Annotated in this window: 54 protein-coding genes, 1 pseudogene and 1 riboswitch (1 of these 56 running past the window's edge); of the genes and pseudogenes, 53 read left to right on the top strand and 2 right to left on the bottom strand. The window is 53.1% G+C overall.

Annotated features, from left to right (window positions below):
- Both AC3G2T_RS32925 and AC3G2T_RS32920 read left to right on the top strand, forming a co-directional pair.
- Window positions 1-1,155: the 3' portion of an HD domain-containing protein gene (locus tag AC3G2T_RS32925; protein WP_474686886.1), read on the top strand. It extends 123 nt beyond the left edge of the window; only the last 1,155 of its 1,278 coding nucleotides appear in the window; its start codon lies off the left edge, out of view; its stop codon occupies window positions 1,153-1,155.
- A gap of 28 nt (window positions 1,156-1,183) precedes the next feature.
- Window positions 1,184-1,951: a TatD family hydrolase gene (locus AC3G2T_RS32920; protein ID WP_488438138.1), complete on the top strand. Its 768-nt coding sequence runs from the start codon at window positions 1,184-1,186 to the stop codon at window positions 1,949-1,951.
- On the opposite strand, the gene AC3G2T_RS32915 is transcribed toward AC3G2T_RS32920, so the two are convergent.
- A complete protein-coding gene (locus AC3G2T_RS32915) occupies window positions 1,937-3,166 on the bottom strand; it encodes an ABC transporter permease (RefSeq protein ID WP_488438137.1) in 1,230 nt (409 codons plus the stop codon). The two genes, AC3G2T_RS32920 and AC3G2T_RS32915, sit on opposite strands and share 15 nt — an antisense overlap.
- Window positions 3,163-3,906: an ABC transporter ATP-binding protein gene (locus tag AC3G2T_RS32910; protein WP_474686881.1), complete on the bottom strand. Its 744-nt coding sequence runs from the start codon at window positions 3,904-3,906 to the stop codon at window positions 3,163-3,165. The genes AC3G2T_RS32915 and AC3G2T_RS32910 overlap by 4 nt, the downstream gene beginning before the upstream one ends.
- A gap of 282 nt (window positions 3,907-4,188) precedes the next feature.
- A riboswitch (cyclic di-AMP (ydaO/yuaA leader) is annotated at window positions 4,189-4,389 on the top strand.
- Between the two features lie 290 nt (window positions 4,390-4,679).
- Here AC3G2T_RS32910 and AC3G2T_RS32905 point away from each other — a divergent pair.
- The 51 genes and pseudogenes from AC3G2T_RS32905 (at window position 4,680) to lysS (ending at window position 57,292) form a co-directional block, all read left to right on the top strand.
- Window positions 4,680-5,819 carry a resuscitation-promoting factor gene (locus tag AC3G2T_RS32905; RefSeq protein ID WP_488438136.1) on the top strand — a complete coding sequence of 380 codons (1,140 nt, stop codon included), beginning with the start codon at window positions 4,680-4,682 and terminating at the stop codon, window positions 5,817-5,819.
- A gap of 117 nt (window positions 5,820-5,936) precedes the next feature.
- Window positions 5,937-6,473, top strand: a complete 537-nt coding sequence (rnmV, locus tag AC3G2T_RS32900; RefSeq protein WP_488438135.1) for a ribonuclease M5 — start codon at window positions 5,937-5,939, stop codon at window positions 6,471-6,473.
- A gap of 10 nt (window positions 6,474-6,483) precedes the next feature.
- Window positions 6,484-7,383, top strand: a complete 900-nt coding sequence (gene rsmA, locus AC3G2T_RS32895; protein ID WP_474686876.1) for a 16S rRNA (adenine(1518)-N(6)/adenine(1519)-N(6))-dimethyltransferase RsmA — start codon at window positions 6,484-6,486, stop codon at window positions 7,381-7,383.
- A 55-nt stretch (window positions 7,384-7,438) separates the two neighbouring features.
- The gene (gene yabG, locus AC3G2T_RS32890) at window positions 7,439-8,287 is read left to right on the top strand and encodes a sporulation peptidase YabG (RefSeq protein ID WP_474686875.1); all 849 of its coding nucleotides are present in this window, start codon (window positions 7,439-7,441) and stop codon (window positions 8,285-8,287) included.
- A gap of 386 nt (window positions 8,288-8,673) precedes the next feature.
- Window positions 8,674-8,946 (top strand): biofilm formation stimulator Veg, encoded by a 273-nt coding sequence (gene veg, locus AC3G2T_RS32885; RefSeq protein ID WP_474686874.1) that lies wholly within the window; start codon window positions 8,674-8,676, stop codon window positions 8,944-8,946.
- 116 nt (window positions 8,947-9,062) lie between these two features.
- Window positions 9,063-9,233: pseudogene (locus AC3G2T_RS32880) on the top strand (small, acid-soluble spore protein, alpha/beta type); the annotation flags it as partial.
- Between the two features lie 646 nt (window positions 9,234-9,879).
- Entirely contained in the window at window positions 9,880-10,029 is a 150-nt protein-coding gene (locus AC3G2T_RS32875) for a hypothetical protein (protein WP_488438134.1), read from the top strand.
- A gap of 609 nt (window positions 10,030-10,638) precedes the next feature.
- The gene (ispE, locus tag AC3G2T_RS32870) at window positions 10,639-11,493 is read left to right on the top strand and encodes a 4-(cytidine 5'-diphospho)-2-C-methyl-D-erythritol kinase (protein WP_474686871.1); all 855 of its coding nucleotides are present in this window, start codon (window positions 10,639-10,641) and stop codon (window positions 11,491-11,493) included.
- 157 nt (window positions 11,494-11,650) lie between these two features.
- On the top strand, window positions 11,651-12,166 hold the full coding sequence (locus AC3G2T_RS32865) for an NfeD family membrane protein (protein ID WP_488438133.1): 516 nt from the start codon (window positions 11,651-11,653) through the stop codon (window positions 12,164-12,166).
- Between the two features lie 22 nt (window positions 12,167-12,188).
- Window positions 12,189-13,703, top strand: coding sequence for a flotillin lipid rafts scaffold protein FloT (gene floT, locus AC3G2T_RS32860; protein WP_474686869.1), 1,515 nt, complete (start codon window positions 12,189-12,191; stop codon window positions 13,701-13,703).
- A gap of 182 nt (window positions 13,704-13,885) precedes the next feature.
- On the top strand, window positions 13,886-14,722 hold the full coding sequence (gene purR / locus AC3G2T_RS32855; protein ID WP_474686868.1) for a pur operon repressor: 837 nt from the start codon (window positions 13,886-13,888) through the stop codon (window positions 14,720-14,722).
- Between the two features lie 2 nt (window positions 14,723-14,724).
- Complete coding sequence (locus tag AC3G2T_RS32850; protein ID WP_474686866.1) at window positions 14,725-15,108, top strand: RidA family protein; 384 nt, start codon at window positions 14,725-14,727, stop codon at window positions 15,106-15,108.
- 118 nt (window positions 15,109-15,226) lie between these two features.
- Window positions 15,227-15,511 carry a septation regulator SpoVG gene (gene spoVG, locus AC3G2T_RS32845; protein WP_036655543.1) on the top strand — a complete coding sequence of 95 codons (285 nt, stop codon included), beginning with the start codon at window positions 15,227-15,229 and terminating at the stop codon, window positions 15,509-15,511.
- A 157-nt stretch (window positions 15,512-15,668) separates the two neighbouring features.
- Window positions 15,669-17,063, top strand: a complete 1,395-nt coding sequence (glmU, locus tag AC3G2T_RS32840; RefSeq protein ID WP_488438132.1) for a bifunctional UDP-N-acetylglucosamine diphosphorylase/glucosamine-1-phosphate N-acetyltransferase GlmU — start codon at window positions 15,669-15,671, stop codon at window positions 17,061-17,063.
- Between the two features lie 87 nt (window positions 17,064-17,150).
- Window positions 17,151-17,798, top strand: a complete 648-nt coding sequence (locus tag AC3G2T_RS32835) for a 50S ribosomal protein L25/general stress protein Ctc (RefSeq protein ID WP_474686863.1) — start codon at window positions 17,151-17,153, stop codon at window positions 17,796-17,798.
- Between the two features lie 433 nt (window positions 17,799-18,231).
- On the top strand, window positions 18,232-18,792 hold the full coding sequence (gene pth, locus AC3G2T_RS32830) for an aminoacyl-tRNA hydrolase (RefSeq protein ID WP_474686861.1): 561 nt from the start codon (window positions 18,232-18,234) through the stop codon (window positions 18,790-18,792).
- A 141-nt stretch (window positions 18,793-18,933) separates the two neighbouring features.
- Entirely contained in the window at window positions 18,934-19,164 is a 231-nt protein-coding gene (gene fin / locus AC3G2T_RS32825; protein ID WP_488438131.1) for an anti-sigma-F factor Fin, read from the top strand.
- 73 nt (window positions 19,165-19,237) lie between these two features.
- Window positions 19,238-22,759: a transcription-repair coupling factor gene (mfd, locus tag AC3G2T_RS32820; RefSeq protein ID WP_488438130.1), complete on the top strand. Its 3,522-nt coding sequence runs from the start codon at window positions 19,238-19,240 to the stop codon at window positions 22,757-22,759.
- A complete protein-coding gene (locus AC3G2T_RS32815) occupies window positions 22,746-23,855 on the top strand; it encodes a peptidylprolyl isomerase (protein ID WP_488438129.1) in 1,110 nt (369 codons plus the stop codon). Before mfd ends, AC3G2T_RS32815 begins: the two co-directional genes overlap by 14 nt.
- Before the next feature lie 309 nt (window positions 23,856-24,164).
- A complete protein-coding gene (gene spoVT / locus AC3G2T_RS32810) occupies window positions 24,165-24,707 on the top strand; it encodes a stage V sporulation protein T (RefSeq protein WP_488438128.1) in 543 nt (180 codons plus the stop codon).
- Window positions 24,708-24,910: 203 nt separating this feature from the next.
- On the top strand, window positions 24,911-26,611 hold the full coding sequence (locus AC3G2T_RS32805) for a putative polysaccharide biosynthesis protein (RefSeq protein WP_488438127.1): 1,701 nt from the start codon (window positions 24,911-24,913) through the stop codon (window positions 26,609-26,611).
- A 1,017-nt stretch (window positions 26,612-27,628) separates the two neighbouring features.
- Window positions 27,629-29,152: a bifunctional methyltransferase/pyrophosphohydrolase YabN gene (yabN, locus tag AC3G2T_RS32800; protein WP_474686993.1), complete on the top strand. Its 1,524-nt coding sequence runs from the start codon at window positions 27,629-27,631 to the stop codon at window positions 29,150-29,152.
- Between the two features lie 121 nt (window positions 29,153-29,273).
- Window positions 29,274-29,546 (top strand): HU family DNA-binding protein, encoded by a 273-nt coding sequence (locus AC3G2T_RS32795; RefSeq protein ID WP_474686992.1) that lies wholly within the window; start codon window positions 29,274-29,276, stop codon window positions 29,544-29,546.
- Window positions 29,546-29,809, top strand: a complete 264-nt coding sequence (locus tag AC3G2T_RS32790; RefSeq protein WP_474686991.1) for an RNA-binding S4 domain-containing protein — start codon at window positions 29,546-29,548, stop codon at window positions 29,807-29,809. Before AC3G2T_RS32795 ends, AC3G2T_RS32790 begins: the two co-directional genes overlap by 1 nt.
- A 105-nt stretch (window positions 29,810-29,914) precedes the next feature.
- Window positions 29,915-30,196: a sporulation protein YabP gene (yabP, locus tag AC3G2T_RS32785; protein ID WP_474686990.1), complete on the top strand. Its 282-nt coding sequence runs from the start codon at window positions 29,915-29,917 to the stop codon at window positions 30,194-30,196.
- The gene (gene yabQ, locus AC3G2T_RS32780; protein WP_474686989.1) at window positions 30,193-30,768 is read left to right on the top strand and encodes a spore cortex biosynthesis protein YabQ; all 576 of its coding nucleotides are present in this window, start codon (window positions 30,193-30,195) and stop codon (window positions 30,766-30,768) included. Before yabP ends, yabQ begins: the two co-directional genes overlap by 4 nt.
- A gap of 15 nt (window positions 30,769-30,783) precedes the next feature.
- Window positions 30,784-31,107 (top strand): FtsB family cell division protein, encoded by a 324-nt coding sequence (locus tag AC3G2T_RS32775; protein ID WP_474686987.1) that lies wholly within the window; start codon window positions 30,784-30,786, stop codon window positions 31,105-31,107.
- Between the two features lie 108 nt (window positions 31,108-31,215).
- Window positions 31,216-31,767, top strand: coding sequence for a S1 domain-containing RNA-binding protein (locus AC3G2T_RS32770; RefSeq protein WP_474686986.1), 552 nt, complete (start codon window positions 31,216-31,218; stop codon window positions 31,765-31,767).
- A 1,089-nt stretch (window positions 31,768-32,856) separates the two neighbouring features.
- Window positions 32,857-35,349 carry a stage II sporulation protein E gene (gene spoIIE / locus AC3G2T_RS32765; protein ID WP_474686984.1) on the top strand — a complete coding sequence of 831 codons (2,493 nt, stop codon included), beginning with the start codon at window positions 32,857-32,859 and terminating at the stop codon, window positions 35,347-35,349.
- A 341-nt stretch (window positions 35,350-35,690) separates the two neighbouring features.
- The gene (locus AC3G2T_RS32760; protein WP_488438145.1) at window positions 35,691-36,410 is read left to right on the top strand and encodes a vWA domain-containing protein; all 720 of its coding nucleotides are present in this window, start codon (window positions 35,691-35,693) and stop codon (window positions 36,408-36,410) included.
- Window positions 36,394-37,299: a protein kinase domain-containing protein gene (locus AC3G2T_RS32755; RefSeq protein WP_474686983.1), complete on the top strand. Its 906-nt coding sequence runs from the start codon at window positions 36,394-36,396 to the stop codon at window positions 37,297-37,299. The genes AC3G2T_RS32760 and AC3G2T_RS32755 overlap by 17 nt, the downstream gene beginning before the upstream one ends.
- Window positions 37,300-37,331: 32 nt before the next feature.
- Complete coding sequence (tilS, locus tag AC3G2T_RS32750) at window positions 37,332-38,750, top strand: tRNA lysidine(34) synthetase TilS (RefSeq protein WP_488438126.1); 1,419 nt, start codon at window positions 37,332-37,334, stop codon at window positions 38,748-38,750.
- Between the two features lie 69 nt (window positions 38,751-38,819).
- Window positions 38,820-39,359, top strand: a complete 540-nt coding sequence (gene hpt / locus AC3G2T_RS32745) for a hypoxanthine phosphoribosyltransferase (RefSeq protein WP_474686981.1) — start codon at window positions 38,820-38,822, stop codon at window positions 39,357-39,359.
- A gap of 98 nt (window positions 39,360-39,457) precedes the next feature.
- A complete protein-coding gene (gene ftsH, locus AC3G2T_RS32740) occupies window positions 39,458-41,413 on the top strand; it encodes an ATP-dependent zinc metalloprotease FtsH (RefSeq protein ID WP_488438125.1) in 1,956 nt (651 codons plus the stop codon).
- Between the two features lie 192 nt (window positions 41,414-41,605).
- Complete coding sequence (gene nadA, locus AC3G2T_RS32735) at window positions 41,606-42,544, top strand: quinolinate synthase NadA (RefSeq protein ID WP_474686979.1); 939 nt, start codon at window positions 41,606-41,608, stop codon at window positions 42,542-42,544.
- A 114-nt stretch (window positions 42,545-42,658) separates the two neighbouring features.
- A complete protein-coding gene (nadB, locus tag AC3G2T_RS32730) occupies window positions 42,659-44,263 on the top strand; it encodes an L-aspartate oxidase (RefSeq protein ID WP_488438124.1) in 1,605 nt (534 codons plus the stop codon).
- 1 nt (window position 44,264) lies between these two features.
- Entirely contained in the window at window positions 44,265-45,134 is an 870-nt protein-coding gene (nadC, locus tag AC3G2T_RS32725) for a carboxylating nicotinate-nucleotide diphosphorylase (RefSeq protein WP_488438123.1), read from the top strand.
- Complete coding sequence (locus AC3G2T_RS32720; protein WP_474686976.1) at window positions 45,131-45,895, top strand: type III pantothenate kinase; 765 nt, start codon at window positions 45,131-45,133, stop codon at window positions 45,893-45,895. The genes nadC and AC3G2T_RS32720 overlap by 4 nt, the downstream gene beginning before the upstream one ends.
- Before the next feature lie 19 nt (window positions 45,896-45,914).
- The gene (hslO, locus tag AC3G2T_RS32715) at window positions 45,915-46,781 is read left to right on the top strand and encodes an Hsp33 family molecular chaperone HslO (protein WP_488438122.1); all 867 of its coding nucleotides are present in this window, start codon (window positions 45,915-45,917) and stop codon (window positions 46,779-46,781) included.
- 34 nt (window positions 46,782-46,815) lie between these two features.
- The gene (locus tag AC3G2T_RS32710; RefSeq protein ID WP_488438121.1) at window positions 46,816-47,766 is read left to right on the top strand and encodes a peptidyl-prolyl cis-trans isomerase; all 951 of its coding nucleotides are present in this window, start codon (window positions 46,816-46,818) and stop codon (window positions 47,764-47,766) included.
- A gap of 115 nt (window positions 47,767-47,881) precedes the next feature.
- A complete protein-coding gene (gene cysK / locus AC3G2T_RS32705) occupies window positions 47,882-48,820 on the top strand; it encodes a cysteine synthase A (protein WP_488438120.1) in 939 nt (312 codons plus the stop codon).
- Between the two features lie 132 nt (window positions 48,821-48,952).
- Complete coding sequence (locus AC3G2T_RS32700) at window positions 48,953-50,506, top strand: anthranilate synthase component I family protein (RefSeq protein ID WP_488438119.1); 1,554 nt, start codon at window positions 48,953-48,955, stop codon at window positions 50,504-50,506.
- A 41-nt stretch (window positions 50,507-50,547) separates the two neighbouring features.
- Window positions 50,548-51,129 carry an aminodeoxychorismate/anthranilate synthase component II gene (pabA, locus tag AC3G2T_RS32695; protein ID WP_488438118.1) on the top strand — a complete coding sequence of 194 codons (582 nt, stop codon included), beginning with the start codon at window positions 50,548-50,550 and terminating at the stop codon, window positions 51,127-51,129.
- A 3-nt stretch (window positions 51,130-51,132) separates the two neighbouring features.
- Window positions 51,133-52,014 carry an aminodeoxychorismate lyase gene (pabC, locus tag AC3G2T_RS32690; protein ID WP_488438117.1) on the top strand — a complete coding sequence of 294 codons (882 nt, stop codon included), beginning with the start codon at window positions 51,133-51,135 and terminating at the stop codon, window positions 52,012-52,014.
- A gap of 53 nt (window positions 52,015-52,067) precedes the next feature.
- Window positions 52,068-52,826 carry a dihydropteroate synthase gene (folP, locus tag AC3G2T_RS32685; RefSeq protein WP_488438144.1) on the top strand — a complete coding sequence of 253 codons (759 nt, stop codon included), beginning with the start codon at window positions 52,068-52,070 and terminating at the stop codon, window positions 52,824-52,826.
- Window positions 52,827-52,845: 19 nt separating this feature from the next.
- Window positions 52,846-53,214, top strand: a complete 369-nt coding sequence (gene folB, locus AC3G2T_RS32680; protein WP_474686963.1) for a dihydroneopterin aldolase — start codon at window positions 52,846-52,848, stop codon at window positions 53,212-53,214.
- Window positions 53,211-53,726, top strand: coding sequence for a 2-amino-4-hydroxy-6-hydroxymethyldihydropteridine diphosphokinase (folK, locus tag AC3G2T_RS32675; RefSeq protein WP_474686961.1), 516 nt, complete (start codon window positions 53,211-53,213; stop codon window positions 53,724-53,726). The genes folB and folK overlap by 4 nt, the downstream gene beginning before the upstream one ends.
- Window positions 53,708-53,920, top strand: a complete 213-nt coding sequence (locus AC3G2T_RS32670; protein WP_474686959.1) for a helix-turn-helix domain-containing protein — start codon at window positions 53,708-53,710, stop codon at window positions 53,918-53,920. Before folK ends, AC3G2T_RS32670 begins: the two co-directional genes overlap by 19 nt.
- Window positions 53,921-53,937: 17 nt before the next feature.
- Window positions 53,938-54,954 carry a tRNA dihydrouridine synthase DusB gene (gene dusB, locus AC3G2T_RS32665; protein ID WP_474686958.1) on the top strand — a complete coding sequence of 339 codons (1,017 nt, stop codon included), beginning with the start codon at window positions 53,938-53,940 and terminating at the stop codon, window positions 54,952-54,954.
- A gap of 253 nt (window positions 54,955-55,207) precedes the next feature.
- On the top strand, window positions 55,208-55,684 hold the full coding sequence (gene greA / locus AC3G2T_RS32660; protein WP_474686957.1) for a transcription elongation factor GreA: 477 nt from the start codon (window positions 55,208-55,210) through the stop codon (window positions 55,682-55,684).
- A gap of 111 nt (window positions 55,685-55,795) precedes the next feature.
- Window positions 55,796-57,292 carry a lysine--tRNA ligase gene (gene lysS / locus AC3G2T_RS32655; RefSeq protein WP_488438116.1) on the top strand — a complete coding sequence of 499 codons (1,497 nt, stop codon included), beginning with the start codon at window positions 55,796-55,798 and terminating at the stop codon, window positions 57,290-57,292.
- The last annotated feature ends 379 nt before the right edge of the window (window positions 57,293-57,671 follow it).

Below are 57,671 nucleotides of genomic sequence, written 5' to 3'. Positions count from 1 at the left end.
ACCTCCTATTTGACTTTTCATGGCGCCGAGCACAGCCGTTTCTCCCATTCCCTTGGAGTCTATGAAGTGACCCGAAAAATCATTTCCCAATTTGAACGCAACCATTATGAAGACTGGCCGAAGGAAGAACGGCTGCTCTGTCTTTGTGCGGCTCTGCTGCACGATCTGGGGCACGGCCCCTTTTCCCATTCCATTGAAAAAGCGTTCGGCACGCGCCACGAGGATTGGTCCTGCCGGATCGTTCTGGGGAATACGGAAGTCAACGAAGTGCTGCGCCGCGTATCCCCCGATTTTCCCAAGCAAGTCGCCGGGGTCATCTGCAAATCGTACAGCAAGGAAATTGTCGTGAGCCTTGTATCCAGCCAGCTTGATGCCGATCGCATGGATTACTTGCTGCGGGACGCTTATTTTACGGGCGTGAACTATGGTACGTTTGATTTGGAGCGGATTTTGCGCGTGATGAGGCCGTACAAGGGCCATATCGTCGTCAAAGAGAGCGGGATGCACGCGGTTGAGGATTATTTGATGTCCAGATACCAAATGTACTGGCAGGTTTATTTTCACCCCGTTACCCGCAGTGCGGAAATTTTGCTGAACAAAATTTTTCAGCGGGCCAAATATTTATATGAAGAGCAGTACGCGTTCGCTTTCATGGTCGAGCCTATTTTGCATCTGATTCAGAACAAGCTGTCCCTGGAAGATTATATCCTGCTTGACGAATCGGTGATGCAGACGATGCTAGTTTTTTGGAGCTCGGAGAGCGATGCGGTTTTGTCCGACCTGTGCAAAAGGTTCCTGAACCGCAAGCTGTTCAAATACAGCGCGTTTGAAGACGTCGACCAAAAGGTGTTTCAGCATATGGAGCAGGCGATGCTTGAGCTGGGACTCGATCCGGCCTCTTATATGGAAATCGATTCTCCGTCGAACCTTTCCTATGATGTATACAGGCCCGGTGAAAACGATGAGAATTTGCCGATCCTGCTGCTCAATCACAAAGATCAATTGACGGAAATTACGCAAAAATCGGATATCGTCCGCTCGATCAGCGGCATTCACAGAGGAAAGCACCGGGTTTATTACCCGGAGGAGATCGTTCACCGTTTGAGCGCATCCGCTTACCCGGACGTAAGGGCATTGATCGGACTGCGGGAATAGAACAAACAATCACGAAGGAGCTTAAACCATGCTGACAGATACACATGCGCATTTGAATGCGAAGCAATTTGACGAGGATCGGGAGGAGATGATTCAGCGGGCGCTGGATGCAGGCGTTACGCGGATCGTAAATATCGGTTTTGACCGCGAGACGATTCCGACGTCGATCGAGTTGGCGGAGCGGTACGATTTTATTTATTCGACGGTAGGCTGGCATCCGGTGGAGGCCAAGTTCATGCAGCCGGGAGATCTGGAATGGATCGAGGAGCTGTGCAAGCACGAAAAGGTGGTCGCCATCGGAGAAATCGGTCTGGATTACTATTGGGATACTTCGCCGAAGGATGTGCAGGATCGCGTATTCCGCGAACAGATTCGTTTGGCACGCAAGCTCGGCATGCCTATCGTCATTCATAACCGGGATGCGCACCAGGATGTTTTGCAGGTGCTAAAAGAGGAGAAGGCGGCGGAAGTGGGAGGGATCATGCACTGCTTCTCGGGTAGTTGGGAGACGGCCAAGCAGTGTCTGGATATGAATTTCCACATTTCGTTCGGCGGGCCCGTCACGTTCAAGAACGCCAGACAGCCCAAAGAGGTGCTGGCGCAGGTGCCGCTTGACCGGCTGCTTATTGAGACGGACGCCCCTTATCTGACTCCGCATCCTTACCGCGGCAAGCGCAACGAAACGGCATATGTCCGGCTTGTCGCCGAAACCGCCGCGGAAATTCGCGGAATCAGCCTGGAGGAACTGGCGGCTATTACGACAGGGAATGCTATTCGGCTGCTAGGCCTCAAGTAAAGCGGCGCGATATTTGCGGCGGAGCACAACGCCGCAGATGAACGAGACCAGCAGGAGGCTGCCTGCAGGGACAAGCGCGTATACGGCCGCAGAGCGCAGCAGGAGCGGAATCGTAAGCACACAGATTTGGGCAAGCAGCACGCACCAGATGAGAAAAGCGATCGATCCGGCTTTCGTCATCCGGTTCAGCGGATACATTTCCAGCCAAAACGTATAGCGGTGCGCACGCTCGATGCCGGTCAATTGAACGGTGGAAATCAAAATCACGATGAGAAAAGCGGCTGCCCTGGCCACATCGCCGGAGACAACGAAGATGGCGAGCGCCCCGAGCAGCGTAATCCGCTGAACGATGCCGAACAGCTCCGTGCGCAGCAATGTTTTGGCGTACAAGTATAAATAGGATGCGTCCTGCTTGAAAGGGATATAGCGCGTAATTCCGCTAATCCAGCTGCGGCGCGCAATCCTCGTCGGCAGCTGGGGCACATCGACGAACCAGTTGAAGAACATGTACAGACGAGCCTGCTGCTGCTTCTCTTTGGCAATGAGATAATCCCAGCCGATCGTATAGACGGCCGCAAAACGGGCTGCCGCCAACCAGAGCAAAATCAGAACGAGCGCGGCTGCGCTCGCCCAAAAGAAGCTGCGGTCGAACTGCACGGCGACGATAACGAGCGACGCTACCCAGCGGAATACGACGGAGGCCGTTCTTGCATAGGTGTGAACGAAGCGGCTCTCATACCAACCGGCCAATATGTTGGCGAATTTGACCAGCAGGATCAGCATCAGCATCAGGACGAACGGCTGAGCGGCCGCACCCTCGCAGTGACGGTACAGGGGCCACAGCACGACAAGCGCAATCAGCGACCAGAAGGCTTGCAGCGTAAAGCTGTAAAGAAGCGCGCTGCGAAAGTAAGCGCCCATCTGACGCTCGATCCGCAGCAGGAACATGCGGTCCGCGTCCCGGACCAGCGTTCGAATCGGGCTCGACCCGAGCAGCGGAACAAGCAGCAGCAAAGCGATCCACAGATACGGATAATTTGTCGGAAGCTGCTGCAACGTTTTGGCATAATAATAGGAAGAAATAATGACAAGAAACAACATGAAGCCGACAAAATTGCTGCGCGCCGCGTAGAGCCAGTACCCCGAAGCTTCCTTTAAATACCGCCCCAGGCGCTGCTGCCATAAACCGGTGATATTGACCTCCATGTCCTTCATACCGAATCACCTTGAACCAGCTCGTAAAAAATGTCGTCGAGCGACGCTTTGGCAAGCCCGGTTTGCACCCGCAGTTCGCCCAAATCTCCCTGGGCGGCCATTTTGCCGCGATGCAAAACGACATAGCTGTCGCAATATTTTTCAATCGTTGACAAAATGTGCGAGGAGATGAGGAAGCTGGCTCCTCTGCGCTTCATGCGGACCATAAGCTCAAGCAGCGAGCGGATGGCCAGCGGGTCAAGCCCGAGAAAGGGCTCATCGATAATGTACAAGGCGGGCTCGATCAAAAACGCGTTCATGATCATTACCTTCTGCTTCATGCCTTTGGACAGATGGCTGGAAAAGCTGTTCAGCTTATCCTTCATTTGGAACTCTTCCAAAAGCGCCTGGGATCGGGTCAGGAACTGCTCCTTGGTCAGCCCGTATGCCATGGCCGTTAGCTCCAGATGCTCGCGGATGGTCAGTTCCTCGTAAAGCTCGGGCGATTCGGGAACGTAAGCGTACGCTGCGCGGTAGGCGAGCGGGTCTTCCGCCAGGGTGAGGCCGCTGACGCGGATCGTGCCTTTTTGCGGATGAAGCAGGCCGAGAATATTTTTGATTGTCGTGCTTTTGCCTGCGCCGTTGAGTCCGATCAAGCCCATCATTTCACCTTGGCGGATTGAAAAAGTAAGTCCGTGCAGGACAGGTTTTCCTGGAAGATATCCCCCGTAAAGGGAGTCGACTTGTAGAATGGGGTTCATCGAAAGGCCTTCCTTTTCAGCAAATTATTGGCATTTTTGAACCAATTTCACCCATCCCCATTATAAACAAAATTGCTATTAAAGCCTAATTTAAACGTAAGAATTGCGAAAAAAAGCGTCAGAATACGTTATAATGAGAAAAACGTACTAAAGACCAAGATTTATAGCCGGAAATGTTTATTATTTCCGAATTCCGCCCTTTTTAGCGGGCGATAATCCCTTTACAGGTTTAGATTTACAGCGTAATATACTTTTCATAATAACTTAATAACCAATTTGCCAAATTTCCATTCGCTGAGTTCCATTTATGGGAACGGGGGAACCGCTGCAAACATTCGGAAGCACATGCAACCGCCGAATGCCAGCAGAATGAATATCAGGGGTGAATCCAACGACAACGAGCAAGCAGCTTGTTGTCCAGGTAGGGCGACTCTCACGTCCGAATCCGTCAGCTAACCTCGTAAGCGTACCGAGAGAGGTAACGATTGTCGTGTCTGGTTGTATTTTTCTATGCATACAAGGCCACGGGAAGAGTCCTCTTTCCGCTGGTCTTTTCATTTTTTCGAGATAGTGCAGGCTAGATGATCATAGGATGAAAAGCGAAGGAGGTGGGACTACCGCAGCAGCGTCCGGTAATGGCCGCGTTGTTGTCGGGTGAACTCCGCTGCAAAGCTGGAGAGGCTTATTAAGTTAATCACAAACTGACCTTAGTCGCGTCTAATTTAATCATGCGTAACACACGGGCGGCGAGGCTTTGAAGGAGGACCGAAGAAGTGGGCAACATCTCTTTAACCGAGACCCATGTAAGTCGATCATCCAGCATGTCCTTGGCACTACGATGGAAGCATGAAAACTTGCGTTTGATTTTAAGCCTAGGTATGATTTCAATCGCTATGACTTTCATGTTTTTGGTGTTGTTGTACGGTACGGCTACCAAGAGCGTATCCGTAGTTGTGAATGGACAAGAAACCGTTGTGCATACGAAGCAATGGGTCCTGCAACGCCTACTGGATGAACAAGCCATTAAGATTGGTGAACACGATCAAGTTTCTGCAGCGCTCACGACTCCGATCAAGGGCGGAGAGAAATTCGTGATCGATCATGCGTCACCGATTCAATTGACTGCTGATGGAAAGACCACCACTGTTTACACAACTGCAAGAACGGTTGAAAGTGCATTGCAGGATTTACATATTGCACTTGGGGAGCTTGACCGAGTCACTCCTGAACCGGCATCTTCGCTTTTACCCGGCGATACAGTCAAAGTTGTCAGGGTAAAGAAAGAGCAGAACGAAACAACGGAACCGATCGCGTTCGATACCGAGAAGAAGAACGATGCATCGCTGCTCAAAGGCAAGGAACAGGTCGTCCAGGAAGGCAAAGAGGGCGTTCTGTTGAAAAAAATGGAAAAAGTATTCGAAGACGGCGTTTTGGTTTCCGAAGCAGTTGTAGATGAACAGGTTCAAACGGAAAGTGTGAAAAAAGTCGTTGCCATCGGCACGAAAAATCCGGTCGTCGCTTTATCGGCCTCATCCCCTAGCGTGGATGAAATTTCAAAGAATGGCGTCAAATTCGGCTACAAACAAATTCTCAAAAACGTGAAACTCACCGCATATTCGGCGGGAGTGGAGTCTACCGGCAAATCCGCGGACAGCCCCGGGTTTGGCAAGACGTTTACAGGAACTACAGTCACCGAAGGCAGAACGATCGCGGTAGATCCGAAGGTTATTCCGCTCGGATGGTGGGTGTACATCGACGGTATTGGCTTCCGGCGCGCTGAAGATACAGGCAGCGCCGTGAAAGGGCAAACGATCGACGTTTACTTCGAAGATGAGAGCTATGCCAACAAATTCGGCACGAAGAACGGTTATACCGTCTATGTCGTAGGGCCGAAGAAGCCGACTGAGAATTAAGGGGTAATCCGGTTTCTGCATGGGCAGAATGTATATATAGATAGATAGGTCGTTCACGAATGGCAAAAGAAGAGGAGACCCCTCTTCTTTTTGTGCGTACAGGGAAAGGAACGTTGTATGATAAAAGAAGTTATCGTTGTCGAGGGCAAAGACGATACCGCAGCGATTCGCCGGGCCGTGGAGGCGGATACGATCGAAACCGGCGGCTCCGCAATAGGTCCGGCCGTGTTGAAACGGATCGCGCTGGCTCAGGAGCGGCGCGGAGTTATTATTTTGACCGATCCGGATCATGCAGGGGAGCGGATCCGCAAAATCGTGGCGGCGAAGGTGCCCGGCTGCAAGCATGCCTTTATTACGCAGGAGCAGGCGGAGTACAAGGGCGACATCGGGGTTGAGAACGCGTCGCCGGAGACGATCCGGCAGGCGCTGAGCAATTTGCGGACGGAGTATGAAGGAGCCGTCTCCCTGGTCACCTGGGAGGACCTGATGGCGGCGGGACTCATCGTCCACGCCGAAGCGGCCTCCCGGAGGCTGGAGGCAGGCAAGGCGCTCGGCATCGGCTACTGCAACGGCAAGCAATTTTACAAGCGCTGTGCGATGTTTCAAATCACCCGCGAGGAGTTTGAAGCGGCGGTAGAATTACTAAATAAATGAGGGCTGTGACATGAATACTTCCAACCGGGCGCTTCCTGAGGATGTCGCTACACCGAACAGAACGAAAGAAATACTTAAGAAGCACGATCTGGTGCTGAAAAAGAGCCTCGGACAAAATTTTCTCGTAGACCAGAATATTTTGCACAAAATCGTGTCCGCCGCCGGGCTCGGCCCGGACAAGGGCGCGCTGGAGATCGGCCCGGGCATCGGGGCGCTCACCCAGCAGTTGGCCAAGCAGGCTGGGCGCGTCTTGGCCATCGAAATCGACCAGCGTCTGCTGCCCATCCTGGGCGAGACGCTGGAGCCGTACCCCCATGCCCAGGTCGTGCATGGGGATGTGTTAAAGCTGGACCTGCCGGAGCTGTTCCGGCAGCATTTTGCCGGTGTTGGCGGCATCAGCGTTGTTGCCAACCTGCCTTATTACATCACGACGCCGATCATTATGAAGCTTCTCGAAGAGAAGCTTCCGCTGGAAAATATCGTCGTGATGATTCAAAAAGAGGTGGCCGACCGCATGGCGGCCCGCCCGGGCACCAAAGACTACGGCAGCCTCAGCATTGCCGTGCAGTTCTACTGCGAGCCGGAGCTTGTCACGATCGTGCCGCGCACCGTCTTTGTCCCGCAGCCGAACGTCGATTCCGCCGTCATCCGGCTGCGCGTACGGCAAACCCCGCCGGTCGAGGTGGCGGACGCCGACTTCTTCTTCGAAGTCGTCCAGGCATCCTTCGTCCAGCGGCGCAAAACCCTTTACAACAACCTGGCTGCGCGGTTCTTTGCCAAAGACACCAAGGCTGAGCTGGAGGCGCTCCTGCACGGCATCGGCATCGAGCCTTCGCGCCGCGGTGAGACGCTCAGCATGGAAGAGTTCGCGCGCTTGTCGTCGGCCCTCCGCGCGCACGGCTGCAAATAAACCCGCACCAAATGCCCATCCCCGCCATAGGATAGCCCTAGGAGGGGATTGAGCGATGAGGCAAGGAGACTTTGTTACCCGAAAATCCTATGGCGGAGACGTCATTTTCAAAATCGAACGTATCGAGCAGGTGAAGGCCGTGCTGAGGGGTGTCGATTACCGGCTGCTTGCAGATGCGCCCCTGACGGACTTGCTTGCGTTTGGCGGCGTCACGCCGGATCATCTCCGGTCGGGCACCCCGCAATATCGGGAATCGCTGCGACGAATTGAAATCGCCAGGGAGCAGCAGCAGGAGAAGAATCAGCACTCCGGCGTCAGCTATTTTGAAGTGCCGGGTAAAATACTGCATGTGGACGGAGACCCGGCCTATTTGCGCAAATGCATGCAGCTGTACGGAGAGCTTCGCGTGCCTGCGGAGGGCTTTTACGTCCCCGAAGCCCAGATGCCGGATGCGCTGTATCGGCTGCTGCCGCAAGTTAAGCCGGATATCGTCGTCATTACCGGACATGACGGCATAATAAAAAACCGTAAAAACCGCGATATCAACAACTTGAGCAGCTACAAAAATTCGCTTCATTTTGTGAGCGCGGTTCAGGTCGCCAGGCAGTACGAACGCGATCGCGATTCCTTGATCATTGTGGCCGGAGCCTGTCAGTCGCATTTTGAAGCGCTGCTGCGGGCCGGAGCGAATTTTGCCAGCTCCCCGGCCCGCGTGCTGATTCATGCTCTGGACCCCTTGTGCATTGCGGCTAAGCTGTCCTATACGTCGGTCAAAGATACCGTTTCCATGCTGGACATCGTTAGCTTGACGGTTACGGGGTTAGACGGATTAGGAGGAGTCGATACGCGAGGCAGCTACCGGATGGGGATTCCCGGCATTCAGCACTCGCAGGCAAATGTGTGAAACTCAACAGCGACCGACCGCCGTTCGTACAGTTGTGAAACCGCGTGTTGTGAGCTGCGTACGGTGCATATCCATTCAAGCGCCCAGGCGCGAATCGACTTGTGCAAAGTCCATTCGCGTTTGGGCGCTTTTTCTTTGGTTTTGTTCGCCGTGTGGGCGGCATCCGTTTTCGGTGCTAAATGCCTCCGTATATGTCGAAAATATATTTCATGAAAAAAAGTGAATAATTTACAATCTTTGGAGGCAACCTAAACACCAAGCAAATTTAAAATTAGGCGGATATGCCGTTGACAACAGGATTGTCGGGCTGATATAATATTTGGTCCTAATTTGACATTTTGGCCATGATCGGTTATAATTAACAAGGAAAGAGGTGGTAGTTGACAATGGCAAAAAATGCGCTGTTGGAAATTAAACGCAGTTTGGAGCCCCATGTCGGGCAGAAGATCATGTTGCGAGCAAATGGTGGTCGGCGAAAGACTATCGAGCGTTCCGGTGTTTTAGAAGAAACCTACCCTTCTGTATTTATTGTTAAGCTGGAAGAGTCCAACGCATTTAAGCGGGTCTCCTACAGCTACGCGGATATCTTGACGGAATCCGTGGAAGTGACCGTTTGCAACGATGACGGACAAGTCCGTATCACCTATATTCAACATTAGCTTAGCGCATTATCATAACGGCAGGCCCGCATAGGGTCTGCTTTTGCTTTGCATGGAGTTGGCGATAATGCGGCACACTATCCGTACATTTCTATTTTACTTCAGGAGGGATAGCGATGGGACGCAGAAGAAGCATTATGTCGGAAAGTTTCAAATATGAGCTGGCCAAGGACCTTGGCTTTTACGATGTGGTACAGCGGGAAGGCTGGGAAGGAATCCGCACGAAGGACGCCGGCAACATGGTCAAGCGGGCGATTCAGATTGCGGAGGAGGCGCTGGCCAAGCAGTACTCGCCAGGGGCCCCGGTAAGCCAAGGCTCTGGAGGCTATGCGCAGCCGTACGCCGGAGGGGCGGTCGGCAGTGCGCAACCGTACGCCGGAGGAACGGTCGGCAGTGCGCAACCGTACGCCGGAGGAACGGTCAGCAGTACGCAACCGTACGCGGGAGGGACGGTCGGCGGCGCGCAGCCGTATGCCGGAGGAGCGGTCAGTAGTGCGCAGCCGTACGTCGGAGGAACGGTCGGCAGTGCGCAACCGTACGCCGGAGGAACGGTCGGCAGTGCGCAACCGTACGCCGGAGGAACGGTCGGCAGTGTGCAGCCGTATGCCGGAGGGACGGTCGGCAGTGCACAGCTGTACGCCGGAGGAGCGGTGAGCAGTACGCAACCGTACGCGGGAGGGACAAGCAGCTTTGCGCAGCAGAGCCAGGGTCTTCAGCCAGGTGGTGGCAGTTACGGATACGCGGCGCAGGAGGCTCAAGGGCTCCAGGCGAATCAGGTAGCTTCAGGCGTACAGGGGCAGACAGGGTATTCATATGCGGCCAGGCAGCCGCAGCAGCCGTTCTGAATCACCGGCATTGCGTAAGGATCACCTGCGAAAGTTAAATTGTCCAGCGATACTTTGTTAGGATAGCCCGAGGTGGCGGCCCTTAATTGTGGGTACGGCCATTCGTGAAGCGGCTTGGCAAAGCGAAAAACCTGCGAAAGTGCAGGCTTTTTCTGTTTATGGGGTTCATTTTGAGGAAAAGCCTGCAATTGTGCAGGAATTTCTGGGCAAAATGAGTCTGAACCCAAATGTTCGCTGAAAAACCTGTACATTTGCAGGAATTTTTCGTTGCCGGCGTACCAACAGGCAAAAACCTGCACATTTGCAGGAATTTTTCGTGGCTGGCGCATCAACGAGTAAAAACCTGCACTTTTGCGCTTTATACGAAAATAGAACGCAGTAGACCTGACTATTTTCATTCTGCAGGGTGACGTCCACGACGTCATGGGGGTTTTTGCGGGTTTTCTTCGCGCTGCCAGGCAGATGTACTGCCGGCTCTGGCGGTGCGTGTACACGAGCAGTTCATCCTTATGCGGCCGGATGGGCTTGGCCTCAAAGCATTCCGGCAGCTTTTGCCGCTGCCGCTCAGTGCTCTGACCTCTTGGCTCAGTCTGCTTATTATAAGCGGCATTCCGTGCATAATCGGCGGGTTTCCCCGAAGCGCACAGGTTTCTTCGTAAAACCCCGCACTCTCTGCCCACAGGCTGGCGTGAGCTATCCGGCCGCATTTGGCAACCGGCTTCGCCGCCATCCAGCGGCGAGAACCGCTGGGGCCATCGTTCCGACGAGCTGTGTCGAATGCTTTAGCTTTTCTTTTGCGCTTTTGTTATAATGTTTTAACGGCAAACGAGCAAAAGAAGGTGAGCGGATGAAGATTTTTGAAAAAGCACCGGCCAAAATCAACTTATCCCTTGATGTTTTACATAAAAGAGAAGACGGTTATCATGAAGTCGAAATGGTCATGACGATGGTGGACCTGGCGGACCGGATCGAAATGCAGGAGCTGCCGCGCGACACGATCATCATTTCCTCCCAGGCGGGGTATATTCCGCTTGACGAAAAAAACTTGGCTTTTCAAGCCGCCAGGTTGATCAAGGATCGGTACGACGTCAAACAGGGCGTTTACATCCATCTGGATAAAAAGATTCCGGTAGCCGCAGGGCTGGCGGGAGGAAGCAGCGATGCGGCGGCTACGCTGCGCGGGCTCAATCGGTTATGGAAGCTGGACATTCCGGTGAAAGAGCTGCAGGAGCTTGGAGCCGAGCTGGGCTCGGACGTTCCTTTTTGCGTGACGGGCGGCACGGCGGTTGCCCGGGGCAGAGGGGAGAAGCTGGAGCCGATCGCCTCGCCTCCGCAATGTTGGGTCGTGTTGGCCAAGCCCCCGATCAATGTGTCGACTTCGGAAATTTACGGCAAGCTGAATGCCCGCGAAATCAAGCGTCATCCCTCGACGAGAGTTATCCTGGACTCGATTCGCGACAAGCAGTTCGATCAGCTGTGCCACGGGATGGGCAATGTGCTGGAGGAAGTGACGCTGGAACTGTACCCGGAGGTGCGGCATTTGAAAGAATGCATGCAAAAGCTCGGTGCAGACGGGGTGCTGATGTCGGGCAGCGGGCCGACGGTTTTTGGCCTGGTATCCAAGGAGGCCAAAATTCCCCGCATCTACAACGGGTTGAGAGGATTTTGCAAAGACGTATATGCAGTGAGAATGTTAACGTAAAGAGCAGATACGGGCCGGTTTGTTTTGAAAAAGCTCCTTTTTGGGGCTTTTTTCGTTTTTTATGAGCGAAATTGGGGATTATCGCAACAAAACGGCCGTTGTATGCGTATTACTATATGTAGGCAACGACAAATCAGATTGGCAAAGGAGGGCTGCCATGACTGAACTGTATTGGGGTTGTTTGGCCGGGGGCGTGTTGTTTGCTATTGTCAGCGTGCTGTTCGGCGATCTGATCAGCCATGCCTTGGACGGCTTGTTCGATTTTTTGTCTCTGGATATTGTAAAGCCAATGGTGCTGGCGAGCGCTGTAACCGGTTTCGGAGGCGCCGGCATACTGCTGGAGAAATGCGCGGGAATAGGCTCGGTGGCCGCATTGCTGCTGGCGCTGCTGATAGCCGTTCTGCTCTCTGCGGCTGTCTATTTCGGGTATGTCAAACCGATGGAGAACACCGAGAATTCAACCGGCTATTCCATCAGGCAGCTAAACGGCAAAATCGGTGAGGTTACGGTGACTGTGCCCGCCTCGGGATTCGGGGAGGTGCTGGTCCGTGTAGGGGCCGGCAATACGAATCATACTGCGGCCAGCTTTGACGGCATCGAGCTTCCATCCGGCTCCAGAGTAGTGGTGGTGGAAGTGAAGGACGGAACTTTGTATGTGTCTAGTTTGCAATAAATGACGAAGGGGAGATGAAACTATGCCGGATTTCTTAGTTGTACCCGCTCTGGTAGTCGGAGTTATCGTTATATTCGGTCTCGCTTTCTGGGCCCGTTACAAAACGGTCGGACCTGACGAGGCGATGATCATAACCGGTTCTTTTTTGGGGAATAAAAATATTTCAACCGACGAATCCGGAAGCAAAATCAAAATCGTCCGCGGAGGCGGCGCGTTCATATGGCCGGTTTTTCAGCAGTCGGAGTTTTTGTCGCTGCTTTCTCACAAGCTGGATGTATCCACGCCGGAGGTGTATACCGAGCAAGGGGTGCCCGTTATTGCCGACGGGGTCGCGATCATCAAAATCGGCGGAGCCGTCGAAGATGTGGCTACAGCCGCCGAGCAGTTCATGGGCAAACCGATCGAATCCCTCAAGGGGGAGGCGCAGGAGGTGCTGGAAGGGCATCTTAGGGCGATTCTCGGCTCTATGACCGTCGAGGAGGTGTACCGGAACCGCGATCGTTTTGCCCAGGAGGTGCAGGGGGTAGCGGCACGGGATTTGAAAAAGATGGGGCTGCAAATCGTTTCCTTTACGATCAAAGATGTCCGCGACAAGCATGGCTATCTAGATGCGTTAGGGAAGCCGCGGATAGCCGCGGTCAAGCGGGATGCGGAAATCGCCGAAGCGGAAGCGGTGCGCGATGCGCGGATTCAAAAGGCGCGCGCCGAAGAGGAGGGGCAGAAGGCCGAACTGCTGCGGGATACGAACATCGCGGAGGCGGGCAAGGAGAAGGAATTGAAGATCGCCGCCTTCAAGAAGGTGCAGGATACGGCCAAGGCGGAAGCCGATCAGGCGTATCACATCCAGGAGGCCCGTGCCAAGCAGACGATGGTCGAGGAGCAGATGAAAGTCGAACTCGTGCGGAAAGAGCGTGAGATCGACCTGCAGGAGAAAGAAATTCAGGTCCGCCAGAAGCAGTACGACGCGGAAGTGAAAAAGAAAGCGGACGCCGACCGCTATGCCGTCGAGCAGGCGGCGGAAGCCGACAAGGCGAAGAAGATGCGTGAGGCGGATGCCCGCCAGTACACGATCGAGGCTGAAGCGAAAGCGAATGCGGAGCAGCGCAGACTCGAAGGCATGGCCATCGCCGACGCGGAGCGGGCGAAAGGTACGGCAGAAGCGGAGGTCATCCGCTTGCGGGGGCTGGCTGAAGCCGAAGCGAAGGAGAAGCTGGCGGAGGCGTTCCAGAAATTCGGGGAGGCTGCGATCCTCGATATCATCGTGAAAATGCTTCCCGAGCTTGCCGGCAAAATCGCCGAGCCGCTCAGTTCTATAGATAAGCTGACCGTTGTGGATACCGGAAGCGGCGACGGCGCGGCCAGAGTGAGCAACTACGTAACGAAGCTGATGTCTACAGCGCCGGAAATGTTGAAAAGCGTGTCAGGCATCGATGTGGAGGAGATTATTAAAAATTTGACAAGCAAGGCGGGCTCGTCCGCAGACAGCTCGGCGCCCCGGCAAATTCGGGGTGACGCGCCGAACGCAAGCGAAGGGTAGCCGAGCCGCCGCGATTTTCTGCATCGGCCCGTTTCTCTTAGGGGAACGGGCTTTTTTGGCATTGACAAATGTTATTTTTATGTCACATTTATGTCAAATTAATTTTCACGGCGAAGCTTGAATAAATACGTATAAAAATGGTATATTTTCTTTATATTATTCGGATTCTGGGGGGGAAGGCGATGAAAAAGTTAAAAAGGAGCGCCAGGCTGGTGGAAATGACGCAGTACTTACTATTCCGCCCCCATTCGTTGATTCCTTTAACGACTTTTGCCGAGCGTTACAATTCAGCTAAATCCTCGATTAGCGAAGATTTGGCGATCATTAAAGAAGTGTTTGAAGAAGAAGGGCTTGGTGAACTGCATACGCTGGCCGGAGCGGCGGGGGGCGTGAAGTTTACGCCGAAGATGCCGAAGGAGGCGTCACTGCGTTTTATACAAAACCTGTGCCTGCAGCTGCAGCAGCCGGAGCGCATTTTGCCCGGAGGCTATTTGTATATGTCGGATATTATGGGGCAGCCGCACCATTTGAATGAGATCGGCAAAACTTTTGCCTCGGCGTTCGCTGGTCAAGACTTGGACGTGATTATGACGGTTGAAACCAAAGGCATTCCGCTTGCTTATGCGACAGCCACTTATATGAATCTTCCCGTCGTTATTGTACGCAGAGACGGCAAGGTGACGGAGGGTTCTGCCGTAAGCATCAATTATGTATCGGGTTCCAACAAACGGATTCAGACGATGTCGCTCGCCAGACGCGCGCTCAAGGAAGAATCCAAGGTGCTGATCATCGATGACTTCATGCATGTGGGCGGCACGATTCACGGCATGATGGACCTGTTAAGCGAGTTCAAGGCTTCCGTCCAGGGCGTAGGGGTGTTCATGGAATCCTGCGAGGTGGATGAGCATTTGGTAGACCATTATGTATCGCTTGCGCGGATGTACGGGGTGGATTCGAAAACGAAACAGATTACCGTAGAGCCGGGCAATTACTTTGACGATGCAAAAGGAGACTTGTAAACATGGAATATATCGCGACTTCAGCGGCTCCGGCCGCAATCGGGCCTTATTCGCAGGCGGTTAAGCTGGGCAATCTGCTGTTTACGTCGGGACAAATCCCGCTCGGTACGGACGGTCAGATCGTTCAGGGCGGCATCAAGGAACAGGCGCATCAAGTATTCGCCAATTTGAAGGCTGTATTGGAAGCGGCGGGCACCGATTTTTCGCAGGTGGTCAAGGCGACCGTGTTTTTGAAGGACATGAATCAGTTTGCAGAGCTGAACGAGATTTACGCTTCCTATTTTGGCGATCACAAACCGGCTCGTTCGACTGTCGAAGTGGCCAGGCTGCCAAGGGATGTTTTTGTCGAAATTGAACTAATTGTTGGAATTTCTGTCGAATCTTGATCGAAACATTAAGAACGCATAAAATTATTCAATTTCCCGAAAAAGGAAGAAGGAATTTGCACTAAAATGTGGAATTATACACCCAAGTCCTAGCGATGGAAAAAGGTGGTGAACACAAGTGCAAATTACAGATGTAAGACTCCGCCGGGTTAATTCCGAGGGGAGAATGAAGGCGATTGCTTCCATTACCATCGACAACGAGTTCGTCGTTCACGATATTCGTGTGATTGACGGAAACAACGGTATGTTCGTGGCTATGCCAAGCAAACGGACTCCTGACGGGGAGTTCCGCGATATCGCTCATCCCATTTCTTCAACGACTCGCGAAAAAATTCAAGCTGCGGTTTTGGCTGAATATGATCGTGCAGCAGCTGAAGAAGAAGTAATCGAAGAAGGCGCTTAATTGTTCAACATCTGGAGAGCCCGCCGGGCTCTCTTTTCTTTTTGTGGGAATTGAGCTATATTTGGGGATGAACCGACTTTCATATCACGATTTACGATAATGCGCGTATACTAGGATTTATTTTAATAAGTTTATAAATAAAGGGGTTGGATGTAAGTTGAAATTAATGGCAATCGTACTGGCGGCAGGTCAGGGTAAACGGATGAAATCGAAGCTTTATAAAGTGCTCCACCCGGTTGCAGGCAAGCCGATGGTAGGTCACGTTGCAGATACGTTAAGGGATATGCAGGCGGAAAGGACGCTCGTCGTCGTTGGCTACGGAGCGGAGGCGGTACAGGCATACCTGGGCGATAAGGTGGAATATGCGCTGCAATCGGAGCAGCTCGGGACCGGCCACGCGGTTTTGCAGGCCAAAGACGCGCTGGGCGCCGAGGAAGGCACGACTATCGTCATCTGCGGCGATACGCCGTTGATTTCCGAAGGGACGCTGCGGAGCATGCTGGAGCTGCACAGCCAGTCGAGGGCGGCGGCGACGATTTTGACGGCCAAACTCGATCAACCGCATGGATACGGACGCATCATCCGCGGGGAAGACTCCCGCGTGAGCCGCATCGTGGAGCAGAAAGATTGCAGCAGCGAAGAAGCGGCCGTTCAGGAGATCAATACGGGGACGTACTGCTTCGACAACCGCAAGCTGTTCGATGCGCTCGCTGCGGTGAAAAATGACAACGCCCAGAAAGAGTACTATTTGACGGATGTTATCGGCATTTTGACGGGGCGCGGCGAGATCGTGCAAGGGTACTGCATGGCGGACAGCGCGGAGTCGATCGGGGTGAACGACCGGGTAGCGCTTGCCGAGGCGGAGCGTTTGATGAAGGAAAGAATCAATCGCGCTCATATGCTGAACGGCGTTACGATCGTCGATCCGGCGGGTACGTACATTGAAGCGGGAGTGACCATCGGAGCGGATACGGTGCTGCTGCCGGGCACGATTTTGCGCGGCCAAACGTCGATCGGCGAGAATTGCACGATCGGCCCGCAAACGGAAATCAACGACTCCACGTTGTTAGATGAAGTTACCGTGAAGCAGTCCGTGCTGCAGGAAGCTTTTGTCGACAGCGACGCAAGTGTCGGTCCGTTCGCTTATTTGCGGCCGGGCGCGAAGATCGGGAAGCATGTCAAAATCGGCGATTTCGTCGAAATCAAAAACGCGACGCTCGGCGATGGAACGAAGGTATCGCATTTGAGCTACGTAGGCGATGCGGTTGTAGGCACCAATGTCAACATCGGCTGCGGCGCGATAACGGTCAATTACGACGGCTTCAACAAAAGCCTGACCGAAATCGAGGACGACGCTTTCGTCGGCAGCAACGTGAACCTGATCGCGCCGGTTAAAATCGGCAAAGGCGCCTATGTGGTCGCAGGCTCCACGATTACGCATGCGGTTGAGGACGGAGATTTGGCCATCGCCCGCGAGCGGCAAACCAACAAGCCCGGCTACGCTGATAAGATCAAAGCGCGGATGCAGGCGAAAAAGAACAAAAAAGGATAGAAGGCAACAGGGAATTGGATGGAACTTCCTGAGATTGGGCACGCTACTGATTAGCGGTTAAACCTACTCTCAGGAGGTTTTTTTCATATGGCATTAACGTTAAAAGCGGACGCGCGCCAAGGCACGACCAAATCCGAAATCAAGCAGCTGCGCGCAAAAGGCAAAATTCCCGGCGTCGTCTACGGCAAAAAAACCGGGAATCTCGTCATCGCGATCGATCAAAAGGAGCTGCTTGCGCTGCTGCGCAAAAATCCGCACGCGATCATCGAGATGGAACTTCCGAACGGAGGCGGCAAACAGCCGGTCATGATGAACGAGCTGCAGAGAGATAAAGTGAACCGGGAGCTGCTGCATGTCGATTTTCATCAAATCAGCATGGATGAGCCGGTCAAAACGGTCGTGGCCCTCGATTTCGTCGGCGAAGCCGAAGGGGCCAAGGAAGGCGGCATCGTTCAGGTACAGCTGCACGAGCTGGAAATTCGCTGCCTGCCGCAGCACATCCCGGCCACCATCCCCGTCGACATTTCCGGGCTGGGCCTCGGGGACAACTTGCTGGTCAACCAGATCTCGGTTCCGGAGGAAATCGAGGTCAAATCGGACCCGAACGAGCTCATCGTAACCGTGCTGGCTCCTCAGAAAGAGACCGAAGCCGTCGAGGATCCGGCCGCTTCGCAAGAAACGAAAGCTTCCCAGGAGTCGATTGCCGAGGAAGCGAAGGAAGAACAGACCACGTAAGCACAACGCCAAAAGGGTGCCGCTCCGCTTGGGGAGGCGCCCTTTTCATTGCCGCCGTGCTGCGATGCTTGATTTCCTCGGGGATGAGGGGGCTATACTTTAATAGCCTGGACGTGAAATAAAATCGTGTAAAGTTCGGTTATAGAAGGTATTGTTGACTTTAATAAAATGTGTGGAGTACACTTCTACAAAGCCTATATCCTTGTGGGCGGTTTGATAGTATACTTGGACGGGGACGCTTGCGTCTACATGATCCTGAAAATGATGATCATGAGTTAGTTTTTGACCATTATCGTACATAAGCGTTGTCTCACCTGCATTTTTTAAATTTTTGCTGCTTCATAATAATATGACAATGCGTTCGGGAACTTCGTTCCGGCGGCAGGATATATTTTTTTGTAAATAATTTGTTTTATTGGAGGAAGGATGCAGCGTGAAATGTTTTATCGGGCTGGGCAATCCCGGCAAGCAGTATGAGCTGAACCGCCACAATATCGGGTTCATGGCAGTGGACCGGTTCGCGGCGAAATGGGGCATCGGCTCGTTTCAAAATAAGGGCAGGGCGCTGCTCGGAGAAGGCAATGTAAACGGAACGAAAGTGTATTTGCTCAAACCGATGACTTATATGAACCTGTCGGGCGAAGCGATGCGCGCTTTTCTCGATTTTTATAAGGCCGATCTCGATGACGTGACGATTATTTACGACGATATGGATACGGCTTTCGGCCAAATCCGTCTGCGTTATCAAGGAAGCGCCGGCGGGCATAACGGCATCAAATCGATTATCCAGCACGGGGGGACGCAGAGCTTCAACCGGATTCGGATCGGCGTATCCAGACCTGCGCCGGGTTACAATATCGCCGATTACGTGCTGTCCAACTTTTCCAAAGAGGAAATGCGCTCGATCGAGCAGGTGCTTGATCTTACGTGCGATGCGATGGAGTACAGTCTGGACAATTCGTTTGAGCGGACTATGGCGAAATTCAATAAATAGGGGCCGGAGCCGCGCAGGAAGCTGCAGCGGCGTTGGCTAATTTCTCCTGCAAATGGCCATACTAGGATATAAACGGAAGGCGGGCTGCGCAAAGATTGGGCCGCTTTCCGTGTAATAGGCCATTTGAAGGGGGCATACACTATGTCAATCAAGTATATTTGCAGGCATTGTCTCACCTTTGTCGGGGAAATCAATCAGGCTGCGATTACAGAGCAGCAACTGGGCTTCCATTTCTTGACCCCCGAAGAACGGAGAGATATAATATCGTATAACACGGATGGAGACGTTACCGTAAAGGTCGTCTGTGATTATTGCCGTGAAGCGCTTGAGGCTAACCCGGAGCTTTCGCTGCTGGCCAGCCCTCTGCAGTAGTCATGGTTGATGAAGGGAACAATAGCCTAGGCAAGCATGCCGAGGCTTCTTTTTGTGAGAGGAGTGTCATTGTTTGCAAGCTTTAGTTCAAGCTTTTTCTGCGGATGCCGATTTTCAAACGATTGTATCCGGCGTTCGCTCCGAGATGAAAGAGCAGCTCATTGCCGGTCTCACCGGCTCCTCTCGACAAGTGATGATCGCCGCACTTGCGCGCGAATTGCAGCGACCACTATTCATTATTACCCACAATATGTTTTCCGCACAGAAGATTTTCGAGGATTTGCTGGAATGCCTGTCGGAAGACGAAGTGCTGTTGTATCCGTCCCAGGAAATGATGGCGACCGAAGAAGCGGCGGCGAGCCCGGAAATGCTTGCGCAGCGGATCGATGCCCTGACCAAGCTTGCCGGAGGGTACCGCGGCGTGGTAGTCGCACCTTTTGCCGGAGTCAGAAGATTGCTGCCGGTCAAACAGGTGTTCGAGGATTCGCGCGTCACGATCAAGGTTGGAGATACGGTTCATTTGGATGAGCTGCTGGGCCGGCTGACGGCGCTGGGCTACGAACGGGTGGAGCGCGTAGAATCCAAGGGCGAAATGAGTGTCCGCGGGGGAATACTGGATTTGTATCCGCTCACATCCGATCATGCCATTCGGATTGAGCTTTTTGATGTCGATGTCGATTCGATTCGCACGTTTGATGTTAGCGACCAACGCTCGGTCGATAAATTAGAGGCGGCGACAATTCCGCCATGCCGGGAGATTCAAGCGGATGGAAAGCGATTACAATCTGCTGCCCAACATGCTTATGAGCTGCTGCAGGCGCAGTTGGAGAAAATGACCGATCGCGCGGCGAAGGATAAACTGCTGGAAGGCATCGGCCACGACATCGAACTGCTTCGCGAGGGACAGACGTTCCCCGGCATTTATAAATATATATCGCTTTTATATACGGAAAGACAGACCCTGATGGACTACATGCCCACAGATGCGGTGCTGATCATCGACGAGCCTGCCCGTCTGCTGGAGACGGCGAAGCAGTTGGAACGCGACGAGGCAGAATGGATGATGCACGCGCTGCAAGAGGGGAAGAGCTTGCCGGCTTTTGTGCTCTCCAAATCGTACGAATCGCTGCTTCACCGCAGGCCGTTCCCGACGCTGTACGTGTCGCTTTTCCTTAGACAAGTTGCAGGCGTTCAGCCGCAAAATATCGTGAATTTCGTCTGCCGGGTCATGCAAAACTTCCACGGGCAAATGAATCTCTTAAAATCGGAGATGGAGCGCTGGAAGAAGAACGGCAGCAAAGTCATCCTTCTGGCGAACGGGGAAGAGCGGTCGGAGCGGGTGAAGCGCGTGTTTCACGACTACCAGATCGAAGAGCCGCTGATTGTGGACGGCAACCTGCAGGCCGGCTTTGAGCTGCCTTCGATTCATTTGGTCGTTATCACGGAAGGCGAAATCTTCACGCAGAAGCAGCGCAAAGCGCGCAAAGTGGAGAAGAAGCTGGAGAACGCCGAGCGGATCAAAAGCTATCAGGAGCTGAAAATCGGCGATTATGTCGTTCACGTGAACCACGGCATCGGCAAATATGTCGGGATCGGCACGCTGGAAGTCGGCGGCATTCACAAAGACTACCTGCATATTATGTATGCTGGCGGCGACAAGCTCTCGGTGCCGATCGACCAGATCGATCTGATCCAGAAATACGTAGGCTCGGAAGAGAAAGAGCCGAAAGTTTATAAGCTTGGCGGCGCCGAATGGGCGCGGGTCAAGAGCAAGGTGCGGGCTTCGGTCAAGGACATTGCCGACGATCTGATCAAACTGTATGCCGATCGTCAGGCGACCTCGGGTTACGGGTTTAGCAAAGACAGCGCCTATCAAAATGAATTCGAAGCGATGTTCCCGTATGACGAAACGCGCGATCAACTGAGGGCGATTGAGGAAATCAAGGTGGACATGGAGAAAACGCGTCCGATGGACCGCCTGCTGTGCGGCGACGTAGGCTACGGCAAAACGGAGGTGGCCGTTCGCGCGGCGTTCAAGGCAGCCATCGACGGCAAGCAAGTGGCGGTGCTGGTGCCGACGACGATTTTGGCGCAGCAGCACTATGAAACGTTCCGCGAGCGGTTCTCGGGCTATCCGTTCAATGTGCAGGTGCTCAGCCGCTTCCGCTCCAAAAAGGAGCAGACGGAAGTGATGAAGGGCATCAAGAAAGGCACCGTCGACGTCGTGATCGGCACGCACCGGCTGCTGTCGCAGGACGTGCAGTTCAAGGATTTGGGGCTGCTGATCGTGGACGAGGAACAGCGGTTCGGCGTATCCCATAAGGAGAAGCTGAAGCGGCTGAAGACGAACGTGGACGTGCTGACGCTGACTGCGACGCCGATTCCGCGGACGCTGCACATGTCGATGCTCGGCGTGCGGGATTTGTCCGTCATCGAGACGCCGCCGGAGAACCGTTTTCCGGTTCAGACATACGTCGTCGAGTACAGCCCGGGCCTGGTCCGGGAAGCGATCGAGCGCGAGCTTGCCCGCGAAGGGCAAGTCTATTTCCTTTACAACCGTGTTCAAGGAATTACGCAAATGGCGGACCAAATCTCCATGATGGTGCCGGACGCGCGCGTGACGGTTGCCCACGGGCAGATGGGCGAGCAGGAGTTGGAAAAGACGATTCTCGATTTTCTCGACGGAGAATATGACGTGCTTGTCAGCACAAGCATTATCGAGACCGGCGTCGACATCCCGAACGTGAACACGCTGATCGTCCACGATGCGGATAAAATGGGGCTTTCCCAGCTGTACCAGCTGCGCGGACGCGTCGGACGCTCCAACCGGATCGCCTACGCCTATTTTACGTATCAGCGCGATAAAGTGCTGACCGAAGTGGCGGAAAAACGTCTGCAAGCGATTAAAGAGTTTACAGAACTGGGATCAGGCTTTAAAATTGCCATGAGGGATTTGGCCATCCGGGGCGCCGGAAATTTGTTGGGCGCGGAACAGCATGGCTTTATTGCTTCTGTGGGCTTTGACTTGTACTCGCAAATGCTCGCGGAGGAAATCGCCAAGCGCAAACAGGAAATCGAAGGCGAGGAAGCTGCGCCGGGACCCGAATGGAATACGCAAATTGACATCCAATTGGACGCTTACCTGCCGTCCGACTACATCTACGACAGCATGCAAAAAATCGAAATCTACAAAAAAGTGGCTGCCATTCGCACACTGGAAGAAGCCGCGGATCTGCACGACGAGCTCGTCGATCGATTCGGGGATCTCCCGCAGGCCGTGTTCAACTTGTTGTCAGTGGCTCGTTTGAAAGCATACGGTTCGGAGTACCGGATTGAAACGATCAGCCAAAAAGGGGATGATTACCAGATCAAGGTGCATACCGACCAGAACGACAAACTTGACGGGCAGAAGCTGTTCTCCCTGTCTAATCGCTTTGAAGGCCGCATCAAGCTTGTAGCGGGGCCGCAAATTCATATCCTTGTCCGCTGCAAGGGGCTTACGCCGGAAGCTTCCATCGAATTGGTGGAAAAATTTCTGGTACAATACAAGGAGGTTTTGAAAACGAAGGGAGAATTGCAAGATGTTGCCAAATAATACCGGTAAATCAATGTTCTATTCGAAAAAATGGATCCTAACTATGGTGGCGCTGCTGCTCGCAATTTCCGTTCTCAGCGCATGCGGCCAGAAGAAGGCGGAGGGCGGCGCAACCGCTTCTCCGGCCGCTACGGCTGCTGCCGCAACTAATCCGGCGGACGTTATCGCGACCTACAAAGACGGGGGTAAAATTACCCGCAGCGAATTTGACTCTTTTATCAACGTGAACAAAATGTTCAGCCCGCAGCTTGCGCAATATATGAGCGATCCTGCCTTCCAGCAGGACATGCTCAATCGATTGGTGACATTCCGCGTGCTGTCTGCGCGTGCCGATGACAAAACGAAGGAAACCGCCGATAAGCAGGTTGCCGAGCAAATGAAGTCCTTCCAGGACTATTTCGGCAAAATGGAAGGCGGCGTGGACAAACAGCTCAAAGACAACAATGTCGAGCTGAAGGATATCGAATCGTTGATGAAAATGAGCTTTTATACGATGGGCAGCATGGAAAGCAAAGTGACCGATCAGCAAGTTCAGGATTCGTACAATCAACAAGCGGCTCAGCATGCTTTTGACGTTGTGACGGTAAGCCACATTCTGATCAGCTTGAAAGATTCCGCAACGCAAAAAGACATTCGCACCAAGGATGAGGCTTTGGCAAAAGCCAAAGAAGTGAAGGACAAGCTCGATAAAGGCGGCGATTTTGCCGTGCTGGCCAAAGAATATTCCGATGATCCGGGTTCCAAGGACAAAGGAGGCACCTATAAAGATGCGGACCCGAACCAATGGGTTCCGCAATTTAAGGAAGCGGCTCTCACGCTGCCGATCAACAAAATCAGCGACCCGGTTGAATCCGACTACGGGTATCATGTCATGAAAGTGGAATCCAGAACGACCAAACCGCTAGATGATACGATGAAAACGCAAATCAAATCGCAATTGGCGGAAAGTTTGCTTTCGGACTTCGCGGGAAAAGAAGTTCCGGGCATGATTGAAACGAACAATCTGCCGAAGCCGACAGCCGCTCCGGCAGCAACTCCCGCAGCAAGCCCGTCTGCAGCGGCCAGCCCTGCGGCAAGCGCAGCGCCTGCAAAATAATGTGTTCGAATGACCGCCGTCATGTAGGAAACACGGTGCGCACCGTGTGACAGAATTACCAGGATGTCCCTTTTGGGGCATCCTGTTTGTTTTTGACATAAATGGACAAGATAACGTCAGCAGCATGCCAAACTACTTAATGAAAGTCGCTTTCAAGCGTACTGGAAGTTAGTTGGTGAAGCGTCTGCATAAAAAATAGGCCGGGAAGAATACTATGGGTAGAATTCGAATTCCCTCCAATCCAGAATAAAAAGTTGTTATGCTCCAGTCGTATCCAATTCTTCAGAGGAAAGTGAGGCATCTAGAGGTATGAAGGCAACTGGAATTGTCCGTCGGATAGATGATTTAGGGAGAGTTGTCATTCCCAAGGAGATACGGCGCACACTTCGCATCCGCGAGGGAGACCCGTTGGAAATTTTCGTGGACCGGGACGGCGAAGTCATTCTCAAGAAATACTCGCCGATCGGCGAGTTGGGCGATTTTGCCAAAGAATATGCGGAGTCCTTGTTTGAAAGCACGAACCATGTGACTATGATTTCGGACCGGGATTCGGTCATCGCGGTGGCCGGGGGCTCCAAGAAAGACTATTTGGACAAATCGGTCGGTTCTGTCGTGGAAACTTGTATGGAGAACCGTAAAGCAGTGCTGGAAAGCAGCAGCGGGCAGTACGAGATTATCAAAGACGCCAGCGACACTTATTCTTCTTTTGTGATTGCGCCTATCGTGGCGGGCGGCGATCCGATCGGCTCGGTCATTCTGATCAATAAGGACGAAGGCGTCAAGATGGGTCAATTGGAAGTCAAAATGGTGGAAACCGCAGCAGGCTTCCTGGCGAAGCAAATGGAGCAGTAAGCAAGGCGTCTGTCCGATGAACAAGCAACTTCATCGGACAGACTCCGGGAATCGGTACAACAACAGAATATTCGGAGTACGCAGCTTCCTTGTCGAGAAAAATTTTCATCGGAGAGGAAGCTTTTTTTGTCGGAAGAGGAGGATTTCGTTATAATATTTCTTAAACGGCATTTCGTTAGAATGCAAGCAATGGGGGATTCATTGTGGAGGACACTCAAGCGGATCGGAGCGCCCGTACGGGGGAAGATCTGCGCCGGGCCCAATCGGGATCAGGACTGCTGCGGGGGGCTGCCGTGCTGGGAGCCGCTGCCGTATTGTCCAAGCTTTTGGGCACCTTGCAAAAGATTCCTCTGCAAAACTTGGCCGGGGATACGGCTTTTGGCATTTATAATGCGGTTTATCCGCTGTATATTCTTATTTTGTTTGCGGCGACGGCCGGGTTTCCGGTGGCTGTGTCCAAATTTGTCGCCGAGCGTGCCGCCGCAGGAGATCCGCAGGGGGCCCGGCGAATCGTTTATGTTTCTTCGCTGCTGTTGATGGGAACGGGCGCGCTACTATTTGTGCTGTTGTACATAGGCGCCGGACAGATCGCCGCCTGGATCGGCATCAGCCAGACGGAGCGGGCTATTCGCAGCGTATCCTTCGCACTGCTGCTGTCGCCGGTGATGGCTGTGCTGAGGGGATATTTTCAGGGGCATCACGACATGGTGCCGACAGCGGTCTCGCAGGTCATGGAGCAGCTTATTCGGGTAATAACGATGGTGGCGCTGCTGCTCTATTTTGTCGCCTTGTCGGCTAACGAGGAGTGGATCGCCGCCGGGGCGACGTTCGGTTCGGTTACAGGAGCGGGTGCAGGCTTGCTCGTCATGCTCATATACTGGCGCAAAGACCGGAATGCCCGATCCAAGCATCCCGCGCCGGAACGGGCGGTGGCTGGGGAAAATCTGAGCAATGCACAGTGGGCATGGCGCATTGCGGCTTACGCCATTCCGGTCTGCCTGGGAGCGATCGTCGTGCCGATTCTGAATCTGGTCGATACGTTCACGATGCCCCGTTTGCTGGATGCGTCGCTGATGAACGAAGCCGAGGCGATGCGGCAGTTCGGTTTGTACAACCGAGGCTTGCCCCTCGTCCAGCTAGTCGTCATGGTCGCCTCGTCGATGTCGGCGGCGCTTGTCCCAGCGATTGCCGAAGCGAACATGAAGGGGCAAGCAGGACTTATCCGCTCACGGGCTGAGATGGCGGTCAAGCTTGCCTGGCTGATCGGCCTTGGCGCCTCCTTCGGGCTCGCCTTTGCGGCGGTGCCGATCAACGTCATGCTGTACGCGAGCAGCGACGCCAGCTGGACGATGGCCGTGCTCGCTTTCACGGCCCTGTTCAGCACGCTGAACGCGGTCACCGCCAGCGTGCTCCAGGGCGCCGGCGCGATCCGCACGCCGGCGAAAGCCCTGCTCATTGCCGCCGCGCTCAAGGCGCTCGGCAATGTGTGGCTCATGCCCCGCTGGGGCATCGAAGGCGCCGCGATTAGCGCGGTCGTCGCCTATGCCGCTGCCGCGGGGCTGAATCTGGTGCAGCTGGCACGCTGCACCGGGGCGCGCTTTCCGCTGCGGCAGTACGCCGCAAGGCCCACGCTGGCCGTGGGCCTGATGGGCGTCTGCCTCGCAGCGCTGCAGTTGTTGGCGCGGCCGGCGCTCGCGGCCGCGCATGTGCCGGAGCGATGGGGCTGGAGCGCCATCGCTCTGGTGAGCGTAGCCGGCGGCGCAGCCGTCTACGCGCTTGCGCTGCTGCGCAGCGGCAGCATCAGCCGCGAGGAGCTGCGGCTGATGCCGGAGCTGGACCGGAAGCTTGCTCCGGTCCTGGCGAAGCTGCTCCCGCCGCCGCGCCCCGGCGGGGACAAGCCATGAGCGCCCCGCAGCGCGCGAGCTCGCGTGGGGCTGGCTTGCCCAGCCCTCGGGCGACGTCGCGGAGAAAGCGCGCGTGCACGAGGCGTCTCGGCACGCCCGATCGTGAGCGCTCCGCAGCGCGCGTGCACGAGGCGTCTCGGTGCCCCGGCTGGGGGAAAAACCTGCGAAGTGCAGGCTTTTTCTGCGAAAATGGTTCATTTTGGCGAAAAGCCTGCAAATGTGCAGGAATTTTCTATCAAAATGGGGCTGAGCCCCTTGTACTCGATGAAAAGCCTGCACATTTGCAGGAATTTTTCGCAGTCGGCGTATCAACGAGCAAAAACCTGTACTTTTGCAGGTTTTTCTGCGCGACTAAGAGGCAAATGGCGGCTATGGGTCTGGTGTGCGGGTTTTTGGGTAGCTTGGATTTTGCAGGTGTTTTCTGGCATTTCCGGTCATTCTCCGGGCTCTCAAGCTTTCGCTGGCTTGCTCCAGATTCGTCCGGATATTCCCGGCATTCAGCGGCTAACCCAGCATAAACAGTCATCACTAGCATTCAGCGACTTACCCAGCATACACAGTCATCGCGAGCCTTCTGCGGTTAACCCAGCATTTACAGTCATTGCAGCATTCTGTGGCATACCCAGCATACACAGTCATCGCGAGCCTTCTGCGGTTAACCCAGCATTTACAGTCATTGCAGCATTCTGTGGCATACCCAGCATTCTCAGTTTCGCGAGCCTTCTGCGACTTACCCAGCACTCTCAGGCATCGCCGGCATTCCCCGCGCTGCTAGTGATACGTCCGTTCTAGCAGATGGTTTTTTCACCCATCTCATTTTCCCGGGTTTCTGCGGGCGACGATGCGGGATACAGGCGGTATCTGGTGGGCCGTAGTCCAACGTAGCTGAATCCATAGGAGGCGGTGCGCTGCATGACAGCTGCCGCCCCCACGCGACAACGTTCTTTTTTGCACTGGGCGAAGGGCAACTGCCTTATTCAGCCCATGTTTATACCCAATAGGAGGTGTCATGTACACATGACTCATACATATGCGCCTATCACGGTTGTCGGTCTGGGAACCGGCGACGAGGACCAGCTCACGCTGGGCGTCTGGAAGAAGCTTCAAGCGGCGTCCCGGGAGCAGGCCGTCGTGTATTTGCGGACCGCGGATCATCCGATGGTCGCCATGCTGGATGCGAATCGGATACCTTACCGTACGTTCGATGACAACTACACCGCGCACGCTTCGTTCGAGCAGGTGTATGAATCGATTGCAGACCAATTGATCGCGGCGGCCAAAGAGCAGACCGCGGAGGTGATCTATGCTGTGCCTGGTCATCCGATGGTGGCGGAATATACGGTGCAGCTGCTTAAGGAGCGCTGCCCGCAGGAGCGGATTACGCTTTCTTTGTTGGGCGGCGAAAGTTTTCTGGACCAGGCTTTCCTGCGGTTTGGCTTCGATCCGATCGAAGGCTTTCAACTGTTGGATGCGACGAGCCTGAACCGCTATAGTTTGAATCCGCGTTTGCATACGGTGATCGGGCAGGTGTACGATACTTTGACGGCATCGGATGTCAAATTAAGTCTTATGGAGGCGTACCCGGATGATTACCGCGTCGTGGTCGGCCATTCTCTCGGCGTTGCCGGAGCTGAGCGGATCGAGGAAGTGGAGCTTCACGAGCTGGATCATCTCAAAGGCTACGGCAACCTGTCTCTGGTGTGGGTGCCGCGCAGCGAGGAAGATAGGATCTACTACCGTTCCTTCGGTCGTTTGCATGAAATCGTGCAAATTTTGCGCAGCCCGGAAGGCTGTCCGTGGGATCGGGAGCAGACTCATGCCAGCCTCCGCAAAAATCTCATCGAAGAGGCTTACGAAGTGCTGGAGACGATCGATGAGGACGATCCCGAACATATGTGCGAAGAGCTGGGAGATCTGCTGCTGCAGGTGATGCTGCACGCCCAGATGGAGGAAGAGGTCGGGACGTTTACCGTCTACGATGTTATCGCGGGGCTGAACGAGAAGTTGATTCGCCGCCATCCGCATGTTTTTGGCGAGAATAAGGCGGAAGACGCGGACGAGGCTCTTGTGAACTGGAATGCGATCAAGGCGGAGGAAAAGCGGAAAAAAGGCATCGACATCGCGAAGCAATCCGTTCTGGACGGCGTTCCGCGCGATTTGCCGGGGCTGATGAAAGCTTGGAAGCTGCAGAAAAAAGCGGCTGCCGTCGGCTTCGATTGGACGGAAATCGATGAAGTGCTGGGCAAAGTCGAGGAGGAACTCGGCGAGCTGCGGGAAGCGATGGCAAGCGAAGGGGACGACGCCGGGCAGGAGAGGCTGGGAGAGCTTGGGGACCTGCTTTTTGCTATCGTCAACCTTGCGAGATTTCTCAAAATTGACCCGGAAGAGGCCATTGGCCGGACAAACCGTAAATTTGTGCAAAGATTTTCATATATTGAAGAGCAGTTACGTTTAAGAGGACTTTCTTTTGACCAGACTGAGTTATCAGAGATGGAATTTTACTGGCAGGAAGCAAAAAAAATTGCAAACCTGGATCATTGACAGAAGGATTTTAGCGAAAAAAGCAGAATACATAGTTTGGTGTCAAGGTTGAAATGGAATGTAACCGAAATGGTACATAGAAGACTCGCTCTTCAAACATTTTAGGAGGTAAAGAAAACCCATGAACAAAACAGATCTGATCAACAACATCTCAGAAAAAAGCGGACTAACGAAGAAAGACGTAGAAGCTGTACTGAACGGATTTTTAGGTGAGGTTACAGACGCGCTTTCATCCGGAGATAAAGTACAACTGATCGGTTTCGGAACTTTCGAAACTCGCAAACGTTCCGGCCGCACGGGCCGCAACCCGCAAACAGGCAGCCCGATCGTGATCGCAGAGTCCAAAGTTCCAGCTTTCAAAGCCGGCAACAAGCTTAAAGACGCTGTAAAATAATGCGGCTCGATAAGTTTCTCAAAGTATCCCGTCTGATCAAACGCCGCACTGTGGCCAAGGATGTATCCGACCAAGGACGCGTCTGGATCAACGGAAGAGACGCCAAACCGAGCACCGCCGTGAAAGTCGGGGACGAGCTGGCTATCCAATTCGGACAAAAGAAAGTGACGGTTCGAGTGGAGGCCCTCACGGAGTCGACCCGCAAGGAAGACGCCGCCCAAATGTACACGCTGCTCAAAGAAGAAGCATATCAACCTGAATAAGAGCCTTGAAGAGACTAAGAGATTAGTCTCTTTTTTGTTGCTTTCCTGTTCTAAATTCGGACATCCCTCCATAAGGTAGTGATAGATGAAGGAGGGGTACAGGCCATGATGGAACCCGTGAAAAACAAACGGCAGGAAATCAAAATGCTGAATCGCAAGCTCTTGGAGATCTCCGGAGTTTTAAACGTAGAAAGCTTTGATAGTGAAGAGTTTCTCCTCGAAACGGAAATGGGCTTTTTGATGATCAAGGGCCAGAATCTGCATATCAAAAATTTGAGCTTGGAACAAGGATTAGTCGCCATTGAAGGGGTAGTCAACGAACTTTCGTACGTGGACGGAAACTCCCAGGAGAAATCCAAGGGATTTTTAGGTAAGCTGTTCAAGTGACGCTAAACGTCCAGTTTTATACGCTGGCGATGATGTTCCTCAGCGGGCTTGCCCTAGGTACGATCTACGATGTGCTGCACGTGCTTTCGGGCAAGCTGCGGCTGCCGCGGTGGACCATCCCGATCATTGACGTCTTGTATTGGATTGTGGCGACAATCCTCGTATTTCGAACGCTAGTACATAGTAACGAAGGGCAAATTCGCTTTTTTGTGTTTCTTGGTCTCGGCATCGGGGTATGTTTTTATTTTGCTTTCCTCAGCATCTGGATCGTACGGCTAACGGGGTTGATCGTTCGGATTGTAGTCGCGGTGTACCGTTTTATCCGAAAAACGGTCGAAATTCTCATTATTAAACCGATTATAGGCTTATATCGGCTTGTCGTGATTATTTTAGGAATTTTGGTGACTGTAGCTATTTTCCTGTATAAAATTGTGCTACAATTACTCTATCCTATGTGGAGACTGTTCCTCTGGATGACTCGGCCTGTGCGTAAATTTATGGTGCTTCCCGGTTGGCTCAAGAAGTTTGGGAGCAAGGTGGCGGCTTTATACCGCAGGTTATTCTCGAAGTAGGAGGCATTCCCATTCATGCAAGCTCAAGCAGCCGTATCAACGAATAAGCGCAGCAGCAAAGGTTCTAAACGGAGACTTCGCTTTCTCATGGTCCTTGTATTGTGCTTCATGAGCTGGGCGGGTGTCACGATTTTCGATCAGATCGCCAAGCTCTCTGCCAAGAGTTCAACGGTTCAGGATATGAAGCAGCAACTTGCCGATGCCAGGAAGCTGAATGAGGACACGAAGAAGGAAATATCCCGACTTCACGATGACGAATACTTGGAGCAGATTATTCGGAGAGATTTTCATTATATTAAAAGCGGAGAGACGCCTTTGAGCGTTTCGAAGTCGCGTTAGTATCGTCTGAAAAAGTGAGTCAATTGCCTTGTTGACCGAGATTTGCGCATCGGTTATAATCGGCGTAGCCAGTGTTTTCAACATTTTAAGGGAGGAACATTTTACTTTATGGCAATTGAAGTGGGCACCAAGTTAGAGGGAAGAGTGACAGGGATTACTCACTTTGGAGCATTCGTCGAGCTTGCTGAAGGAGTTACCGGTCTTGTTCACATCTCAGAGATTGCAGACAATTATGTGAAAGACGTTAATGACCATTTAAAGCTGGATGACAAGGTCACGGTCAAAGTGATTAACGTGGACAAGGATGGAAAGATCGGATTGTCGATCAAGCAGACGATTGATAAGCCTGTTGAGGAAAGACCGGCTCGCCCTGAACGACAAGGTGGCGGCAGCTATCAAGGACGTCCCGGCGGAGATCGCGGAGGCTTTCAAGGCAATCGTCCGGGTGGCGGCGAACGCAGTGGCCCTCCAGGCGGTGGAGGATTCAATCGCGGCGGAGACCGTGGAGGTCGAGGCTTCAATAAGCAGCAGGGCGGCAGTCGGCCGTTTTCGTTCGAAGATAAAGTGTCCCGTTTCCTAAAAGACAGTGAAGAGCGGATTTCGTCTCTGAAGAAGAACACCGAGTCCAAACGTGGTGGAAGAGGCGGAAGAAGAGATTAATATAGCATGAACCAAAACCACATTCGCTACGGCGGGTGTGGTTTTTTTGCGTGGAATGTGGTCCGACCGACCGCCGTCTGCGGTGAAACACCGCGCGTTGGGAGCTGTGCGCGGTGCGAAAGCATGGGCAGAAAAACCTACAGATTTCAGGCGCCCAGAAACCCATACGCCAGAGCTGGTCACACAAATCTATCTGGGAGCTGCGCGCGGTGCGAAAGCATGAGTAGAGAACCCCACAGATTTCAGGCGCCCAGAAACCCACATGCCAGAGCCGATTGCACAAATCTGCCTAATGCGCGAAGAAAGCCTGCAAAAGTACAGTTTTTGCGCGATGGATACGCTGACTACGAAAAATTCCTGCAAATGTGCAGGCTTTTCGCCGCGGATCTAGGTTCAGATTCATTTTCGCGGAAAATTCCTGCACAATCGCAGGCTTTTCGCCAAAACGAACCACTTTTGCGAAAAAAACCTGCACTTTTGCAGGTTTTCTTCGCGTTCCCAAGTAGAGATGGACCAACTCTTAAGGCTCGAGTTTTTCGGCAATCTCACCCTCGCGGCTTTTCCGGCTGCCTAGCCGCTGCTTCGCGGGCGGGTGGTTTGCCGTCGTGGAAGCGGCTCGGGCGCGCCATTTTTGGTACCGGCAAACGACCATACCGCATATCATCACCAAATTACCGCTCATCCAGGGGCACATATTAGTGGTATACCGTTGCACCTAATACAGTGCCGGGTCTAATAGTACAGCGCCGGGTCCAATTGGGGTTGATCGTTCGATAGTTTCCAGAGTTTGGATCTGACATGATGGAGTTCGGGTTTTCTAGCAAGCGTTCCCGCGCCGGGGTGAGCCTGCAGTCGACATCAATTTACGGAAATCCTCCGCATACGCAAGGATAAAGTTCGGGCGAAAAAGACTTTTCGCGGAGCCAAGAACCCGAAAAAGCAAGGCTGGGCTTGGGCTGAGGGCTGGCGACAAAGCTGACGGGGCTTGTCGGAAATTTCTTTTACTCTACCAACTCATTCTGACAAACTTTCTGCTAGATTGTCTCTATACTAGAGAAACAATAAGAGCGAATGGAAGGTGTTAAGAACATGCAGAGAAGAAACGTTATCACATCAATCGGCGGACATTGGTCGGGATTTTGGCATAAGGCGAAAACAGGAACTCGCAGTGCTGCACTTGAGAATCGGTTCGTACAAGCATTTGTTGCCAAGAAATGGGCGCTGCTGCTCATAGTGATGGGTTTCCTGCTCGGAAGAGCGATGATTCTGGAACAACTGTCGCCATTTGGTCTTGCGTTTTTTGCCGTCATTTATTTCACAAGAAGAGATTTGCTGCATTGGGTGGGAGTTGCCGTCTTTGCAGGCAGTCTGCTCTCGCTGAGCCCTCATTCGGGCTACATTGTCACCGAGATGCTGGTCTTTTTACTCATACAAAAAGCTTGCGAAAAATACGAGCGAACGGATATTTCGCTGGCCCCGCTGCAGGTGTTCGCCTCCACGTTTCTCGTGCAACTGTTCGCCGCTATGGTTGTTTCCAATCTGACGTGGTACTCGGTCGCCATGATTGCCGTAGAATCGGTGCTCAGTCTGGTGCTGACGCTGATCTTCATTCAGGCGATACCGGTTTTCACGCTAACCCGCAAAAATTATCATTTAAAACACGAAGAAATCATCTGTCTGATCATTTTGCTCGCTTCCGTCATGACGGGAACGGTCAGTTGGTTCATCGGCCCCGTTACTTTAGAGCACGTGCTGTCCCGTTACTTGATTCTCCTGTTCGCGCTGGTGGGCGGGGCGCCGTTCGGAGCTTCCGTCGGTGTCATTACCGGGCTGATTCTCAGTCTGGCCAACAGCAGCGCCATCTACCAGATGAGCCTGCTTGCTTTCTCCGGTATGCTGGCCGGCCTGCTCAAGGAGGGCAACCGTCTGGCTGTGGCTTTCGGGATGCTGCTGGGTTCCTCCATTTTATCGATCTATTTGGGAACGAATCGGGATATGATCAATTCCACGTGGGAATCGCTGGCGGCAGTTGCGCTCTTTTTGCTGACTCCGCGCGGCTTTATCCAGATACTCGCCAAATACGTGCCCGGCACGCAGGAAAATTTGAAATCCCAGCAGGACTACGCCAGGCGGGTGCGGGATATTACGGCCGGGCGCGTGCAGCAATTTTCGGAAGTATTTCGGCAGCTGTCCCGCAGTTTCAAGCTGATTACTACGGAAAACGCCGAGGTTCGCAAGGAGGAGGACGTGGGGCATTTTATGAATGCCGTGGCGCAAAAGACCTGCGAAACTTGCTGGAAAAAAAGCCAGTGCTGGGATCAGAAATTTTATCAGACGTACACCTATATGACCGATATGATGTCAAGTATTGAGGCGAAGGGGGATATGACGAAGAAGCATATTTTGCCCGAGTGGAAAAAAATGTGTATTCGCACGGATCAGGTGCTGGAAGTGATGAAGCAGCAATACGGCCTCTATAAAAACGATTTGCACTGGAAAAAGCAAATACTCGACAGCCGCCAGCTGGTTGCGGATCAGCTTTCAGGTGTTTCCCAGGTAATGGAGGACTTGGCCAAAGAAATCAAACGCGAAGGACAGGAGCTGTTCCTTCAGGAGGAGCAAATCCGCAATGCGCTCGAAGAGCTCGGCTTGTCCATTCACAGCATCGACATTATCAGCCTGGACGAAGGGAATGTCGACATCGAAATCATCCATCAATATACGAAAGGATTTGATGAATGCCGCAAAATCATCGCGCCGCTGCTCAGCGAAATTCTCGGCGAGAACGTCGCCGTGAAGAGCGAGCAAATGCATGAGCGCGGCGAAGGCTACAGCACAGTCGTATTCGGCTCCGCCAAGGAATACGAGGTCGAAACCGGCGTCGCCGGCGCAGCCAAGGGCGGCGACCTGCTTTCGGGCGACAGCTTCAGCACGGTGGAGCTGGGCAACGGCAAGTTCGCCGTGGCGCTGAGCGATGGCATGGGCAACGGCGAGCGCGCCAGGGCGGAGAGCCAGGCGGCGCTGACGATACTGCAGCAGCTGCTGCAGTCGGGCATGGACGAGAAGCTCGCGATCAAGTCGCTGAACTCGGTGCTGATGCTGCGTTCCTCCGACGAGATGTACGCGACCGTCGACATGGCTTTGGTCGATATGTACAACGCGAATACGACGTTTGTGAAGACCGGGTCGACGCCGAGCTTTATTAAGCGCGGCAGTGAAGTGATGATGATCTCGGCGAGCAACTTGCCGGTTGGCATCGTGCAGGACATCGAGGTGGATCTCGTGACCATTCCGCTGCAATCCGGCGACATCCTGATCATGATGACCGACGGGATATACGACGCCCCGGGCCATGCCGTCAACAAAGAGATGTGGATGAAGCGCATGGTCCAGGAGATCGATACGAATGTGCCGCAGGATTTTGCGGATTGTTTGCTGGAGCGGATTTTCCGCCATCATCACGGCGATATTCAGGATGATATGACTGTAGTCGTGGCGCGGGTAGAGAAGCACCAGCCGGAATGGGCGACTTTCCGCTGGCCGGGTTTTACGCGCCTGGAACGCCCGAAGACGGTGAGCTGATAGCGAAAGGAGGAGCCACATATCATATAAAAACAACACAGGCTGGTCCGGGTTACCGGTCCCTATTCGCAGGGGCCGACCGGGGCCGGCTTTTTGCTGCATCAGCCGATCATCGGATCGTTGTAAAATACCGCTATAATCTCCCGTTTCTATGATTAGACTCTCTCATTCGTGGCAAAACTAGAAGTAAAGGCTGCTAGAAGTCTGTCCGAAATGACTGCTTATTTGCCGCTCATGCCGCATAAAATCCGTCATTTCGCATACACATACGTTCTGCTGCATTCCTTGGACAGACAGCTGGAAAGCGAACTTTTCTTTTGCCCGGGAGGCTGGTGATCATGATGAAACAAATTTTGCTTATTACGGACGGATGCTCGAATGTGGGAGTCAGTCCCGTTGTAGCGGCTGCGGAAGCGCATGCCGAAGGAGTTACGGTCAATGTGATCGGCGTCGTCGATCAAGGGGAGCTGGGCATGCTGGGCTCGGAGGAGATCAGAGAGATTGCCTTGGCAGGAGGCGGTATGAGCCGTATCGTGAACTCGCAGCAGTTGTCCCAAACCGTCCAGATGATGACGAGAAAAACGGTCACCCAATCGATTCAGCAAGCCGTCGGCAAAGAATTGCAGCATATTCTCGGTCATGACCAGTTGGAACAACTCCCGCCGCCGAAGCGCGCCGAAGTCGTGCAAGTGATCGACGAAATGAGCGAAACGTCCTCTCTGCAGGTCGCTCTGCTGATCGACGCAAGCGCGAGCATGAAGCCTAAGCTGGCCGCCGTCCGCGAGGCGATCCGCGACCTGCTGCTCAGTCTCAGAGCCCGCTCAGGTAAAAGCGAGCTTGCAGTTTTCCACTTTCCGGCAACGAAAAATCGCGGCGAAGAATGGGAAATGGATCTGGGCTGGACGAATGAACTTGCAAATCTGGACAAGATGTTCTATAAAATAAACATGAAGGGTACGACTCCGACAGGTCCCGCATTGCTGCAAACGCTGCAGTTTATAACGGGGAAACCTTGTCCACAACAGGCCGAGGATGGGATGTTGAGTGACTACGTGGTATGAGGACGCGTTTCGTCCGGGAACACAAATCCATGGTAAATGGAATGGCCGTGTCTACCATGTAGAACGTTTATTAGGCGCCGGCTCCAATGGCATTGTAGCTCTTGTCCGCAGGGGCGGGGCGAAATATGCGCTTAAAGCCGGGTACGAAACGGTCGATCATCAATCGGAGATCAATTCGCTGCATGCCTTGTCGCTTACGGAAACGTCGTTTAAAAATTTTTTGGTCGATGTCGACGATATGATCGTTCAGGGAAAAAAAATCCCCTTCAGCGTTATGCGTTATATCGAGGGCATGACGATGTCGGACTTTTTACATAAGTATGGGCAGGATTGGATTTATGTGATCGGCACCAAACTGCTTAAGAAGCTGACCGAACTGCACAAAAGCGGCTATGTGTTCGGCGATCTGAAGATGGAGAATATGATCGTCTCCGGTTACGGCGATGTCGACCTGATCGATTTCGGCGGAGTGACGCCCAAAGGCAGAGCGATCAAACAGATGACCGAAGTATACGACCGGGGCTTCTGGATGGCGGGCGAGCGGAGTGCGGAAGAGAGCTACGATTTATTTTCATTTGCAATTCTTCTATTAAAAGCATTGGACCGCAAAAATCGTTTTGCCGCCTTTCCGCAAACCATTCCGCAGAACCGCGACCTGGAACAGCTGTATGTCATCATTCGCGAGAATCCGGCTGCGGTCCACATCGCCCCTTTTTTGTATAAAGCGCTCGGCGGTCAAATGAACACTTCTCAAGAAGCCTACAGATATTGGACCAGCTTGATCGCAAGCAGGAAACTGGCTCCCAAATCGATGAAACTGCCGTGGCTGAAAATATGCTTCGCGGCTTCCTTATTTATTTTTGGAGCGACCCTTTATATATATTGGTAGGAACTGGATGGGGCAAAAGGAAGGAACGGCGAATGGACACACATCTTGTAGCCAAAGTGGAACAAAATATTAACGATAAGCATCTGATCGGCCAGGGAAATGGGGTTGTCGTTGCGGTTTCAGGCGGACCTGATTCCGTGGCGCTGCTGCATGTCCTTTTTGCGCTTTCGGGTACCTACGGCTGGAAGCTGATCGTCGCGCATGTGAACCACCGCTTTCGGGGAGCCGAATCCGACGAAGAGGCGGACTACGTCGCCGAATTGGCTGCAGCCTTAAGCCTCCCGTGCGAAATCGGCAGCATTGACGTGCCGGCCTACATCGAGGAGAGCATGCTCAATGCCCAAGCCGCGGCGCGCGAGAAGCGTTACGAATTTTTGCATGCCGTGGCCGAAAAATACGGGGCGCAGCAGATCGCGCTGGCCCACCATGCGGACGATCAGGCGGAGACGATCATGATGCGCCTGCTGCGCGGCACGGGCCCGTCGGGGCTTGCCGGAATGCCGGAACGCCGGCGCGAAAAAAAAGTGGAACTGATTCGTCCTTGCTTACGTATATACAAATCAGAACTTGTGCAGTATTGTTTGCAGCGTGGGCTTGCATACTGCCAGGACAGCAGCAACGATTCGCGCAAATATTTTCGCAATCAGGTACGGCTTGATGTGCTGCCGATGCTGGGACAATACAACGAGCAGCTCCCCGAAGCATTGAACCGTCTGGCGGAAATGATGCAGGCCGAAGACGACTATTTGGAAGCAGAGGCCGCTGAGGCTTTGAGGCGGACCGTAACCTTGCAGCCGAGCTCCTGCCGGTTCGCCAAGCCGGATTTTGTCCAGCTGCACATTGCTTTACAAAGGCGTTTGATTAAACTAATATTAAACTATCTTTCTTCATGGACGGAAAGGCACGATTTCTCAAGAATGGAAGCGATTCGCCAAGCCATTCTGCAGGATCGTTCGCCCTGCACGGTTATGGCCGTTCATGAACAGCTTTATTTTGTGAAGGAATATGATACCGTCCGATTTCAGCGCGAGGCTCCGGCCTCTGCAGCTTTTGCGTACGAACTGCCCCTGGAAGCTTCGGAAGCCGGCGAACTGCCGCTGCCTGAAGCCGGAGCGAGGCTCAGCTATCAAGTGAAAACCGCTGATTTTCAAGGCGGGGCGCATTCGCCCGTCATGGAGGCGTGGTTCGATCTCGATCGGGTCGAGCTGCCGCTTGTTCTAAGAAGCAGAAAGTCAGGGGATCGCATTGAACCTCATGGTTTAAACGGGTCCAAAAAGGTAAAAGATATGTTCATTGATGCGAAAATGCCGCCTAGTCGGCGCGACGCCATCCCTTTGCTTGTCGATGCATCCGGCCAGGTACTGTGGATTGCAGGCTTTCGAAGGTCGGGGCATGCTTTGATCCGGGAGGACACAGTGCGCGCGCTTCATATGAAGCTGATGCTGAATTAGCAGAGTAAATTTCGTTCGTCCAGAATGTAAATTTATAAGGTTTCATAATATAAACTAGGAGGTTCATCCTTGTACAGCGACATTCAGGAAATTCTTTACAGCGAAGAACAAATTCAAGACAAGATCAAGGAATTGGGGGAGCGGATCTCCAGCGATTACGAAGGCAGAAATCCTCTCGTAATTTGCGTTCTCAAGGGCGCCTTTATTTTCATGGCGGATCTTGTGAAGCGCATCACCGTGCCTCTTGAGCTCGACTTCATGGCCGTGTCCAGCTACGGACAATCGACCAAGTCGTCAGGGGTCGTCAAGATCATCAAGGATCTGGATGTACCGGTCGAAGGGCGCCACATTATCATCGTAGAAGACATCATCGACAGCGGCCTGACGCTCAGCTACCTGATCGATGTATTGGAGCGGCGCAACGCGCTGTCCATTTCGGTCGTAGCTTTGTTCAACAAGCCTGCGCGCAGAACGGTAGAGCTTGAACCGGATTACGCCGGATACGTGCTGCCGGACGAGTTTGTCGTCGGATATGGACTGGACTACGCTGAGAAGTATCGCAACCTTCCTTTTATCGGTATATTGAAGCCCGAGATCTATAACTGCTAATATCACGTCCCATTGGCTTGTCCAAACCGGCTTTGTTGTGATGCTTCGCCAGGATGTGGTAAAATAAAAAAAGTGTGCCGTTCGAGAGGAGGTTGGGGATGAATCGAATTATCCGGAATACCGGTTTTTATTTGCTTATTTTTTTGGTTACGGTAGGTATCGTTCATTTTATAAGTACCCAAAACGAACAGAAGGATTTAATTACTTACGACAAGTTCCGCCAAGCGGTAATTAACAAAAACGTAGAGTCCGTTACGTTGAAATTCGACGGATATACGTATTTGGTTAAAGGTAAGTACATCAATCCTCCAACTGCCGACAAGAAAAATTTTGAGACGCATGCTCCTTACGAACCTTTGGTCGTGCAGCTCATTGAGGCTAACGGAGTTCCTACCGAAGCGTATGAAACGATGGAAAGGGACAGTGTATGGATCAGCTTCCTGACCTCGATTATTCCGTTTGTCATTATTTTCATCCTGTTCTTTTTCCTTCTGAATCAGGCTCAGGGTGGCGGCGGCAAAGTCATGAACTTTGGCAAAAGCCGTGCCCGCTTATATAACGAAGAGAAAAAGCGCGTCACGTTCGAAGATGTGGCGGGGGCCGACGAAGAGAAGCAGGAATTGGTGGAAGTCGTGGAATTCCTCAAGGATCCGCGCAAGTTTGCAGCCGTAGGCGCAAGAATTCCGAAAGGGGTCCTGCTCAACGGGCCTCCGGGAACAGGTAAAACGCTCCTTGCCAGAGCGGTAGCAGGAGAAGCCGGCGTTCCTTTCTTCAGCATCTCCGGTTCCGACTTTGTGGAAATGTTCGTCGGTGTCGGCGCATCCCGTGTGCGCGACTTGTTCGAGAATGCGAAGAAGAATTCGCCTTGTATTATCTTTATCGACGAGATCGACGCAGTCGGCCGTCAACGCGGCGCCGGATTAGGCGGCGGCCACGACGAGCGCGAACAAACGCTCAACCAATTGCTCGTAGAGATGGACGGCTTCGGCGCGAATGAAGGCATTATCATCGTCGCGGCAACGAACCGCCCCGATATTCTTGACCCGGCGCTGCTGCGCCCAGGACGTTTCGACCGTCAAATTACGGTAGACCGCCCGGATGTGAAGGGCCGCGAAGCGGTGCTGAAAGTGCATGCGCGCAACAAGCCTTTGGCAAAAGACGTCAAGCTGGACTCTTTGTCCCGCTATACAACCGGATTTACAGGCGCTGATCTGGAAAATCTGTTGAACGAAGCGGCGCTGATCGCGGCAAGACGCAACCGCAAGGACATTTCGATGGCGGAAATCGAGGAAGCTTTCGACCGCGTCATCGTCGGTACGCAAAAGAAAAGCCGCATTATCAGCGATAGCGAAAAACGCATGGTCGCTTACCACGAAGCCGGCCACGCCATTATCGGCTACTATGCGGAGAACGCCGACATGGTGCACAAAGTTACAATCGTTCCGCGCGGACGCGCCGGCGGTTATGTAATGATGCTGCCCAAAGAAGGCGAAGACCGCATGATGCAGACGAAGAACGAGCTGCTGGATAAAGTCACGGGCCTCCTGGGAGGCCGCGTTTCCGAGGAGCTGTATATCGGCGAAATCGGCACCGGAGCTTACAGCGACTTCCAAAAAGCGACGGGAATCGTCCGCCGCATGATTATGGAATTCGGCATGAGCGACAAGCTCGGACCGATGCAGTTCGGCAGCAGTCAAGGCCAAGTGTTTTTGGGCCGCGATATCGGACATGAGCAGAACTATTCGGATGCGATTGCTTACGAAATCGATCAGGAGATGCAGCGTTTCATTCGCGATTGCTACGAACGCGCCCGCGAAATTTTGACCAAGTATGCGGATCAGGTCCACCTGGTCGCCAAGACGCTGCTTGAGAAAGAAACGCTCGACAAGGACGAAATCATTAACCTTCTGGAAAAAGGCTCGCTTGATCCTACTTCAGAGGATGAAGAAGTGAAGGTCAACATCCATAGCCAAAGTCAATCCAGCGAAAGCAACAAGCTTGAGTTCGAAAAGGATAAAGACAAAGAGGCAGGACCGGACTCTTCCGAAGAGTAACGAGCCATACCAATTTGCAAATCCGGTGTACACATGAGGTGTACCCGGATTTTTTCGTTTTTTTCGACATATTTGCGCATTGACAGGGGATGCTGTAATGTGTAAATTAGGTGTAAATCTTTATTTTCAGAACAATTAGATCATACTACTAGCACGAGACATATCAGGTCCCACATAGGGGAGGATGCACTCATGGAGGCTCTAGCCTTGGAAAGAAAAGCGGAGCAGAACCGCGAATTGAAAGAGCGGCTGCTGCAGCTGAAGAAAGAACGCAACGCCATCATTCTTGCTCATTATTATCAGCGGGACGAAGTACAGGAAGTAGCCGATTTCCGGGGGGATTCCTTTCTGCTTGCGCAGAAAGCGGCTGAAACAGATGCAGATGTAATCGTATTCTGTGGCGTGCATTTCATGGGGGAAAGCGCCAAGATTTTGGCGCCGAACAAGAGAGTCATTATTCCGGATGAACGTGCCGGCTGTCCGATGGCCGACATGGTCAACGTGGAAGGGCTCCGGGCTTTGAAGCGCCAGCATCCGAACGCGAAAGTCGTTGCCTACATTAACACATCCGCGGACGTGAAATCGGAGACGGACATTTGCTGCACGTCGGCCAACGCCGTGAATGTCATCAATTCGGTAGATTCGGATGAGATCATCTGGGTACCGGATAAAAATTTGGGCGACTATGTATCAAAATTCACAAGCAAAAAAATTATTATCTGGGAAGGCTACTGCAATACGCATGATATGCTGACCGTCAAAGATGTCGAAGAAATGAGAGCGCAGCATCCGAACGCCCAATTCGTCGTTCATCCGGAATGCCGGCCCGAAGTCGTTAAGCTGGGCGATTTTGTCGGAAGTACGACCGCGATCATTAAATATTGCAAAGAATCGGATTGCCAGGAATTCATCGTAGGTACGGAAGACGGAACAGGGTATCAGTTGAGAAAGGATAGTCCGAATAAGCAGTTTCACTTTGCTACCAAATATTTGGTTTGTCCTAATATGAAGGTGAACAATTTGAAAAAAATCGTTCGCGCCCTCGAAACGATGCAGCCGGAAATCTACGTTCCGGAAGATGTGGCCGATAAAGCAAGATTATCCCTAGAGCGCATGTTACAAGTGAAGTAGCATGCGCTACTCTCTTGTAAACCCGTGTTTCTGTACCCCCGCCAAGCAGCGGGACAAGCTTCCAGGGCTTGCTCGGCTTTGCGGGGTCACTTTGTAAAAGACAGGTGAACCGGCATGATACCCAGATATCTCATAGACGTAGATTTAGATTCGATTCCGCATATACAGACGGATGTCATTGTAATTGGCGCAGGCATAGCGGGCTTGTTTACTGCGATCCGGGCAAGCGAGAACAAAAAAGTGCTAATGATCACGAAGAAGTCGCTGCTCGACAGCAATACGCGATACGCGCAGGGCGGCATAGCCGCGGTTATTTCGGATGAGGATTCTCCGGAATACCACATGCAGGACACGCTGATTGCAGGCGCGGGGCTTTGCTCCCGCGAAGCTGTCGACGTGCTTGTCCACGAAGGTCCGGACGGGGTTCAGGACCTGATCCGGATGGGCACCCAGTTCGATCTTGAGAACGGGGAGTTCGCTTTGACCAAAGAAGGCGCTCACAGCCAGCGCCGTATTTTGCATGCGCACGGCGATGCGACCGGCGCCGAGATCGTTCGGGCCTTGTCGGAGCGGACGAAGCAGGATCCGAACATCGAGATTTGGGACGATCATTTTGTGATCGACCTGATTACGCATGAGGGGGAGTGCTACGGCGCCCTCGTGCAAAAGCCTGACGGTCAGCGGATATTCGTGCGCGGCAACGCAACCATTTTGTGCTCCGGCGGTGCGGGACAGTTGTTCCGCTACACGACGAACCCGGACATCGCCACCGGCGATGGCATCGCGATCGCTTACCGCGCCGGCGCGCACATCCAGGACGTGGAATTTATCCAATTCCACCCTACTGCGTTGTGCTACCCGGGCGCTCCGCGCTTCCTCATCTCCGAGGCGGTGCGCGGTGAAGGCGCATACTTGCGCAACATTAAAGGGGAGCGCTTCATGGAAAAATATCATCCCCAACTGGAGCTTGCGCCGAGGGATGTCGTAGCCCGCGCCATCGTCGATGAGATGGAGCAAACAAAGTCGACATTCGTCTATATCGATATCACGCATGAAACGGAAGAATTGGTCAAGCACCGCTTCCCGACCATTTATGAATACTGCGTGCAATACGGTCTGGATCTCAGCACGGACTGGATCCCCGTAGCGCCTGCCGCGCATTATATGATGGGCGGCGTCAAAACGGACTTGTACGGAGAGACAGCCGTTCGCAGGCTGTTTGCCTGCGGCGAAGTGTCCTCTACAGGTGTACACGGCGCGAACCGACTGGCCAGCAATTCGCTTTCGGAAGCGATCGTATTCGGCAGACGCATTATCGAACGCATCCGCGAGCTTCCTCCTTTGGAAGGAAATCCGGTGATTCTGGCGGAATTGCCAAGAACCGAGAATCCGAAGCAAGCGGTTGTCGAGAAAAAGCTGAAGCTGCAAAAAGTAATGCTTCGTTATGCGGGGCTAAAACGCTCGGCCAAAGGTTTGCAAAAAGGTTATGAAGAGCTCGCCCGGCAGCTGCCGGTTTACGATACCGTTATGAGCAAGCGGGAAGAATACGAATTCGCCAATTTGCTGAATTGCGCGCTGCTTACGACGATGGCCGCCCTCCAGCGGGAGGAAAGCCGCGGCGGGCATTACCGCGAAGATTTTCCGGAGCGGGATGACCGGCATTGGGCGAAGCATATTGTATTCAAGCACGGGGAAGATAGGGTTGAGGAGTGGATTTAGCATGTTGGATGTCAATATGGAGCTGATTCGCAAGAACATTCGGCTGTGGCTGGAAGAAGATATCGGCACGGGCGACGTGACGACTTTGCATACTATCCCTTTGGAACACGAATCCAAAGGGATTATACACGTCAAAGAAGACGGCATCGTCTGCGGCTTGCCCATTGCCCGGGCCGTTTTCGCGGAAGTAGATCCTTCGCTTCGGTTTGAACCGAAAGCCGTGGAAGGATCGTCTGTTAATAAAGGGACTGTTCTAGCAGAAGTGGAAGGCAATACCAGAAGCATTTTGCTCGGCGAGCGGTTGAGCCTTAATCTGATGCAGCGGATGTCGGGAATTGCGACAAGAACGAGGGAATTTGTGAATGCGCTCGAAGGACTGCCGACAAGGCTTGTCGATACGCGGAAAACGACACCGGGACACCGGCTGCTCGAGAAATATGCGGTGCGCGTCGGAGGCGGGCATAACCATCGCTTCGGGCTGTATGATGCGGTTATGATCAAAGACAATCACATTAAAGGTTCCGGCGGCATTTCCCAAGCCGTACAAGCAGCGCGCCGCAACATTCCGCACACGATGAAAATCGAAGTGGAAGTCGAAAACTTCGACCAGCTCCATCAAGCTTTGGAGGCAGGCGCGGATATCATCATGCTCGATAACATGAAGCCGGACATGATGAAGGAAGCTGTTGTAATAATTAAAAGCAAAGCTCCGCATATTGTAGTAGAAGGTTCCGGTTCGGTTACGCTGCAGACGATCAAGGCGATGGCGGCAGCGGGTGTCGACGTTATATCCGTAGGCCGGCTGACGTATTCCGTAACGGCTTTGGACATTAGTCTGGACCTGAATGAGCGGAAGGAGACCACGCAATGATTCTTGTTGTAGATGTCGGGAACACCAATATCGTATTGGGATTGTACCAGGAGCGCTCTTTGCTTCATCACTGGAGAATCAGTACGAACCGCTCGGCGACGGTCGATGAATACGGAATGCTGCTGCACAGCCTGTTTCGCCACTCGGGAATTGCATTCGCCGATGTGGAAGGCGTCATCATTTCCTCTGTAGTCCCTCCATTGATGTCCGTTATGGAAAACCTTTGCCTTCATTATTTAAAAAGAACGCCTTATATTGTAGGGCCCGGCATCAAAACGGGCTTGAACGTTCGCGTCGATAACCCGAAGGAAGTTGGCGCGGACCGCATTGTGAATGCGGTAGCGGCGCTTGAGCTGTACGGAGCTCCGTGTATCATCGTGGATTTTGGCACGGCGACGACCTACGATTACATCGATCCTGCCCAGCAACTGATAGGCTGCGCGATAGCGCCCGGGATCGGCATTTCAACGGAGGCTCTGTATCAAAAGGCGGCTAAGCTGCCCCGCATCGAGCTCGTCAAGCCGAAAAGCGTCGTGGGCCGCAATACGGTAGCGGCTATGCAGGCCGGCATTATTTTTGGCTATGTGGGCCAGGTTGATGGTATTGTAGAGAGAGTGAAGCATGAATTTCAGGTCAATCCGACAGTTATAGCGACGGGCGGCTTGGCGGAGCTGATTTCCAGCGAGTCGCGTACGATTCAAATCGTCAACCCGCTGCTGACGCTTCAAGGCTTGCAAATGATTTATGAAAAAAATGCATGAACATAGAGAGGATTTACCAATGAGCGATTATCTGATACGAGGAACGGCACTGGATGGGAGAGTTCGGGCATTTGCAGTGCAGACCACTTCCATCACCGAGGAATTGCGGCAAAGGCACGGGACGACGCCGACGACGACAGCCGCATTGGGGAGAACGGCGGCTGCGGGGCTTTTGATGGGGGCTATGCTTAAAGGCGAAGAGAAGCTCACCATTCAAGTCAAAGGCGGCGGGCCTATCGGTCAAATCGTCGTGGACGCCAACGCCAAAGGCGAAGTTCGGGGATACGTCGACAACCCCGATGTAGACCTGCCGCTCAATGCGGTAGGCAAGCTTGATGTCGCAGGCGCGGTAGGGACAGACGGATTTTTGTATATCACCAAAGATTTGGGCTTGAAAGAGCCTTACAAAGGAAGCGTTCCTATCGTTTCCGGCGAGCTTGCCGAAGATTTTACTTATTATTTTGCCAAGTCCGAACAGACGCCTTCTGTCGTTGCTCTCGGCGTATTGGTGGATGTCGACTATACGGTAAAAGTTTCCGGAGGCTTCGTCATTCAACTGCTGCCGGGCGTCACCGATGAAGAGATCGGGGGGATCGAAGCTGCGCTCAGCGGTCTGTCTTCGGTCACGACGATGCTGGATAGCGGCAAAACGTTGGAAGAAATTTTGCAGACGGTGCTGCCTTCGCTTCAGATTTTGGACTCCCAGAATGTGGTATTCCGCTGCAAATGCAGCCGGGAACGCGTGGAACGAACGCTGATCAGCCTGGGCAAAGACGAATTGCGGGAAATGCTTGAAGAAGACGGAACTGCGGAAGTGGTATGCCATTTTTGCAACGAAACTTACCGGTATGAACGCGAAGACTTGCAGCGGATGATAGATCTGTAGCGAGTCGCGACTTTTGAATAAAGAGGGAATCAGGATGCGGGACGTAAAGCGATTATGGGGAGTCATCGGCCTCCTGGCCGTATGTACTCTTGTGCTCAGCTTCTTTTTGATCGCCCGTTCCAAGAGCCAACCAGAACCAGGTCATTCATCCGAGCCGCAGCAGCACATCGAGAACGACACCGAGCGGGTAGTTGCCAAAATAGGGAATCGTGAGATTACGATTGGAGAGCTTCAAAAGGCACTTGAGCGCCAATACGGCGCAGAGCTGCTCAAACAGATGCTGGATCGAGAAGCGGTGCGTCTGGAAGGAACCGAAACGGGCATTGCGGTCAGTGATGCGGAAATAGATCGCGAGCTGAGAAGGATGCAGCAGGGGTACGACAATGAGGAGCAGTTTTACAAATCGATGAAAGACCAGCTCGGCATGACCAAAGAAGCGCTGCGCGAAGATGTCAGCAGCAAGCTTTTGCTTGAGAAGATCGCTACCAGGAACATTAAAATTTCGGATGCCGAAGTCGATACCTATATGGCCGCGCATCCGGAAGAGTTTCGGCAGGAAGTGGAGCTGAACATCCAGCAGATCATCGTTTCGACGAAGGATCAGGCGAACAAAGTGCTGACCGATCTGGGGAAAGGCCAGAGCTTTGCCACCCTGGCGAGGGACCGTTCGCTGGACGACGCGACGAATAACAGCGGCGGAGACTTGGGCTGGGTCGAGGACAACGATCCATTTGTTGCGGCTCCCGTACTGGAAGCGGCCAAAAAACTGAAGCCCGGAGAAACCGGCAAGCCCGTGGCCGTCGATAAGGGCTATGCGGTCGTCAGGCTGAAGGACCGGCGGGAAAAGCCGAATCCGGACAAATCTTTTATCCGCGATAATGTTCGGAAAGAGCTGGCTCTGCAGGAGGCGCCGGCCCTGAAAGATTTTGTCGAAAAGCTTCGGGCCAAATGGGGCGCGGCAGTAATGGATGCCCAATTTCAGTAAGTTTTTGAATAAAATCCGGTTGACAATCTGTAGTGCGCATTGATAAGATGAATATATTAATGCCGACTGATTAACTCGGAAATTATTTTTCTCATTCAGGAAGGGGCAGTAGCGCATGGCAAAATTAGTGCAAAATATTACTCAATTAATCGGGGATACGCCGCTTGTTCGTTTGAACCGCGTAGTTCCGGAAGGCAGCGCGGAAATCTATTTGAAATTAGAGTTCCAAAACCCGGGTGCCAGCGTAAAAGACCGGATCGCCATCAGCATGGTGGAAGTGGCCGAGCAGGAAGGCAAGCTGAAGCCGGGTGACACGATCATCGAGCCGACAAGCGGAAACACGGGAATCGGCTTGGCTATGGTAGCTGCGGCTAAAGGTTACAAAGCTATTCTCGTCATGCCTGAAACGATGAGTTTGGAAAGACGCAACCTGCTTCGCGCGTATGGCGCTCAACTCGTATTGACGCCGGGAGCCGAAGGTATGAAAGGCGCGATCCGCCGCGCTGAAGAGCTTCAAGCGGAGAATCCGACTTATTTCATGCCGCAGCAGTTCAAGAACTTGGCGAACGTGAAAATCCACCGCGAAACGACAGGTCCGGAAATCGTAGAAGCGATCAAAGAGCATGACGGCAAGCTGGACGCTTTCATCGCCGGTATCGGAACCGGCGGTACGATTACAGGTGCCGGCAGCGTTTTGAAGGAAAATTTCCCGGGAATCAAAATTTATGCGGTTGAGCCTTCGGCTTCTCCGGTTCTTTCCGGCGGCAAGCCAGGCCCTCACAAAATCCAAGGGATCGGAGCCGGATTCGTTCCCGACATCCTCAACACGTCGATTTACGACGCGATTATTCAAGTGGAGAACGAAGACGCGTTCGAAACTTCCCGCCGCGTTGCCAAAGAAGAAGGCATCCTTGGCGGTATTTCTTCGGGCGCGGCCATCTTTGCAGCGCTGCAAGTGGCTAAAGAGCTTGGCGCCGGCAAACGCGTCGTTGTGGTAATTCCAAGCAACGGCGAGCGTTACCTGAGCACGCCTCTGTACCAATTCGAAGACTAATACCGTGCATGATGAAGAGCCCCCGGCTGCAGAGCCGAGGGCTTTTGTTTTACAAGCCGTTAGAGTATACTAATGGACAACCAATCATCGGAAAAGGACATTTTCCTGCGGAAAATTGTAGGGGGAAGCAACGTGATCATAACAACTTTGGAGCAGTGGCGTGGCTGGTCCTCCACGTACACGATGCTGCCTTATATTATCAAGCTCGGCCTTGGTGAAGACCGCGTCGCTTCATGGCAGCAGGCATGGAAGGAAGCTTCGCCCGATTCGTTCGTGCTCGAAAGCGGCAAGGGCGGCCGGTATACGTTTTTCGGCCTGAAGCCGTTTTCCACGATCCATGGGACGGGTTTGGATGCGGAAATATCGGGCGCTGCGCCCGGGGCTGATGCGGCTCCTGCCATTTTGCGTGTACAGGCCAAGCCTCTCGACGCGGTCAAAAACTGGATGGTCCCCTACCGCAGCCCGAAAGTGGCGGGAGTGCCCAAGTTTTTGGGAGGCTGCGTAGGCTTCTGGGGCTATGACGTCGTGCGCACGATTGAGAAGCTGCCCGAACATGCGCTGAGCGACCTGCCTATTCCGGACTACAGCTTTGCCTTATATGACCGGGTATGGATCATCGATCATCAGGAGAAGTCGCTGTATATTGCCGTTCATTCGCTGCTTCCGGGCGGTTGCGATGCAGTGTGCCTGGAAGGTTTGTACGAGCAAGCCCGCCTGAAAACGGAAGAAATGCTGCGCCGGTGGGATTCGATCCGTTCGGCCCACCGGCATGGAGAAAGCGGACAACCGGACGGGCGGGAGCTTATCCCCCGCGGCGAGCTTCACATCGACGTCGAGTCCATCGAAGGCGTGCAGCCTGCGTTTCGCAAAGAGGATTTCATCCGCGCCGTCGAGCGCATCCAAACTTACATCAGCCAGGGCGATGTGTTCCAGGTCAACCTCTCCGTCCGGCAGAGCCGCAAGCTGCGCACGACGCCGGAGGAGATTTACGAGTCGCTGCGCATCGTCAACCCGTCGCCTTACATGGGGCTGCTGCGCTTCGCGGGTTTCTCGCTCGTATCCGCCTCCCCCGAGCTGCTCGTCCAGCTGGAGGACGGCATTCTCCGCACGAGACCTATTGCGGGCACACGCCCCCGAGGCAAGGACGAGCAGGACGATCTCAGGCTCGCCGGCGAGCTGATCGACAATGAGAAAGAACGTGCCGAGCACGTAATGCTTGTCGATCTGGAACGCAATGACCTTGGGCGGATATCCCGGTACGGATCGGTGCGGGTTCAGGATTTCATGGTTATCGAATATTATTCCCATGTGATGCACATCGTATCGGAAGTGACGGGCGAATTGGCCGAGGGCAAGGACGCTTACGATGTCATCGCCGCAACGTTCCCGGGAGGCACAATCACCGGCGCTCCCAAGATCAGAACGATGGAAATTATCGAGGAACTGGAGCCTGTCAGACGCGGGCCATACACGGGTTCGATGGGGTGGATTGACTATAACGGCAATTTGGAATTTAATATAATTATACGCACATTGGCGGCGGCGCAAGGAATGGGCCATATTCAGGCGGGAGCGGGGATCGTTATCGATTCCGTACCCGAACGGGAGTATGTCGAATCCTTGAACAAAGCCAAGGCGTTGTGGAAAGCGATTGAACATAGCGAGCGGAGCATGAGCCGAGCTTAGCAGAGGATTAGCCCCAGCGGCTAACGAAAGGAGAGCATAGGATGATTTTAGTGATTGACAATTACGATTCTTTTACGTACAACTTGGTACAGTACTTGGGTGAGATTGGTGAGGAGATTGTTGTGCGCCGCAACGATGAAATCGATTTGGAGGGCGTCGCGGCTCTGTCGCCGGATCACATACTGATATCTCCGGGGCCCTGTACCCCGAACGAAGCGGGTATCAGTCTTGCGCTGATCGACCGTTTCAAGGGCCAAATACCGATCTTCGGCGTTTGCCTCGGCCATCAGTCCATAGGCCAAGCTTTTGGCGGCGAAGTCATTCGCGCCGAGCGGCTGATGCACGGCAAAACATCGCCCATTTTCCACGATGGGAAGACGTTGTTCGAAGGGCTTCCGTCGCCTTTTACAGCGACCCGCTATCACTCGCTTATCGTGAAAGCCGAGACGCTGCCGGATTGTCTGGAAGTTAGCGCCCGTACGGCGGAAGGCGAAATTATGGCGCTGCGGCACAAGGAATACCCGATCGAAGGCGTCCAGTTCCATCCGGAGTCGATCATTACCGATCACGGGCACCAGATACTCCGCAATTTCCTGCGCCGTACAGCCGGAAGCGTCGTATAGGCAATGAAAATCAGTATAAACAACACGATTTATGATGAACAGCAAGCCGTGGTCTCTGTTTATGATCACGGCTTTCTTTACGGTCTTGGCTTGTTTGAAACGTTTCGCACGTATGCAGGCAAGCCTTTTTTATTGAAGGAGCATTTGAACCGCTTGGCGGAAGGCTGCAAGGAACTCGGCATCAGGCATGAGCCGCTGCAGGACCGCATCGAAACGATGATATCCGGGCTGCTTGAGGCCAACAACCTTCGGGATGCCTATTTTCGTTATACGGTATCTGCAGGTATCGATATGTTGGGCTTGCCTTCCGGCGATTACCTGCAGCCAACGGAGATTATGTACGTCAAGCCGCTTCCTCCGCGAGACGAGCGGGTATACAGCCAGGGCAAGGCGCTGCAGCTGCTGAAGCTGCCCCGCAATACGCCGGAAGGGCTTTACCGGTTCAAATCGCTGCATTACATGAATAATATTCTTGCAAAAAGGGAACTACAGAACTACAAGTGGGCGTCAGGCGCAGAGGGGCTCATGCTGACCGAGGAAGGCTACTTGGCGGAAGGCATCGTGAGCAACCTCTTTTTCGTCAAAGATTCCGTACTCTACACTCCGTCCCTCGAAACGGGGATTTTGCCGGGCATTACGCGGGCGTTTGTGCTGCAATTGGCGCAGGAGAGCGGCTTTGCCACCGCAGACGGTTTATATACGTGGGAAGATTTGGTCAGCGCGGACGAGATATTTTTCGTCAACTCCGTGCAGGAAATCGTTCCCGTAACGATGCTGTACACGCCCGGCGGGGAACAGCTCCGTGCGGGACAAGGCGTCCCCGGACCTATGACCGTTCAAATCATGCTGGAGTATCAACGGCGGACAGGAAGTGAACAGCAGTGAAGACGTTGCTATGCAAAGGGCATGAGCTGCCGATCGGAGAGCGGACGATCATCATGGGAATTTTGAACGTAACCCCGGATTCGTTTTCGGACGGGGGGGCTTATGTGACGATCGATACCGCGCTACGCAGAGCGAGGCAGATGGTGGACGAAGGCGCGGATATTATTGATATCGGCGGGGAGTCGACGCGTCCGGGTTTTGCGGCGGTACCGCTGGAAAAAGAGCTGAAGCGCGTCATTCCCGTTATTCGGGCGCTTAGCGCCGAGTTTGATGTTCCCATTTCCATCGACACCTACAAGGCCGAAGTCGCCAGACAGGCGCTGGAAGCAGGGGCTCATATTATCAACGACGTTTGGGGAGGGCTGGCCGACACCCGGATGGCTGCAACTGCCGCCGAATACGGGTGTCCGTTCATTATCACGCATAACCGCACCGACATGAACTATGTCGAATTTTTGCCCGAGGTGCTGAGCGATTTGCAAAAGAGCGTGCAGTTGGCGCTGGATGCCGGCGTCCGCAAGGAACGAATCGTGCTCGATCCCGGCATCGGCTTCGCCAAAACTTACGAGCAGAACTTGTGGCTCATGAACCGGCTGGAGGCCATCGCAGCGCTCGGATATCCCGTACTGCTGGGCACTTCCCGCAAAACGTTTATACGCAATACGCTGGGACTTCCTGCAGACGATGTCGTGGAAGGGACCGCGGCAACCGTCGCTCTGGGCATCGCTCAAGGCTGCAGCATCATGCGTGTGCATGACGTCCGGGCAATGAAGCGGGTGGCCGTTATGACGGACGCCATCGTCCGAACCTAATCCGAGGAGGCAGTAATACATGGACAAAATCAAACTGGCCGGCATGCAGTTTTTCGGCAATCACGGCGTATTCCCCGAGGAGAACAAGCTGGGGCAGCGCTTTTATGTCGATGTCGAGCTGATGCTTCCGCTGAACAAAGCCGGCGCCTCCGACGAATTGGAGCATACGATCAATTATGCGGAAGTATTTTATAAGGTCAAAGAGATTGTCGAGGGCCGCACTTTTAAACTGATCGAAGCTTTGTCGGAAAATATTGCATCCGAGCTGCTGCATACTTATACTAGTATCAATGAAGTGACGGTACGCGTCATCAAGCCGCATCCGCCATTTCCGGTGCTCTTTGACGGAGTGACCGTAGAGATCAACCGAAAGCGGGCAAATGAATGACAGCCGTAGAACAAGAGCAGGGAATTATCGCCTATGTCGCATTGGGATCAAATATAGAAGATCGCGAACACTATTTGCAGCAGGCAATCGCAGAGCTGAATGAGCAACCGGGTATAACGGTAACGTCCCGCTCGGGCATTTATGAGACGGAACCCGTCGGATACGTGGACCAGTCGGCTTTTCTCAATATGGTTATCGAAATCGTTACCGAGCTGCCTGCGGAACAATTGCTTACCGCTATGCTGGCTATTGAACAACGTCTCGGTAGAACCCGCGATGTGCGCTGGGGCCCAAGAACGATCGATCTGGATATGCTCCTGTACGGAGACCTCCGGATCGCGACTCCCGACTTGATCATTCCGCATCCGCGGATGCAGGAGCGGGCTTTTGTGCTAGTTCCTCTTTCCGAGGTTCTAAGCAAGCGGCAGCATGCCGCATCGGAGGCCGTTACCGCACAGCTACAGAATTTGGATGGAAAGGACGGCGTTGTACTATGGAAAAAAGCACAGTAGCCCAACGCATTCGCGCTTTTCGCAAACTGAAGGGATACACGCAAAACGAGCTCGCCGATATGTTAGGCGTCTCCATCGCCATATTAGGGGCTATTGAACGGGGAACCCGCAAACCCGATAACAAAATCATTCACAACATTTCACAAGTGCTGAATATTGAACCGGATGAACTGGTGGCGGCAGGCACCCGCTGAGAGGAGTTGAAATTACAATGTTGAAAATAGGAAACGTGGAGGCTCCGAACAAAGTCGTGCTCGCGCCGATGGCCGGAGTCTGCAATCCCGCGTTCAGGCTCATTGCCAAAGAGTTCGGAACCGGCCTGGTCTGCGCCGAGATGGTCAGCGACAAAGCGATCGTTCACGGCAACTCGCGCACGATGGAAATGCTGTATGTGGACGAGCGCGAAAAACCGCTCAGCCTGCAAATATTCGGCGGCGACACGGAGACGCTGGTCGAGGCGGCCAAAGTCGTGGATCAGCACACAAACGCCGATATCATCGACATCAACATGGGCTGCCCGGTGCCGAAGATCACCAAATGCGACGCAGGCGCCCGCTGGCTGCTGCAGCCGGACAAAATCGAAGAAATGATCGCGACCGTAGTCGCGGCTGTCAGCAAACCGGTCACGGTTAAAATGCGCATCGGCTGGGACTCCGAACATATTTACGCGATTGAAAATGCCAAAGCTGTCGAAAGAGGCGGCGGAAGCGCAGTCAGCGTGCACGGCCGTACCCGCGAGCAAATGTATACCGGCAAGGCGGATTGGGATATTATACGGGAAGTCAAGCAGGCTGTATCGATTCCCGTCATCGGCAACGGCGATGTGGTGACTCCCGAGGACGCCAAACGGATGATCGACCAAACCGGCGTAGACGGAGTCATGATCGGCCGCGGCGCATTGGGCAACCCGTGGATGCTGTACCGGACCGTGCAGTATTTGACTCATGGCGAGCTCCCGCCGGATCCGAAGCCCGAAGAAAAAATTCGCATCGCCATTCTCCATCTGGACCGTCTCGCCGCCTTGAAGGGCGAGCATGTAGCGGTCAAGGAAATGCGCAAGCACATGGCCTGGTATCTCAAAGGCATGACAGGCTCCGCCCGCGTCAAAGACGTCATCATGGAACTGACCAAACGCGACGAAATGGTGCGTGTTTTGCATGAATATGTCGATAGTTTGAACGGCGAATCCGAGTCCTCCTCAGGTCAAGAATCCGCTGTCATTCATTAAATAGATGCAGGATTGGCTTTGATTGACATTTTGAAACCGTTGCAATATAATCAGTCAATATTAATGTTAATCCGCATAAAGTGAACGGCAGCGCAGTACCCAGAGAGAGTCATCTTGAGGCATGAGGCTAATATATTATCTAATAGTGAATTCATACTACTTGAATCAGCTCTTTTATAAGACCTTAACTCCTAGCAGGAAGCATTGATTCAACGATATGAAAATCTTTCACACGACGGGAGATCAGTTGGGAATGAGTGAAAAAGAAGTCATTCTTACACAGGAAGGCTTGAAAAAGCTGGAGGAAGAGCTAGAACATCTGAAATCGGTAAAACGCCGCGAAGTCGCGGAAAGAATCAAAGTAGCGATCGGCTACGGCGATATCAGCGAGAACTCCGAATATGAAGACGCGAAGAATGAGCAAGCTTTTATTGAAGGCCGTATCATTACTTTGGAAAAAATGCTGCGCAACGCGCGGATTATTAATAACGACGATGTGGATATCAACACGGTGAGCGTTGGATCGATCGTGACATTGAAGGACCTTGAATTCGGCGATTTGGTTGAATACAATATCGTAGGCACAGCGGAGTCCGATCCGTTTCAGAATAAGATTTCCAATGAAAGCCCTGTAGGCAAAGCTATTCTTGGCAAGCAGAAGGGCGCGACAGTAGACGTTAACGTTCCTGCCGGTGTCATTCAATATCAGATCGTCGATATCAAAAAGTAACGTACAGCGTCTTTTTGAAAAGCTTCCGTCCGGAAGCTTTTTTCCGGTTTTTACCGCCACCTTTACGGGCCGGAAACATCAACTTAACATAATTGCGTAGGAGATGAAATCATGAGCCAAGAACAGGAACTCAACGAACTGCTCGTCATTCGCCGCAACAAATTGGACGAGCTTCGCGCATTGGGAATCGATCCCTTCGGCGCCAAATATGTCAAAACGCATACGGCCCAAGAAATTATCGAGGCGTATAACGACAAAACGAAAGAAGAGCTGGAAGCCGAACACCACGAAGTTAGCATTGCCGGCCGGATTATGCAAAAAAGAGGCATGGGCAAGGCAAGCTTCGCCCACATTCAGGATATTTCCGGAAAAATTCAAATCTACGTGCGCGAAGATTCCCTTGATGCCGCTAAATACCAAGCTTTCGACATTCTCGATATCGGGGATATGGTAGGCGTAAGCGGCGTCGTTTTCAAAACGAAAACGGGTGAAACCTCCATTAAGGTGAAATCGCTTGAGGTATTGACGAAATCTCTGCTTCCGCTGCCGGAGAAATTCCACGGCCTGAAAGACGTAGAGATGCGCTACCGTCAACGCTACGTTGACCTGATCATGAATCAGGACGTCCAGCAGACGTTCATTTTGCGTTCGAAAATTATTCAATCCATGCGCCGTTATCTCGACTCCCGCGGCTATTTGGAAGTGGAGACGCCTACGCTGCATGCGATTGCGGGCGGAGCTTCCGCGCGTCCTTTTATCACGCATCACAACGCTTTGGATATGCAGCTGTACATGCGTATTGCGATTGAGCTTCATCTGAAACGCCTGATCGTGGGCGGCTTGGAAAAAGTGTACGAGATCGGCCGCGTTTACCGCAATGAGGGCATTTCTACCCGCCATAATCCGGAATTCACCATGATCGAGCTTTACGAAGCGTATGCGGACTACAAAGATATCATGAAGCTCACCGAAGAGCTGATTGCTCATATCGCTCAAGAGGTTTTGGGCACGACTACCGTTCAGTATCAGGATCACGAAGTAAATCTGGCCGTAGGCTGGAGACGCGTGTCTATGGTTGATGCCATTAAAGAGGTCAAAGGCGTGGACTTTAACGTCCATATGTCCGACGAGGAAGCACACCGTTTGGCAAAAGAGCATAACGTGCCCGTTGAGCCGCATATGACGTTCGGTCATATTGTGAACCAGTTCTTTGAGACGTTTGTCGAAGAGACCCTGATTCAACCGACGTTTATTTATGGGCATCCTTTGGAGATTTCTCCGCTTGCGAAAAAGAATCCGGAAGATCCGCGTTTTACGGATCGTTTCGAGCTGTTCATTGTGGCCCGCGAGCATGCCAATGCGTTCACGGAGCTTAATGATCCGATCGATCAACGGGAGCGCTTTGAAGCCCAGCTCCGTGAAAAAGAACAAGGCAACGACGAAGCCCATGAAATGGACGATGACTTCATTCGCGCGCTCGAATACGGCATGCCTCCTACGGGCGGGCTAGGTATCGGCATCGACCGTCTGGTGATGCTGCTTACGAACGCGCCTTCTATCCGCGATGTGCTGTTGTTCCCGCTTATGCGCGAGCGTCAAGGCGAATAAACGAGCTTGTATTTCGGGGCGCCGGCAGGCGCCCCGAAGTTTTTTTAAAATAAAACTTGCAATGTCTATATTGTCTGTGGTATCTTAATAAACGTCGCCGCTAAAAAGCGACAACAACTTGAGAAAAACAGGTTGCAAATGAGTTTTAAACATGGTATATTGGTCTTCCGGCTGTCGAAAGACGGCAGGTAAGCAAAAGAAATTGCTCTTTGAAAACTGAACAACGAGTGAAGAAGCGAGGTTGAGAAATCGACCAAAACAAAGAGATTGCAAAATCTCGTCAGCTTTGAAATTGAGCTATTCAGCTTTCAATAAAGGTAACACCTTTTTGGAGAGTTTGATCCTGGCTCAGGACGAACGCTGGCGGCGTGCCTAATAC

This window comes from Paenibacillus sp. sgz302191 (assembly GCF_057749925.1).
This window is presented reverse-complemented; position numbering and strand designations above follow the sequence as displayed.

Excerpts from the sequence above, each read along its gene's own strand:
- folB (WP_474686963.1), top strand. The coding sequence starts at position 52,846 with ATGGACAAAATCAAACTGGCCGGCATGCAGTTTTTCGGCAATCACGGC.
- AC3G2T_RS32920 (WP_488438138.1), top strand. The coding sequence starts at position 1,184 with ATGCTGACAGATACACATGCGCATTTGAATGCGAAGCAATTTGACGAG.
- pabA (WP_488438118.1), top strand. The coding sequence starts at position 50,548 with ATGATTTTAGTGATTGACAATTACGATTCTTTTACGTACAACTTGGTA.
- AC3G2T_RS32770 (WP_474686986.1), top strand. The coding sequence starts at position 31,216 with ATGGCAATTGAAGTGGGCACCAAGTTAGAGGGAAGAGTGACAGGGATT.
- hslO (WP_488438122.1), top strand. The coding sequence starts at position 45,915 with ATGAGCGATTATCTGATACGAGGAACGGCACTGGATGGGAGAGTTCGG.
- ispE (WP_474686871.1), top strand. The coding sequence starts at position 10,639 with ATGAAGATTTTTGAAAAAGCACCGGCCAAAATCAACTTATCCCTTGAT.
- yabN (WP_474686993.1), top strand. The coding sequence starts at position 27,629 with ATGACTCATACATATGCGCCTATCACGGTTGTCGGTCTGGGAACCGGC.
- tilS (WP_488438126.1), top strand. The coding sequence starts at position 37,332 with ATGGACACACATCTTGTAGCCAAAGTGGAACAAAATATTAACGATAAG.
- AC3G2T_RS32720 (WP_474686976.1), top strand. The coding sequence starts at position 45,131 with ATGATTCTTGTTGTAGATGTCGGGAACACCAATATCGTATTGGGATTG.
- folP (WP_488438144.1), top strand. The coding sequence starts at position 52,068 with ATGGGAATTTTGAACGTAACCCCGGATTCGTTTTCGGACGGGGGGGCT.
- AC3G2T_RS32850 (WP_474686866.1), top strand. The coding sequence starts at position 14,725 with ATGGAATATATCGCGACTTCAGCGGCTCCGGCCGCAATCGGGCCTTAT.
- cysK (WP_488438120.1), top strand. The coding sequence starts at position 47,882 with ATGGCAAAATTAGTGCAAAATATTACTCAATTAATCGGGGATACGCCG.
- rnmV (WP_488438135.1), top strand. The coding sequence starts at position 5,937 with ATGATAAAAGAAGTTATCGTTGTCGAGGGCAAAGACGATACCGCAGCG.
- veg (WP_474686874.1), top strand. The coding sequence starts at position 8,674 with ATGGCAAAAAATGCGCTGTTGGAAATTAAACGCAGTTTGGAGCCCCAT.
- AC3G2T_RS32835 (WP_474686863.1), top strand. The coding sequence starts at position 17,151 with ATGGCATTAACGTTAAAAGCGGACGCGCGCCAAGGCACGACCAAATCC.
- AC3G2T_RS32710 (WP_488438121.1), top strand. The coding sequence starts at position 46,816 with ATGCGGGACGTAAAGCGATTATGGGGAGTCATCGGCCTCCTGGCCGTA.
- nadA (WP_474686979.1), top strand. The coding sequence starts at position 41,606 with ATGGAGGCTCTAGCCTTGGAAAGAAAAGCGGAGCAGAACCGCGAATTG.
- AC3G2T_RS32815 (WP_488438129.1), top strand. The coding sequence starts at position 22,746 with ATGTTGCCAAATAATACCGGTAAATCAATGTTCTATTCGAAAAAATGG.
- spoVT (WP_488438128.1), top strand. The coding sequence starts at position 24,165 with ATGAAGGCAACTGGAATTGTCCGTCGGATAGATGATTTAGGGAGAGTT.
- AC3G2T_RS32915 (WP_488438137.1), bottom strand. The coding sequence starts at position 3,166 with ATGAAGGACATGGAGGTCAATATCACCGGTTTATGGCAGCAGCGCCTG.
- nadC (WP_488438123.1), top strand. The coding sequence starts at position 44,265 with ATGTTGGATGTCAATATGGAGCTGATTCGCAAGAACATTCGGCTGTGG.
- spoIIE (WP_474686984.1), top strand. The coding sequence starts at position 32,857 with ATGCAGAGAAGAAACGTTATCACATCAATCGGCGGACATTGGTCGGGA.
- purR (WP_474686868.1), top strand. The coding sequence starts at position 13,886 with ATGAAAAAGTTAAAAAGGAGCGCCAGGCTGGTGGAAATGACGCAGTAC.
- AC3G2T_RS32760 (WP_488438145.1), top strand. The coding sequence starts at position 35,691 with ATGAAACAAATTTTGCTTATTACGGACGGATGCTCGAATGTGGGAGTC.
- dusB (WP_474686958.1), top strand. The coding sequence starts at position 53,938 with ATGTTGAAAATAGGAAACGTGGAGGCTCCGAACAAAGTCGTGCTCGCG.
- AC3G2T_RS32910 (WP_474686881.1), bottom strand. The coding sequence starts at position 3,906 with ATGAACCCCATTCTACAAGTCGACTCCCTTTACGGGGGATATCTTCCA.
- AC3G2T_RS32775 (WP_474686987.1), top strand. The coding sequence starts at position 30,784 with ATGCAAGCTCAAGCAGCCGTATCAACGAATAAGCGCAGCAGCAAAGGT.
- nadB (WP_488438124.1), top strand. The coding sequence starts at position 42,659 with ATGATACCCAGATATCTCATAGACGTAGATTTAGATTCGATTCCGCAT.
- greA (WP_474686957.1), top strand. The coding sequence starts at position 55,208 with ATGAGTGAAAAAGAAGTCATTCTTACACAGGAAGGCTTGAAAAAGCTG.
- yabG (WP_474686875.1), top strand. The coding sequence starts at position 7,439 with ATGAGGCAAGGAGACTTTGTTACCCGAAAATCCTATGGCGGAGACGTC.
- lysS (WP_488438116.1), top strand. The coding sequence starts at position 55,796 with ATGAGCCAAGAACAGGAACTCAACGAACTGCTCGTCATTCGCCGCAAC.
- AC3G2T_RS32795 (WP_474686992.1), top strand. The coding sequence starts at position 29,274 with ATGAACAAAACAGATCTGATCAACAACATCTCAGAAAAAAGCGGACTA.
- AC3G2T_RS32670 (WP_474686959.1), top strand. The coding sequence starts at position 53,708 with ATGGAAAAAAGCACAGTAGCCCAACGCATTCGCGCTTTTCGCAAACTG.
- rsmA (WP_474686876.1), top strand. The coding sequence starts at position 6,484 with ATGAATACTTCCAACCGGGCGCTTCCTGAGGATGTCGCTACACCGAAC.
- fin (WP_488438131.1), top strand. The coding sequence starts at position 18,934 with ATGTCAATCAAGTATATTTGCAGGCATTGTCTCACCTTTGTCGGGGAA.
- folK (WP_474686961.1), top strand. The coding sequence starts at position 53,211 with ATGACAGCCGTAGAACAAGAGCAGGGAATTATCGCCTATGTCGCATTG.
- AC3G2T_RS32790 (WP_474686991.1), top strand. The coding sequence starts at position 29,546 with ATGCGGCTCGATAAGTTTCTCAAAGTATCCCGTCTGATCAAACGCCGC.
- floT (WP_474686869.1), top strand. The coding sequence starts at position 12,189 with ATGCCGGATTTCTTAGTTGTACCCGCTCTGGTAGTCGGAGTTATCGTT.
- AC3G2T_RS32865 (WP_488438133.1), top strand. The coding sequence starts at position 11,651 with ATGACTGAACTGTATTGGGGTTGTTTGGCCGGGGGCGTGTTGTTTGCT.
- yabP (WP_474686990.1), top strand. The coding sequence starts at position 29,915 with ATGATGGAACCCGTGAAAAACAAACGGCAGGAAATCAAAATGCTGAAT.
- ftsH (WP_488438125.1), top strand. The coding sequence starts at position 39,458 with ATGAATCGAATTATCCGGAATACCGGTTTTTATTTGCTTATTTTTTTG.
- pabC (WP_488438117.1), top strand. The coding sequence starts at position 51,133 with ATGAAAATCAGTATAAACAACACGATTTATGATGAACAGCAAGCCGTG.